The sequence below is a fragment of the Nocardia pseudovaccinii NBRC 100343 genome, assembly GCF_001613225.1.
GTDB lineage: Bacteria > Actinomycetota > Actinomycetes > Mycobacteriales > Mycobacteriaceae > Nocardia > Nocardia pseudovaccinii.
Window position 1 is genome coordinate 1 of sequence record NZ_BDBY01000143.1, and the last position, 57,671, is coordinate 57,671.

Consider the following 57,671-nt stretch of genomic DNA (forward strand, 5'->3'; position numbering starts at 1 on the left):
GCTCAGCTCCGCCGTGCGCGATTGCGCGCTGTGCTGATGGTTCACTCGCTGACGCTCGCTCACGAGGTCCGCCTCTCTCCCCGCCGTTCGCGCGCTGGTTGCCGACGCGTCGCATTGCAATCGGCGCTGATCTTACCGACGCGACAGGGATCCGACGGTGCCCAATCAACCGGTGGCGGCGTCGGATTCCCGGTCGGCGATTCGGGAGATGCGGCCGTCCGCACCGCCGTTCGTTTCAACCCGGAGCGGAACCGCGGAAAGTTCCACGGGCACGTCCTCGGGGACCGCGGCGGTGATCAGCACCTGTTCGGCACCGGCCGCAACCTCGGCGAGCGCCGTGCGTCGGCGGCGATCGAGTTCGGCGAAGACGTCATCGAGCAGCAGGACCGGTTCGGCGCCGGTGACGCGCAGCAGTTCGAAGGCCGCGAGCCGCAGCGCCAGTGCGAACGACCACGACTCACCATGGCTGGCAAAGCCTTTCGCAGGGGCAGTGCCGAGCATCAGATCCAGATCGTCGCGGTGCGGGCCGACCAGACAGACCCCGCGCTCCAATTCCTTCGGCCGCGCCGCCGCCAGTTCGCGCAGCATATTCGCCTCCAGCGCCTCGACGTCATCGGGCTGCGGTGCGCGCGCGGGGTCCAGGAATTCCGGCGGCAGGCTCGCGCTGCGGTAGCCGATTGCGGCGGGGCGTGATTCGGGCGCGATCGACGAGTACGCCTGTGCGAGATAGGGATACATATCGTGCACCAGGCGCAGTCGCTGTGCGAGCAGCACCGAGGCGTGGGTCGCCAAATGCCCGTCCCATACATCCAGGGTGCTGAGCTCCGCCTTCGAGCGGGCTTGGCGCCCAGCGGATTTCAACAGGGCCGAGCGCTGTCGCAGCACCCGGTCGTAGTCGGCGCGCACGGCGGCCAGCCGCGGCAACCTGGCTGTGCACAACTCGTCGAGGAAGCGCCTCCGTTCACCCGGATCGCCGCGGACCAAGGCGAGGTCCTCCGGTGCGAAGAGCACCGTCTGCAGAATGCCGAGGATTTCTCGCGGCCTGCGCACCGGAGATCGGTTGATCTGCGCACGATTCGCGGCGCCCTGGTTCAATTCGAGATCGATGCGCAGTTCGCGGCCCGCGTTCACGACGGTCGCGCCGATCCTGGCGCGTTCGGTACCGATACGGATCAGCGGTGCGTCGGCGGCGACCCGATGTGAGCCCAGGGTGGCGAGGTAACCGACCGCCTCGAGCAGGTTCGTTTTGCCGTTGCCATTCGCCCCCAGAAAAACCGTTCGGCCTGGGGATAATTCGAGCTCGGCGTGCTCCCAGGAGCGGAAGTCGCGCAGTGACAGCGTCCGGATGAACACCCGTCTACTCCGCTCCGGCCGTCGTCATCGCCGTTTTCTGCCGCTGCGGGCGACGAATCGGGCGCAAACCACAACATCTTGTGGTCCATCCACTGTCTGTGGACGAACTGTGGATAAATCGCATCGCCGCCGATGCTCAGCCCGGCAACCGAACCGGCATCAACAGGTAGATGTACGGGCTCTCCAGTGCGACGAACGCACCGGATTCCGTCACCTTGGGTTCCTCATCGCTCGCGGGCAGCAGCACTGCGGGACGGCTCGGCGTGGTGAAGCCGAAGGTGACCCGATCGGCGTGCAGCGCGGAGAGGCCGTCGATGAGGTAGCCCGGATTGAACGCGATTGTCAGTGACTCGCCGCGGAATTCGGCCTCCAGCCACTCCTCGGCGCGACCCGCGTCATCGCCGCCCGCCGAGAGCAGCAGCCCCTCGTCGGTGAATTCCAGCCGCACCTGTGCACCGCGCTCGGCGACCAGCGCGACGCGCTTGATGGCGTCGGTCAACGTGGCGACCGGGAGGGTGGCGATCGAGGTGTGCTCCTTGGGGAGCAATTGGCGGAACTTGGGGAATTCCGCATCGAGCAGCCGGGTGGTGGTCCGGCGGCCCGCGTTCACGATGCCGAGCAGACCGTCCGCGCCACTGCCGGTGCCGAGCGAAAGCTGTACGGGAGCATCGGAGGGGCCCAGCGTCTTCGCGGCCTCCGACAGTGTCCGGGCCGGAATCAGCACCGAAGTCTCGATATCGGTGCGGGCGGGCTGCCATTCGATGTGCCGGACCGCCAACCGGAATCGGTCGGTGGCCGCGAGCACGACCTGCGGTCCCTCGATCTCGACCCGGATGCCGGTGAGCATCGGCAGCGTGTCGTCGCGTCCGGCGGCGACCGCCACCTGGCCGACCGCCTCGGCGAAGACATCGACGCTCAGCTCGCCGGTCTGCTGCGGCACCTCGGGCAGCTGGGGATAATCCTCGACCGGCATGGTCGGCAGCGAGAACTTCGCACTGCCGCAGGTGATCAGCACACGGGTGCCGTCGATGGCGACATCGACCGGCTTATTGGACAACGCCTTGGTGATATCCGCGAGCAGTCGGCCGGAGACGAGCACCTCGCCAGGTCCGGCGACCTCGGCCGCGACGCGCATCTGCGCGGAGACCTCGTAGTCGAAGCCGGAGACGGTCAGCCCGTCCTCGCCCGCCACGAGCAGTACGCCGCCGAGCACCGGGACCGGAGGCCGCGACGGGAGGCTTCGTGCCACCCATGCAACGGACTCGGCGAAATCCTCTCGGGCGACCCGAAATTTCATACTCGCCAGCTCCATCGCCCGTTCTGTCCTCTCCCGGTTCCGTGATCTCTGTCGGCTTCGTCAGCGTTGATTCTCGAAAGGGGGTGCTGTACCTGCCGCCTTGCAGTCTGGCATAGGCGACCGACATTGAACCGTACTCGTCCGGGCCAGCTGAACCTAGTCCGACCCTCCGGTTGTTCTGTGTAGCGAACACGATCCGTGCTGCGAAATATCGAGCAAGGAGAACAGGTGCGGGTGAATCGCGCGGATGTGTCGCCCCCTCTTCTCCTTGCTTGTCTCGGCGAGTGGCTCGGGTGCCGATGCTCACTGATCGACTTTCCACACATCCTGTTTTGAAGAGAGATCTTCAAGAAGAAGAACTGAAGTAGTAGTAGGCACTGTGGAATCTGTGGACTGCGGACGAATCCGCAGGTCCGGGGGCGTGGTGCGGTGGGGATGACCGCTGGGTGACTCGAGGATGAACGGATGGGGGTTGTGGACGTTGCGGGTTTGTCCCCCATTCATCCTCGAGCGCTCCTCGAGTTGTTCCACCTGATTCACCAGGTTGTTCACACATGTGCACCGAATCGTGGACAGCTCGAGGAATCCTCGAGGACTCCACACGGACTCCTCGAGGATTCCCCAAGCCGCTGACCGGGCCCATCGCTGGTCAGGGGCTGTGTGTGGATACGGCTGTGGACTCTGTTGATTCCACCCCTGTTAGCAATGGATCCACGATCATCCGCACAGCCTGTGGACGAACCGGTGCACAACTCGGAGTTTCCTCGAGGACTCCACAAGAATTCCTCGAGGAGTCCACAGGGCATAAAAAAGCACCGCCCCAGGTCAGGGGCGGTGCCGGGGTGTTAGTGCCGGTCAGCGCGAACGCTGTTTAATTCGGGCTGTTAGTTCTTGAACTTGGTCGTACACGCGGCGCCGCTCGGTCATCTCCTTGCGCACTTTCTTCTCCGCGTACATGACCGTGGTGTGGTCGCGACCGAAGGCCTGGCCGATCTTGGGTAGCGATAGATCCGTTAGTTCCCGGCATAGATACATGGCGATCTGCCGGGCCTGGGCCAGCGGCCGGGCCTTACCCGGCCCGGTCAGCTCCTCGAGCGTGGTGTTGAAGTATTCGGCGGTGACGGCCATGATCGTGGCCGCGTTGATCTCCAGCGTCGCGGTATCCGGCATGAGGTCGCGCAGTACGACCTCGGCCAACGGCAGATCCAACGGCTGGCCGTTCAGCGAGGCGAAGGCCGTCACCCGGATCAGCGCACCCTCCAGCTCTCGGATATTGCGCTCGACCCGACTGGCAATCAGTTCCAGCACGTCGTGCGGCACGTCGAGCCGGTCCATCCGCGCCTTCTTGCGCAGAATCGCGATGCGCGTCTCCAACTCCGGCGGCTGCACATCGGTGATCAGGCCCCATTCGAACCGGGTCCGCAGCCGCTCCTCCAGCGTGGCCAGCTGCTTGGGCGGCCGGTCGGAGGACACCACGATCTGCTTATTGGCGTTGTGCAAGGTGTTGAAGGTATGGAAGAACTCCTCCTGGATACCTTCCTTGCCCTCGATGAACTGGATGTCGTCGACCAGCAGAATGTCGGTCTCGCGGTAGCGGCGCTTGAATGCCACCTTGCGGTCGTCGCGCAGACTGTTGATGAAGTCGTTGGTGAATTCCTCGGTCGATACGTACTTCACCCGCATGCCGGGGAACAGCCGCTGGGCATAGTGTCCGGCCGCGTGCAGCAGATGGGTCTTGCCGAGACCCGAGGCGCCCCAGACGAACAGCGGGTTGTAAGCCCGCGCGGGCGCCTCCGCGATCGCGACCGCCGCGGCGTGCGCGAACCGATTGGACGCGCCGATGACGAAGGTCTCGAAGGTGTATTTGGCATTCAGGCTCGCCGAGGAATTCGACGGCGCCGGATTCTCCTGCGACTTGGTGAAGTAGGTCGGCCACGAATTGCGGACATTGACGACGGGTTCGTCGTCGTGCGAGTTGTCCGAGATCGGCTCGCGGACGGATTCGTGCGCGGCCGCGATGGCCGGATCGGTGCCCGGCCGGGATTCTCGTGCCGATGCCGCCTCCCGCATCGGCGCGCGGCTCTGCGCCCGCACCGGTTCCGGTGTCGGTTCCGGATTGAACAGAGACTCCTGGCCGGGTGGCACCGAATCACGTCGCGGCGGGAGTCCGGATTCGCGACGAGGCGCGGGCGGCTCATGCCGTTCACCGTTGGTCTGGCTCGGGTATTCGCCACGGCTCGGGTATTCGTCGGTCGGGTACTCCCCCGCCACTTCGTATCCGGGCACCGGCAGGTACTCGGGTGGGCCCGCGGCGTATTCGGGCGCGGCCTCATAGTCGGGTGCCGCCGAGTACTCCGGCCCCGGCGCGTATTCGGGCGCCGCCGGGTAATCGTTGTGCTGTGCATAACGCGGCGGGGCGTAGTCATTACGTCCGGGATAGTCGGGGGCGGGATAGCCCGCCGGACCGCGACCGCTGTCGCGGCCACGCTCGGGCCGACTCGTCATGCGCGCGTGACGCGGGTTATTGCCGGGGCGTTCGGTCGGCTGCGTCGCCGGCGCCGCGATCCGGACGCCGAGGCCCTCGACCTGCGGACCGAGACGACGGCCGAGCGAGCGCAGAATGGGTTCCCGCAGATCGCGTTCGATGGCCTCCTGGGCCAACGACGATGGCACCGAGAGCAAGGCGAATCCCTGCGCCACGGTCAGCGGCTTGACCAGTTTCAGCCAGGCCTGCTGTGCCCGGGACACCGGCGGGATGGCACCATCGGCCGAGCCGGTGGTGAGTTCGGCGACCACCTCCGGCCACACGGTGGCCAACACGTTCTGCTCGTCGTCCATGCAGTTTCCTCCCCGGAAGTAGGCGATAGGAGCAGACGGTCGGAGCCTGCGGAGTATCGGCGTGACTGAGTCGATGTTGTGATTCCGCGTACGTCCGTAACCGGTTCGGACGCTGCCCGGGTCCCCCATCCGGGCGGCGGCGTGGCACCGTCGGCCCTACGAATATGCCACTCCAGGGGTCTTTCCACACAATTATCCACAGATGTGGAGAACCCTGGGGAAATGTGAAACGAGGTTGCGCTCCGCCGCTATACGACGTGGACCTGCGGTTCTGCAGCAATCTTCTGGCTACGTACCCTGGCCGGTGCGCGGGTCGACGGCTAGGGGTGTGGACGAACTCACGGTTATACCCAGGATGCGTGACTCCGGTGCGGCGTCCCCATGCAGGCCTCGGGACCGATGGGCCGAGTTTGACCCGCACTTTGCCGATCAGTACCCTCGTACAGTCACCCCTTGGTGCGGTGGCGGTCTTGTGCTGACCGTGTCAGGTCGTATCGACCTCGTGCGCCAGGACCGACGCGCATCGATGATGACCACCTCGCGATTCATCGCGCAAAGACGTATCACCGACAAGCTTTGGGCACCGGACGGCGCCCACCTACTCGAGGAGTGTTGACCGTGGCCAAGGGCAAGCGGACGTTCCAGCCGAACAACCGTCGTCGGGCGCGAGTCCACGGCTTCCGTCTCCGGATGCGCACCCGCGCTGGTCGCGCCATCGTTTCCGCGCGACGCGGCAAGGGCCGCAAGTCCCTCACTGCCTGATCCTCGCTCTCGGACGCTCGGGTGTTGCCTGAGCCGTATCGGTTGCATCATCGTGCCGACTTCTCCCGGACGGTGCGCCGCGGCCAGCGAATCGGGAGGCGAGATCTGGTCGTACACGCGCTCGTGCACGGGTATGACGGAACTATGGGCGCGAGTGGACGACGAAGCGATGCGGCTGAGGCCGGATCGTTGGTCCGCGTGGGCGGTCCGCGGTTCGGATTGATTGTCAGCAAGGCGGTGGGCAACGCGGTGATTCGTCACCGCGTAGCCCGCCGCCTGCGTCATATGTGCGGCCAGGTGATCGCCGAGCTGCCCGCTGATACCGACATCGTGATCCGCGCCTTGCCCGGCGCAGCCACCGCCGACGCGACGGAGTTGCTCCGCCAGCTGCGTGGCGCGCTGCGCAAGCTCGATATCGTCCGCCCATCGGCTACCGTGGCCGGTGCGGGATGAGTGCGCGTTCCACCGTTGCTCGGCTACCCGCGAACACGGTGATCTTCCTGATCGAGCTCTACCGGACGTATGTCTCCCCCATGCGCCTGCCGGTGTGCCGTTTCACCCCGACCTGTAGCGAGTACGCGGTGACCGCGTTACGCACCCGTGGCCTGTTTGTCGGCCTCGGATTGACGGTCGTGCGATTGGCGAAATGCGCACCCTGGCACCCTGGTGGGTGGGATCCCGTTCCGGAGCGAAAAACACGCGAACGGAACGAGTCAGCCGCCGACCAGCAGGAGTCGGCGCCACACGCTTGTAAAGGATCACCGCGCGCGGTGATCGGCGATACGAACGACGGGAGTGCATAGAGCCGTGCTCGACTTCATTTATTATCCGGTGTCCTGGATCCTCTGGTTCTGGCATCGGGTCTTCGGGTTCGCGTTCGGCGCGGACAACGGACTCACCTGGGCACTGGCCGTGGTGTTCCTGGTGTTCACGTTGCGCCTGGTGCTCTACAAGCCGTTCGTCAAGCAGGTGCGCACCACCAAGCAGATGCAGGAGCTGCAGCCCCAGATCAAGGAGCTGCAGAAGAAGTACAAGAACGATCGCCAGAAGATGGCGACCGAGATGCAGAAGCTGCAGAAGGATCACGGCTTCAACCCGTTGATGGGCTGCTTGCCGATCCTGGCGCAGGTGCCGGTCTTCCTCGGGCTGTTCCATGTGCTGCGCTCGTTCAACCGCACCGGCACCGGCATCGGTCAGCTCAGTATGTCGGCCTATGACAATGCGCATACGCCGAACTATGTCTTCAGCGCCACCGACGTCCAGTCCTTCCTCAGCGCCCGTATCTTCGGCGCCCCCATCTCGGCCTACATCACCAGCCCGCCGAGCCAGTTGCAGGCCTTCGCCGATTACGGTGGTGTGCCGACCAAGCTGAGCATCGCGCTGGTCTCGATTCCGCTGATGGTGATCGCCGGTCTGGCGACGCATTTCAACGCGCGCGCCTCAGTTGCCCGGCAGAGTCCGGAGGCCGCGGCCAACCCGCAGTCGGCCATGATGAACAAGCTCGCGCTGTGGGTGTTCCCGCTCGGCGTGCTGGTCGGTGGCCCCTTCCTGCCGATCGCCATCCTGCTCTACTGGGTGTCCAATAACATCTGGACCTACGGACAGCAGCACCTCGTCTTCGGCCGCATGGCGAAGGAAGAGGAAGTCAAGAAGCAGCAGAAGCTGGAGCAGCGCGCCCAGAACGCGCCGAAGCCTGGTGCCAAACCGGTCAATGTGAAGAAGAAGCAGTCGTCTTCCGACGCGACGTCCGTCGATGCGGATGCCGATACCGCCGTGGATGCGGTTGACGCGCCGCCGTCTACGAACGGCACCGCGAAGTCCCCGACCAAGGCGGGACAGCGGCGCTCGGGCGGGCAGAAGCGACCGGGCAACCGTGGGCGACCCAACCAGAAGCGACGGCGCTGACACACCGCGCGCCTGCGGGATCTCTGAGCAACCCTGTTCGCGTTCTCCGATCGGCGCCGGTCGCCGGTCGCGCGCGATGAGCAGATGAAGGAAATCAAATGACTGTTGAAACCGACGGAGGGGACGCCACTGTGGCGACGACGACGATGGTGAACGGCGAAGCCGAAGCGGGGGCCGAATCCACCGAGGCCGCGAACGATGCCGAGGAAGCTCTCATCGAAGAGGGCGAAATCGCGGGCGACTACCTCGAGCAGTTACTCGATGTGCTCGATTTCGACGGGGATATCGATCTCGATGTCGAGGGTGACCGTGCCATCGTGAGCATCGACGGTGGCCGGGATCTCTCGAAGCTGGTCGGCCGAAACGGCGAGGTGCTCGACGCACTGCAGGAGCTGACCCGGCTGGCCGTGCAGCAGGCCACTGGGGTGCGCAGTCGGCTCATGCTCGATGTGGCGGGCTGGCGCGCCAAGCGCCGCTCGGAGTTGAGTGCACTCGGCACCGCCGCCGCGCAGCGGGTGCTGGAATCCGGTAAGCCGGAGCCGCTGTCTCCGATGACTCCGTTCGAGCGGAAGATCGTGCACGACGCCGTCGCCGCTGTCGACGGTGTCAGCAGCGAGAGCGAGGGCGTGGAGCCCAATCGGCACGTTGTCGTGGTGCCTGCCTGAATCGCGCACTGTGATTGGATTAGGGCCTCCGGTCTTCGGACCGGAGGCCCTCTCTATGTCTTGGATGCGCTCCCCTCCCCGGCCCATTTGCCGCACTGATCGACTCGAGTTCGGAAGGATGTTTCACGTGGAACGAGATCTCGGTGGCATCACCGCGTTGCCGAATGAGCTGGAGCCCCCGGCTGCGGCCGCGGTGGTTTTCGGAGACCGGCTGGATCTCGCGCGTCGGTACTGCGCCGCCCTCGCCGCTGCCGGTGTCGAGCGCGGACTGATTGGTCCCCGTGAGGTGCCGAGGCTATGGGATCGACACATTCTCAACTGCGCGGTGGTTGGTGAGTTGATGGCGGAGGGCACCACCGTGGTCGATATCGGCAGCGGCGCCGGACTACCCGGAATCCCATTGGCGATCGCGCGCCCGGATCTCCGCATCACCTTGGTCGAACCGCTGTTGCGTCGCACCATCTTTCTGAGCGAATTCATCGAGGCGGCCGGACTCGATGTGACCGTGGTACGCGGTCGGGCCGAGCAGTCGGGCGTGATGAAGGAAGCGGGCGGTGCGGATGTGGTGACCTCTCGCGCGGTTGCCCCGCTGGCGAAGCTGGCGCAGTGGTCCCTGCCCCTGTTGCGTGATCACGGACGGATGCTCGCGCTGAAGGGAGTCAGCGCGGCCGAGGAACTCGAGCGCGACGGTGAGGCTTTAGCGAAGGCGGGCGCGGGAAATGCGACCGTTCTGGAATGCGGCGCTGGACTCGTCTCGACCCCCACTCTGGTGATCAGTGCCGAGCGGCTGCCGCGTGCCGAGCGGCCCTCGCGTCGGGCCGGAAGGTCGGCGCGGAAATCGAAGTAGCGGTTCTCGATTCGCGGCAATGTTTCATGTGAAACAAGGCGTCTAGGCGTCCGCGGCGCAGCGGACTTCGACCCGAAACTTCACGTGACGTTTCGAATCCGGTGTCACCGGATGGGGAAATCGATGATCCCCATTGCGCGAGGCTCATTGGACACGAGAGCGCCCGGCGTGAGATGCCCGCGGCGCGGAGGTGTATCCGATGTTTCATGTGAAACGGAACCTCGGTGTCGGTCCAGGAGTTCATGTTTCATGTGAAACGGCGAATTGGATACGTCAATCTTGTTCGCGGCGATGTGATTCGGTGCAGATTCGCGTGTCCTTTGCGCGATGCCGCGATTCAGCTTTCTAATCGCGCTGAGTGCTGGCAAGCTAGTGAGCGTCGGGCGTGAGCGTTGGTGCCACGGAGGGATGTGGGTTTGTCGCAGCGGCGAGAGCTCCGCTCGTCGATCGGGCGCCGCGGTCCCGATTGAGCATCAAGTTCGATCCGACACAGCTAGTCATGACACGGCGCCGAATTCGGTCGGGTGCACGTGATCTGAGGTTCTCGCGTTAGGAGCTGTCTATGTCGAGCGGTCCGGCGAATGTTTCACGGGAAACAACGTCGCGCGTGCCGGGGATGCTGGACTCCAGCACCTTGGATGCGGAGGCATTCGGAAGCACACCGTTCGGGCACATCTCCCCCAGTGAGACCCCGATAGCGGCCGAAGCCCAACGTGCAAGCCAGATATTGCATCCAGGAAAGGTGACAGTGCCGAAACCGCACGAGCAACGGATCATCACCATCGCCAATCAGAAGGGGGGCGTCGGTAAGACGACAACCGCCGTGAATCTCGCGGCCGCCCTGGCGCATACCGGGATGACGGTTCTCGTGATCGACCTCGATCCCCAGGGCAATGCCAGCACCGCTCTGGGCATCGAACATCACTCGGGTGTTCCGTCGAGCTATGAACTCCTCATCGGCGAGGTGTCGGTGATGGATGCGATTCAGCAGAGCCCGCACAGTGAGCGTCTGCTGTGCATCCCGGCGACCATTGATCTGGCCGGCGCCGAGATCGAATTGGTTTCCATGGTGGCCAGGGAGGGGCGGCTCAAGGCCGCCATTCAGGAGGCCAATATCGCCGGGTACGACATCGATTACGTCATGATCGACTGCCCGCCGTCGCTCGGTCTCCTCACCGTCAACGCAATGGTTGCTGCTAAGGAAGTGCTGATCCCGATCCAGTGCGAGTACTACGCGCTGGAGGGTGTGGGTCAATTGCTCCGGAATATCGGTCTGGTGCAAGCGCACCTGAATCCTGAACTACACGTGTCGACGGTGCTTCTCACGATGTACGACGGTCGGACCAAGCTGGCCGACCAGGTCGCCGAGGAGGTGCGCGGGCACTTCGGCGATGTGGTGCTGAAGTCGGTCATTCCCCGCAGTGTGAAGGTCTCCGAGGCGCCGGGCTACGGCATGACGGTGCTCGATTATGATCCAGGCTCCCGGGGTGCGATGAGTTATCTGGACGCCGGTCGCGAGATGGCCTCCCGGTCGGTGATCCGGCCGGGTGCCGCCGAGCGCGCGCAATGACGAACGAGGAAAGGGTCGGTAGCCGATGACTCAGGCGAAAAAGGGCGGGCTAGGCCGCGGACTTGCCGCGTTGATTCCGACGGGCCCGGCGGCCACACCGGGACTCGGTGCCGCACCCGGACTCGGTAGCGCCGCAGCCAATGTCGTCATCGGCGTCGATCCGATCGGACCGCAACCGGCTTCCGCCTTCCTGCACCGGGTCCCCGACCCCAGCGATGAGCAGTTGTCGGATGGCGGCGCGTCCTATCGCGAGATTCCGCCGGAGCAGATCGAACCGAATCCCAAGCAGCCGCGCCACGTCTTCGAGGAAGAGGCGCTCGCCGAGCTCGTGCACTCCATCAAGGAATTCGGCCTGATGCAGCCCATCGTGGTGCGTCGGCTGGAGCCCGGGGTCGACAAGTATCAGATCGTCATGGGTGAGCGTCGTTGGCGCGCTTGCCAAGAGGCTGGGCTCGCGGCGATTCCGGCCATTGTCCGCGAGACGGCGGACGATGCGATGCTGCGAGATGCTCTCTTGGAGAACATTCATCGGGTGCAGCTGAACCCGCTCGAAGAGGCAGCGGCCTATCAGCAGCTGCTCGAGGAATTCGATGTCACCCATGAGGAATTGGCGACCCGAATCGGTCGATCCCGACCGGTGGTGACGAATATGATTCGCCTGTTGAAACTGCCGATCCCGGTGCAGCGCCGGGTCGCGGCCGGCGTACTGTCCGCCGGACACGCCCGGGCGCTGCTCGGTCTCGAGGCAGGCGCCGACGCTCAAGAGGTACTCGCCGCCCGCATCGTTGCCGAGGGATTGTCGGTCCGGGCCACCGAGGAAGCCGTCACCCTGGCGAACCGGGATCCGGATACGGCCGCTCCCCCTGCCTCCCGGCGCAAGCCGATTCATATGCCGGGTCTGCAGGATGTGGCCGAGCGGCTGTCGGAATCCTTCGACACTCGCGTCACCGTGAGCCTCGGCAAGCGGAAGGGCAAGATCGTTGTCGAATTCGGTTCGGTCGAAGACCTCGAACGCATCGTAGGCATGATGGAGCAGCAGCAGCTCGGCAAGTGACAGAAGTGGCAAAAATAGCCGTGTGTTTCCGGTAGGCACGTGTTCGGCGTCGAAACGTCACTGTGACGGCGCAGAAAACCGGCCTACGGAGGGGCTCCTTACCAACAGCACAGCGACGTGGAATGAGGCGGGTTCGCTTTGATCGCATATTCTTGCTGGCGAGTGAATGCAGCGTGAGTGTGGATGAATCGGATAGCTGGAGGCTGAGCAGAGCGGTGTCGACCAGCGTCACAGCACTAACCTTGGGTGGACTCGACAGGCTACCCGCCCATGCGCGGCGTTGCGTGTTCTGGGAGATCGATCCGGCCGTGGCCGCGACCTCCCGCGAGTTCAGCGATCCGGTCTTCGAGAAGGAGGCCTGGCTGTCCACGGTCATGCTGGAGTGGGGTTCGTGCGGTCAGGTCGCGAACGTCGACGGCAACACAGCGGGGTGTGCGCTGTACTCGCCGCCGAGCGCCGTACCACGTGCCGGACTGTTCCCCACATCGCCGGTCAGCCCGGATGCGGTCCTGCTGACCACGCTGCGGGCCGAATTCCCGTATCAGGATGCCGACATAGCCCACCGCCTCATGACGGCCGTGGTGGCCGATCTGGTGCGTCGTGGCGTACGTGCATTGGAGGCCTTCGGCATTCGCACCGATCCTCCGGCGACCGCGATGTCGGATCGTTCGCTCGGCTCGATGCGGTTGATGGAGCGGATCGGTTCACCGGTCCGGGATGCGGCCTCGGCCGGTAAGGCGACCGGATGTTCGCCGGAGACCTGCATGATCGAGGCGGACTTCCTGGAGGACGTCGGTTTCGAAGTGGTCGCGCCGCACTACCGCTTTCCCCGGCTGCGCTTGGAACTCGACTCCGATCACGGCTGGAAGGAAGATGTGGAGCGCGCGCTCGATCAGCTGCTCGCCGCCGCCTCCCTGACAGTCCCCTTCCGCGTCGGAGCACCCTGAGATTACGCATACAACAACAGTGCGCCCCTGCCGACGGTCGGCAGGGGCGCACTCGTATGGGAAGTATTTGTCTTTCGTAATCTAGTGAGCCAGAAGGTAATTCACTACATCCGGTCGGCTGCGGCCAATTCCTCTGCCAGCAATTCGGCGAAAGTGTATGTGCCCGTCGGCTGATCGTCCTGACCGAGCAGATACAGCCGCTTCACCGAGATGAGGATGGCCTCGGCGATCACATCGCGCATCCGCGGGTTGGTGAGTACCGACGCATCGTATTCGTTTGTGAGATAACCGATATCGACCTGCACCGTCGGCATCTTGGTGAGCCGCAATAGATCCCAGGTGCGCGCGTGAGTTCGGCAGTCCTGCAACGAGGTTCGCGCTACCACTTCACGCTGGATGAAGCCCGCGAGCACCTGGCCGATCATCGATACCGAACCGTGCGAATTTCCGAAGTGGAAGCCTGCGACACCGTTGGCGGACGGGCTCGGATTGGTCGCACAGCGCAGCGAGATCATCAGATCGGCATCGAAGGCATTGGAGGTGTCCGCGCGCTCGGCGTCGGTCGGATTGGCGCCCCACGGCCGCGACAGGAAGGTTTCCATGCCGGTGGCGGCCATTCGACCCTCCAGCCTGCTGGCCAGATCCCAGAGGATCTCCGACTCGTAGACGTCGCCGTATTCGGTCGGCACCGCGAAGCCCTTGTCCGGGCCGCCGAGACCCGGATCGATGACGATCCGCTTCCCGGTCAATTGCGGTCCGGCCCGGTGCACCACCTCTTCCTCGGCGATCCGATGCGGATTGCCGCCGGTGACACGCGCGCCGAGCAGCTCCAGCGAGCGCAGCGTATCCGGACCGCAGATGCCGTCCGCCGCCAAGCCGATTTCCCGCTGGAATGCGGTGAGCGCCTCATGCGTGTGCGGGCCGAAGTAGCCGTCGACGCGGTGCACGTAGAAACCGAGATCCTGTAGTCGGCGCTGCAGAGTTGCCACATCGTCGCCGTAGAGCGGCGCCGAGAGCTGGTAGATCAATGTGCGGGCACCGAGGCGATAGGAGGCTTCCTTGAGCGCGCGGTAGGTAGCCGGTCCGACGACCCCGTCGACCAGCAGTCCGCGGTGCTGTTGGAAGGCGCGAACCGCCGAGTCGAGCTGGCGATCGAAGGAAGCGTCGGTGTCCATCCAGTACTCTCGCGCATCAGCGTGATCTGTTGCGGCGGAGTGCGTATGCAGAAACCCGAGACTTGCCAGGGTGCTCCGAACCTCGGCGACGGCTGGACCGGTATCGCCGTGACGAAGTCGGTGCATGCGTGAGAGCCCTTTCCTTCCGTCAACCCGGGTACCCACTCATGCGATGGCTCACACCCTCGCACGACCGGAGGTCGGTCGATTGTCTCAGACCCGGACCGGAATACGACAATTCCCGGCGTCCAGGCATCCTACGGCGCGTCGTCGATTGACGGCGTTCTTTGACGAATACGTCAGATGATGCCGTCGAGTTCACGCAGCAGGGCGGCTTTGCCCTTCGCTCCGACGATCTGCTTGACCGGCTTGCCACCGGAGAACAGCATCATAGTTGGCAGCGAGAGGATCTGATAATCGCGGGCGACGCCCGGATTGGCATCCACATCCACCTTGGCCACGGTCAGCTTATCCGCGTGTGTGCCCGCGATCTCCTCCAACACCGGGGCGACCATCTTGCACGGGCCGCACCAGTCGGCCCAGAAGTCGACGAGTACCGGCTTCTCACTGAGCAGCACATCGTCGGCGAAGGACGCGTCGGTCACGGTGACCGTGTTTTCGGACATGGGGTATCTCCTTGTAGTGCAAAAGTGATGAGATCAGTTGGCGGGCACGGCAACTGAGTTGCCGGCGTGGTCCAGGGTGTTCGAGGTGATGTCACCCTGTTCGGCCAGCCAGCGCTCGGCGTCGATCGCGGCGCGGCAGCCAGTGCCCGCGGCCGTAATGGCCTGGCGGTAGGTGTGGTCGACCAGATCGCCCGCGGCGAAGACGCCGGGCACCTTGGTAGCGGTCGACGGATGCAGCACCTGCACGTAACCCTCGTCGTCCAGCTCCACCTGATCCTTGACCAGCTCGCTGCGCGGATCGTGTCCGATCGCCACGAACAGGCCGGTCGCGGCCAGTTCGGAGGTCTCGCCGGTGCGGGTATCGCGTAGTGTCAGGCTGGTCACGCTGGTATCGCCGTTGACCGCGGCGACCTCGGCGTTGAGCACGAACTTGATCTTCTCGTTGGCCTTGGCGCGCTCCAGCATGATGCGCGAGGCCCGGAACTCCTCGCGGCGGTGCACGATGGTCACGGTGCTGGCGAACTTGGTGAGGAAGGTCGCCTCCTCCATCGCGGAGTCGCCACCGCCGACCACGACGATGTCCTGGCCCTTGAAGAAGAAGCCGTCGCAGGTGGCGCAGGCGCTGACACCGCGGCCGAGCAGCTTCTGCTCACCAGGGACGTTCAGATAGCGCGCGGCCGAGCCCATGGCGAGGATTACGGCGTAGGCCTGGTAGGTCTCATCACCGACGGTGACCGTCTTGATCGGGCCGCTGTGCTTACCCACCCCGCCGGCTGCCATCCCCGTGAGATCAATGGCGTCCACATCCTCGGTCCGGATATCGGCGCCGAACCGCTTGGCCTGTTCGCGCATCTCCTCCATCAGATCCGGGCCCATGATGCCAGCGCGGAAACCGGGGAAGTTTTCGACCTCGGTGGTGGTCATCAGTGCGCCGCCGAACTGAGTGCCCTCGAACAGCAGGGGCTGGAGTTCGGCGCGGGCTGCGTAGACGGCGGCGGTATAGCCAGCGGGGCCGGAGCCGACGATGATCAAGTCGCGAACTGCGTTGCTCATGCCTCCGCCTCGCTGGCGCTCGGCTCCACCATGACCAACAAGTTGGCTGTGTTGATTGTTCGCTCGCTGCGCTCGCTCACGGGTGACCCTTCCGAGGGAGATTCGTTAGACGTGTCGGTCAACAACAGGGTAAACGGTGTTGTTCCCGACGTGATGTGGGACAACCGCACGACGTGACGTCGCCCACTCGTCAACCGATGTCGGTGAGTGCCAACTGTTGCGGATCGTCGGCGCCGCAACCGATTCCGACGACGAGCGCGGTGATCTTGTGCAGACGCGGGCCGGTGAGCAGGATCAGCACGGCGTCCCTGCCCTGGAAGGTGGTGTCGGTCGAACCGAGGACGGTGCGGTCCAGGCCGTTGGCGTGGACGCAGCGGTTCAGGGCCGCCGGGGTGCCCAGTGCGCCCGTGACGTCATTGCGACCGAGGGCGCTCAATGCGACGGTGGCATCGAGTTCGTCACCGAGTTGGACATTGCTGCTGGTGGTCGGTTGGGCGCTCGGGGCCACCTCGTGCCCACGCAGTGCGTCCACCGCGACCGCAACGCAGGCCACGACCGCGATCACGGCGGCCGCGGCCGCGGCCCAGCGGAGTCTGCGTGTACCGCGTCGCGCCAGCGGGATGGCAGCCTCGTGCCCGGAATGCTTTGCGTCATCCGCGGATTCGGGCCACTCGGCAACCGCCGATTCCGGCCGTGTGGTGGCCGTGGGCAGCCGATGAACGGTTGCGACCTGCTCGGTGGGCTCGTGCGCCTCATCGAGGCCCTCGACGAACTCCTCCAGCCGGGCCGCTATATCGGCGGGCATGGCGTGGATGATGTGCTCGTCCCGGCCGAGTGCGCGCAATTCGGCGCTGACATCGTCGAGCGAGTCGAGGAACCGCAGGGCGTCCGGATCCTTGCGAACCATCGGCCACAGCTGCTCGCTCAGCTCCGGCGCCACATTGTCGGCATGTAGATCGGCGAGCAGTTCGAGTGAGAACGGAGGCTGCGGATCGGATCGGGTCGCCATCGCACCTCCGGATTCTCGAGTAGATACCCGCCCGCACGTCGCGGGCGGCGCTGCCAGTACATCGTCTGGTTGTCCGTCACTATTAATGACGCATCTCGACTACTTCCGGTTCCCCGGATCACGCAGAAATTCCAAACGTTCTTGGAGCCGCTGTCGGCCGCGCGCGCATCGGCTCTTGATGGTGCCCTCCGGCACGCCGAGCAGCGCCGCTGTTTCCGCGACACTACGCCCTTCCAATTCCACCGCGACAAGCGCCGCCCGCTGCTCCTCCGGCAGCGTGAACAGCGCGCGGTCGATCACGAGTGACATTTCCAGTTCGGCGATATCGTCGCGGGCGCCCTTGGGTTCCGGCATGGCCTCCGGCGCCAGCGGCACCGCGCGACGGGTCTTATTGCGCCGGATCCGGTCCAGGCAGGCGTTCACCACGATGGCGTGCAGCCAGCTGCGCACCTCGGCCTCGGCACGGAAGGTGGCGGCGGTGCGGTGGGCCGAGAGCAGAGCGTCCTGCAACGAATCCGCCGCGTCCTCGCGGGTATAGGAGGTGCGCACGGCCGTCTGCCAGAGGTGGTCGTTATGGCGGCGCAGCAGCTCGGCGAAGGCATGCCGCTGACCGCGCACATGGGCTTGCAGCAGTTCGACGTCGGTGAGCTCGTCGGGGACGAACGAATGCTCGCGGAACGCAACAGGCCGCGACTTCCCCTCGTGGAAATCCTCGTTCAGTTCGGACGGCAAAACCAACCCCTTGGACAGCTCTCACGGCGATGACGGACACGAGCGACCACCATCGAAATTTCGCAGCATCCAGGATCGAACAACCAGAACCCGGGGAGCTCCCCCTGAGTGAGAGCGCGGCTAGATCATATCGTCAGTAAAGAATTGGCAGCAACCAGACCACTTGGAGCACAGCGGATCCGAAACTGCGGGAAGGTGACAACTGATTTCGCAAGTACACGGGTAACTCGCCGGGGACGCCCAAAACCGAGCCAGGCAGGCGACGCTGAACGCAGCTGTCGCGGCACTTACTTGTATGGCCTGAAGATTCGGGGAGGCGGATGAGCACGGGGCGGACACGTGCGGCGAGCGGCAGAGCTGAGCGGCGCTTACGGCGCGGCGTCGAAACGCAGGTCGGCGATCGAGGTCTGGAACTGGCCACCGGAATTGCCGAGTCCGGTGATCCATACGAGCACATAGCGGGCCGCCTGATCGCTGCGGACCGGGATTTCGGTGATGCCGTTCTCTAGTCGCGCCGAGCCGATCAGCTGGGTCTGGTCCAGCGTCGGCGAGGCTGTCGGGGAGGTGCGGATCTCGACCGAGGTGCCCGTACTCGGCGATTCGATCGAGACGCTCGTCAGCTTGGCCGGACTCGGCAGGGTGGCCAGCAGCCCGACGCCCTTCTTGAGCGCCGGGAACTGCTGGAAGTACTGATCGGTGCGCCAGACGGTGCTCGGATCGTGATCGAGCACCGCACCGGTTCCGCTGACATTGTCCGGTGTGCCCTCCGGGGAGAACACCGACACACTCGTCACCGGAACCGGCACCCCACCCGCGGCCGTCCCGGTCGTACCACCGGAAGTGGGCGCGGGCGCGGGTGAACTGTTCGTGGTGAGGCCGATATTGCGCTGCTCGTTGAGCGGTGCGTCCGAGGCGCTCGGCGCGAAAACGCTGACCATCCACCAGATGATGATGCCGACCACGAGCGCGGCCAGAATGCCGAGCCCGACCATGATCCACATCATCCGCTGCGAGCGTTCCCGTTCCGCCGCAAGCAATTCCGGATCGGCGAGCGATTCCTCGGCACCGCTCGACGGACGCTGACCGAGGCGCAGCACCGGGATGAAATCGGTCTTCTGATCGACCACCGAGGCCTGTTCGAGCACATGCTGCACGGTCGCAGCGGTGCGCACGCCCTTGTTCGATTCCAGTGAACGGACCGCCACCGCCGAGATCTCGAACGGCACCTCGGGCCGGATCTGCCGCGGTTCGACGGGTGTGCCGTCGGAACCGAAATCGGCCAGCCGCAAACCGCCCACCGTCGCTGCCGTGCCGGTCATGCCACCGGCACGGATCGGCCAGCGTGCGGTGATCAACGCGTAGAGCATGGCGCCGAGGCCGCGCACATCGGATTGCGCGTCGGAATCGGACAGCGTGCCCGGGAACGCGAGCACCGCATCACCGGTGGCACTGATCCGCACCCGGTCCGGATGGTCGATGGACAGCGAACCGCCGCCGCGATGGGCCAGTTCGGCCGCCGAGGCCAAGGCCCGGATGGCACGCGCGGCACCGATCGGCGACGGCACCGTCTCGGCCATTTCGCGCAGCGAGCGGCCCGGCGTCCATTCGGCCACCACGATGCCGCCGGAGCTGCCACGCACCACATCGAGTACGCGAGCCAGGCCCGGCGAGTTGATCCGGCCCAGGCGCAGCGTGCGCGACAGGATGGCCTGCGGACCGTCGTGACCGGAGTTGTCGGTCGCCTTCTGATCGGCGTCGACGAAGGTGAGCGCGACCTCGCGGTCGAGCTTGATATCGAGCGCCTGCCAGAACTTGAGTCCGCGGGATCCACCGTGACTCGCGAGCAGCCGGTAGCGGCCGCCCGCTACGGAAGCGCCCGGAATCAGCTTGGGGCCGCGCGGCGTTCTTCGACCCGCGTCGTCCATCGGCGGTAGCTGCGGCGGGATCGGGATCATCCCGGTGTCGTACATCGGATCGCGCTGCGGGGCCTCCCGCGGTTGCTCACCGGATCCGGGCGCCGAATCGTGCTCCGGCGGACCGTTATCGGCACCCTGATTCGCGTATGCGGGATCGGAGGCCTCCCCGGCGGGCGGAACATCTGTGGAGAGCCCGCCTGCCTTGGTCGCAGCAGATTCGGCGGCTGGGACGCCGCCCGGCGCCGCGTCGTCGCTCACCCTCGTTCCTCCTTCGCCCTGATATGTCGAAGTTCCGGCGAACTCGCCACTTGTGCTTCTCTGCCGAACAGGGTACGGGAACTCACCCATACCGGTGCTGTCAACGGTATGAGCTCGAATCACGGGTAGCACCATGGTTTGGGCATCCATGTACGGGTCGAAACCAGGGTATGCCACATACGGCTCGGGCCGCCGGAATACCTGTGTCGCGTACTCGTCCTCGACCGGCCCCTCGAGATCGAGATCGGGGGCGGGCGGGGTGAAGCCGAGGCGCCGGGAGACGGCGACGGTGATCGCGACGATCTCCGGGATACCGGCCAGGCGCATCAGCCCGAAGGCGACCGCGAACATCACAATGGCCGATACGATCACCCGGATCAGCGAGCCGGGTCCGCCGGAGAGGCGGTCGAGTCCGAGCACCTTGTCGACGATGAGCATCACCGCGCCACCCGCGATCGAGGACAGCAGGACGCGGGTAACCGTGCGTCCGACATTGACCATGCGCAGATCGCCGAGGCTCTGGTGCAGCAGGTAGCCGCCGATGACGGCACCGGCCAGGAAGCCGAGTCCGGTCGCGACACCGAGGATTTTCACGACCTGACCGCTGTCGCTCGCCAGCGCGGGCGCCAGTGCCGAGAACAGGATCTTGATCGTCGTGATGGCGAGGATGATCCAGGTCGGCGTCCACGCCTGCTCTCTTGCGTAGAAAACGCGGAGGTGGATGAGTACCAGGGAGTACGGGATCAGCGTGAAGGCCGACCAGCTCACCGCTTCGCCGAGGCGCGCGGCGTCGCCGGTGAACCGTGCATAGCCGAACAGCGCCTCGCCGACCTGCGGGCCGGCCAGCGTCAGGAAGGTGACCACCGGAACGAGGGCGATCATCGTCAAGCGGGTTGCGACGGACAGATCGTCCACGACGGCGGGAGTGTCATCGGCGGCCGCGTTGCGGCTCAGCCGCGGCATGATCGCGGTGAGCAGTGTGACGCCGAGTACGCCGTAGGGCAGCTGGAGCAGCAGCCAGGCATTGGTATAGATCGCCGGGCCTGCCTCATCGGCCGTCGAGGCGATGTGGTTCGAGACGATCAGACCGATCTGGCTGATCACCACGTACAGGATGATGGCCGAACCCATCTTGCCGAACTGCTTGAGTCGCGCGTCGATACCCCACAGCGGCCGCAGATCGATCTGATTGCGCTTGATCGCGGGCAGCAGGCTCAGCGCCTGGGTGGCCACACCGAGGGTGATGCCGCCGCCGAGGACCAGCAATTTCGGATCGCTCATCCGGACCGGATCCAGCGTGATCTCGCCCGGCGTCAGGGCGTAGAGACCGAGCACGACCAACACGACCAGGTTGTTCAGCACCGGTGCCCAGGCCCCGGGTTTGAAGTTCTGACGGGTATTGAGGATCGCGGTGAGCAGCGCCGACATACCGTAGAACAGGATGGCGGGCACCAATAGATAGGTCAGCGCCGTAGTCAGTTCGGTATTGACCTTGCCGTCCGAGGAGACGAAGACCCGGGTCGCCAGCAACGGCGTCGCCGCCGCGGCGAAGAGGGTGGCCGCAGCGAGCACCGCGAAGGCGGCGGTGACCAGCCTGCGGACGAAAGCGACGCCCCCGTCGTCGTCTTCCTGTTCGGCACGCACCAGCGTCGGCACCACCATCGCGGTCAAGACCGCGCCGAGGACGAGCTCGGTGATCATATTCGGGATCAGGTTGGCCGAGGTGTAGGCACTCGCGACGGCCGGGCCGAGCGCGGTCAGCAACAGCAGCTGTTTGCCGAAGCCGGTGACGCGGCTGATCAGGGTGGCGATCGCGATCGATCCGGAGTCGCGCAGCAGACGCGAACTCGCGTTCTGTTTGGTTTCGGTCGCGACCGCGCCCGATGCGGGTGCGGCGGGCCATTCCTGGGTCCGTGGCCTGGCCGCTTCCCGGGGAACGGGACGTTGCGGCTGTTCCACCGATTGCCGCCGTTCGACAGGTTGCTGGCGATCGACCGGTCGCTGTTGTTCGATCTGCGGTTGCCGCGTCGCCGGGGGGTGTGGCGGTGGAGTCTGATAGCTCGGCCGCGGCGCCTGGTAGTTCGGCGGCGGCGCCAAACGTTGGGGCGGGACCCGAGGCGGTGCGCCCGGCGGTCCCGGTACCGGTTGACCGGGTGGCATCTGTTGACCGGGTGGCATCGGACGTGGCCGGGCCGGACCGGGCTGCGGCGGCGCCGGGTATTGCCGCTGACCCGGATGTGCCTGCTGACCCGGATGTGGCCGGGGTTCGGGGTATTGCTGCGGTTCCGGATATTGCGGAGGACGGGGTACCGGCCGCTGCTGCGGCCGGGGTTGCCTGGGCAATGCGCCGGAGGGCGGTGCCATCGGCCCGGTCGGCGGTTGCGATACGCGGGGTGTCGGCCGCGGCGGCGGCACCGGTCGCTGCGGCGGACCCGGCCGACTCACCTGCGGTACGCGCGGCGAATCGCCGAAACGTTCATCGGGAGTCATCTCCGCGTCCTCCGGTTCTGCCGGTGGCTGCGCCAGTTGCCGTTCCCAGGGTGCCGAAGGCGCCCGGCGGGCCTGGGGTCCGTCGGGCCGGTCAACAGGTGGTTGCCGATGAGCGGATAGATCATCGTCGCTCATCGTGCCTCCTGCGCCATGCCATCCCCCGCCGCCGGGCCGATGACGCCCAGGGTGTTACGCGATTGTCCTCCACGATGCCATGAGTGGTGCGAGGTCGGGTACCGATCAGAGGCGACCGACTGCCTACAGGTCGGTCGAATCAACACAGCGATGACAGCCGAGCACGAGCGAGGTGTCCTCGTCGTCATCCCGCCTCCTGCTGCTCCTGCTGCTGTAAGACGCGCCTGCGCGCCCGTCGGTACCTGTTCACCCGGCGTCGGGTGCCCGGATCGAAACCCTCGTCGGCCGGATCCGGCTGCCCGCGGAACCGACGCAGCAACCGGCGCCCGGCCAATAGGAACAGCAGTATTCCGGCACACGCCGTAATTATTGCCAAGGTCTGACCGTAAGCGTTCGAACGCACCGAGACCGAGGTGGGATTGCCGAGTGGGACACCGTCGGACGTGGTAAGGGAGATCGGAATGACCAGGTTACGGCTATCGGTGACCTCGGTCGGGATCTGGAACGACCGGCTTCCGGTAGGCGGCAGCGTCTCTTCGCCCGGATCGGTGATCTTCGTCTCCGTCGGCGCCTCGATCCGGAACCGGACCCGGATGGCGACCGGCAGATCGTTGCGTGCGACCAATAGCAACGGGCTCTGTTCGGAAGCCAAGGTGTACACCCCGCCGGGCGGCAGCACGGTGACCGAACCGTAGAGCCGGTCCAGCGTGCGTGTCGTCTGGTCGAGTCGGCGCTGGGCGTACGTGTCCGGCTGTGCGGAATCGCCGGAGCGCCGGTCCGAGAGGGTCAGGACGCGCAGCAGACCGTCGCGGAGCGGGGTCAGATATTGGTTCGGCGTCGGCTCGGTCTCGGGCACCTCGACGAGCGAACGCATGAGATCGGTGATCCGGCGGCCCTGGTCGCGGACCGGGAGCACGAAGCGGTCCGGAACCGCATCATGGGCGGCCTGCGGCAGATAATCGGGTTCGTGGGGCTGCGCGTCGGGCGATTCGGCGACCAGCTCGGCGAGCGTGCGCGGCGTCGCGAGGTTGTTGTGCAGCAGCAGGTCGACCTGCTTCAGGATCGCGGTGGCTTCTTCCCGGTTCGCGCTCCACTGCTGTGGCGGTACCAGCAGCAGTGAGCGCGGGCGGCTCGGGTCCGGGTTCAGCGCGGACCAAGTGATGGCGCCGAGCGCATCCTGCAGGCGGGCCATCCGGGAGTCGTTGGTGACGTCGTAGCGGACGCGTGCGGGGGTGAACGACGGGGTGGGCGGGTTGGAGCCGACGGCGGCGAGGGCGGTCGCGGACCAGATATCGAAGGTCGCCGCGTGCAGTGCCGGATCGGCGGGTGGGGTCTGGGTGCCGGAGGGTGCCGCGCTCGTCGTCGGGGCGGATGTGCTCGTGGCGGATGTGCTCGGTGTGGCGCTGATCTGCGGTTCCGGTGTCGGTATCGGCGTGACGGGAACCGGGGCGATCTCGGCCAGCCGGACCACATCCGGCGTGCTCGTCTCCGGCAGCGGCTGACTCGAGGTGGTCTGGTTGGCGGTGCTCTGACTACCGGCGCCGCCGCGGCCGGTGGTGATCGGCTGCGAATCCGTCGAGGTACCGGCGGTGCCGAGCGGGACGGCCGCGTTATCGGCCAGTACCGCGGTCCCGAAACCGTGGCCGCGCAACAACATTCCCGCGCTCTCATCGATACTGCCGGAATCCGGCACGCTGACACCGCGCACCGATTTGGTGGCCAGAATCGAATCGACGATATCGGCGGGGTCGTTCAACGCTCGCGTGGACAGTTCGGCATCGTTGACCGCGGCCAGTGCGGTGATATCGACCTGTGCGAACGGCAGTGCGACCGTGCAGGTCGATGCGGCGACCGCGCGCAACCGGTCCAGCCAAGTCTGGGCCTGATCGGCACCGGTGCCCGCCCTGGTCGCACCGTCCGGATCGGATGGGCTCGCCAGGACGCGATAACCCTTGGTCATCACCTGTGCGGTGATCAGCAGATCGGGATCGATCGCGATGCAGACCGCCGAGTTCAGCGTGCGATCGCGACTGGCCGGGTTGGTGCCGAGTACCGATTCCAACGCGCCGAGCAATTGGTCCAGACGCCCGCCCTTGCCCAGCGATGCGGCCAGCTCGTCGTCGGTGAGCTCGGCTTTTCCATTGAGCGGGCCGGTGACACCGGCGACCAGCCGAGGGCGGTCGGCCAGCGGCCACAGCAGCGTCGTCGCCACCGGGGTATCGGGCGCGGCGGGCACCGGCGAGCTGATATCGACCGCGGGCGGTACACCCAGCACCGGGAGCAGGAACCGTGCGTCGTCGAGGCGGGCCTGGGTGCCGTAGGCCGGTTCCCCGTTGACATTCAGCAGCAGCGGATAAACGCCGGGCTTGGTGATATCGAGCGCGGCCGCACCGCCACTGGAGCGCAACGGGATGCTGATCGTGAACTGTTTGCGCTGGCCGGGACTCAAACGGTCGGCAACATCTTCGAACGGACCGGTCACGTCGTAGTTGACCTGGTCCAAGCGCAGAGTCGAGCGCAGCGCGCTCGGTGCCGACACCGCGGCGGCGCGTTGGATGCGGACACTGATGTCCTCGACCACCCGATCGCCGATATTGGTGACGGTGCCCGCGACCGTCAGCGTCGGATCGCTGGTGGTGGTCACCGCGGACGGATTCACCGAATCCAGAGTCAGCTTCAGGAATTTCGGCGACGACGAACTGTTCGGCGTCGTCGGCTGGGCGGCGGCGGGCTGGGCGAGCAATACCGGGACCGCCGTCGCTGTGCCGAGAATGGTCAGGACCGCCGCGATGATCCGGAACAGGGCCGCCCGTCGCCCGACCACCACCCCCCACGGAATCGCTGCGCGATGCCGGAAAGTCTGGGTCATCTCTTGCCGGTCTCCATCCGGTCGATCATCCGGTTCGCCACTTCGGCGAGGCGCCGCTCATCGGCGTAGGCGAGCCGAGAATCCAATTCGCTCAACGGAACCCACGCCACCTGCGTGACCTCGACGTCGGCATCGGAGAGCTCACCACCGATGGAGCGCAGCAGATAATGATGCACGGTCTTGTGTACCCGGCGACCCTCGGTGACGAACCAGTAATCGATGCTGCCGAGTTCGGCGACCACTATCCCATTGATTCCGGTCTCCTCGGCGACCTCCCGGATCGCGGTCTGCTCGGGCGTCTCCCCCTCTTCGATATGTCCCTTGGGCAGCGACCACAGCAGTCTGCCACGCCGATCGGTCCGCCCGATCAGCGCCGCACTGCGTTTGTCGCTCGGCCCGTCCAACCCGTCGACGACGAGTCCACCCGCCGAGGTTTCCCGTACCGTGCGCATGCGCGGTTTCGCCGCGTTGGCGGCCGAACCGCGGCGCCGGGGCTGGCGGCGTCGACTGTTCGCGCGATCGGCCGGAGACACCACGCAATCCTACTGTGTTGGATTTGCAGCGCCTGCGGCGCTGCGTGTTCGCGGCCCCCTTCTGTCTCGCGTCCGAGCGGCCGAGACTCGCGACTTCGTCGCATGTGCTTCGGCCACTCGGCTGAGTCAATGGCCGCGCCTTCGCGCGGACGCGAGACGGGCCGCGAACGTCGCTCGTAAGACTCGCTCCGTGGTGGTCGCCTGAGCGGGAACCTTCGGCATCGGATGTGTGCTCGCCCAGCGATGGAGATTAACGCCTGCGCATCGACGACTCGGCTGAGTCGATAACCACACCTTCGCGCCGACGCGAGCGAACGTTGCTCGTCGGACAGCTCCATTGTGGTCGAGTGGTGCCGCCTGCTCGGCTGGACACATATGCCTTCTATATAGAGGAGATTCGCAGACCGCCCATATAGGCAGCCTGCGCAGGATGTCCGGCTGCGCGGGTTGCGCTGGAATATCGGTTGTGTGGGCTCGGTAAGCTGCTACTTCGTGGTTTCGCCCAAGTCCGAGGATGCAGCGTTGGATCGACGTACCCGATTGCTGGCCGCGGCCGCGGTCACGCTGGGACGGTTGTCCGATGTGTTGACGCCGCTGGGTGAGTTGTTCGCCGCGCGGGGATATGAGTTGTACCTGGTCGGGGGCAGTGTGCGCGATGCGGTGCTCGGGCGGTTGGGGACGGATCTGGATTTCACCACCGATGCCAGGCCCGAGCAGGTGCAGGAGTTGTTGCGTGGGTGGGCCGATCATCTGTGGGATACCGGCGGGTTGGCGTTCGGCACGGTGAGTGCGTCGAAGGCCGATCAGCAATTGGAGATCACCACCTTCCGCAGCGATACCTATGACCGGGTGTCGCGCAATCCCGAGGTCACCTTCGGTGATTCGCTCGAGGGAGATCTGGTGCGACGCGATTTCACGGTCAATGCGATGGCGGTGAAGATCGGGGCCGACGGGTCGCTGGAGTTCGTCGATCCGCTCGGCGGGATGGACGCGCTGCTCGCCGGAGTGCTGGATACGCCTGCGGCGCCGGAGGATTCGTTCAACGACGATCCGTTGCGCATGCTGCGGGCGGCGCGTTTCGTCGCGCAGCTCGGCTTCGAACTGGAGCCGAGGGTGCGGGTCGCGATCGTCGCGATGGCGGGTGAGTTGGAGCGGATCACCGCGGAGCGGGTGCGCACCGAGCTGGATAAGCTCATCGCCTCCGCGCATCCGATCGATGGCATCAACGTCATGTGCGAGACGGGCCTGGCCCAGCTGGTGCTGCCCGAGGTGCCCGCGATGAAACTGGAGATCGACGAGCACCACCAGCACAAGGATGTCTACTGGCATTCGCTGACCGTGTTGCGGCAGGCCATCGACCTGGAAGAGGGCGATCCGGATCTGGTGCTGCGCTGGGCCGCGCTGCTGCACGACATCGGCAAGCCCGATACCAAGCGCAACGAACCGGGCGGCGGCGTCAGCTTCCATCACCATGAGGTGGTCGGCGCGAAGATGGTGCGCAAGCGGATGCGCGCGCTCAAGTATCCCAAGCAGTTCACCGAGGACGTCGCGCGACTGGTGTTCCTGCACTTGCGTTTTCACGGCTACGGCAAGGGACAGTGGACCGATTCAGCGGTGCGCCGCTACGTCACCGACGCCGATGACCTGCTTCCTCGGCTGCACAAACTGGTCCGCGCCGACTGCACCACCCGCAATAAGCGTCGTGCCGCCGCGCTGCGCGCCACCTATGACGAGCTGGAGACGCGGATCGCCAGACTGCAGGAGCGGGAGGATCTGGATCGGGTGCGTCCGGACCTGGACGGCAACGCGATCATGGAACTGCTCGGCATTCCCGCGGGTCCGGAGGTCGGTAAGGCGTGGCGGTTCCTGAAGGAGTTGCGCCTGGATCGCGGACCGCTCAGTAGGGACGAGGCCGAGGCCGCGTTGCTGGAATGGTGGAAAGCCCAGGTCTGAGCGGGAATTCGCCGGTCGATCAGAAGATGATCAGCGTGGTGCCCGCCACGATGGCCGAGCGGATCTGTGCCAGGTCGAACGATCCGGTGATCCCCGGCAGCTCCACCCGGAACCGGACCAGATCGCCCTCGCGGGTGGCGTGCACGATGCGCGCGTCGTTCGGTAGCCGATCCAGCAGGATCGCTGGCGCGGTGACCAGCTTGCGCGGGATCCGGATGCCCAGCCAGTTCGCCCGGTGGATATCGACGGTCAGCAGGTTGTCGCGCACCTGCGCTTCCAGCAGCGCGCTGATCCGGCGTTTTCGATGCTTCGCCCGGATCAACCCGCCCGCGTCGACGTCGAGTTTCCAATCGCGCTGCTGGTTATCGAGCCAGCCGACGAGCGCCTCGGTGGTGACAGTTCCGTTCAGGTCCAGCTGCTGCACCCGCGCCTTCGTCGGCACACCGGGCACCAGCCGGACGCCGTGCGCGATCACGGTGACCTGTTCGATCGGGTAGTCGTCCCAGCGCAGCCGGGACAGCACGGTCTTGGTCTGGAAATGCGCGCCGCGCCTGCGCACCTTCAGCACCTGTAACGTCGCGTGCAGATCGTGGCCGAGCAGGGTGGCGCTGACCTCCTGGCCGCCGAACCGGCTGAGAATGCCCTCGCTGAGCACGGTCATCAGCACGTCCGGCATGAGCGCGGTCACGGTGCCCGCGCCGAAGTCGGCCAATGGATCCACCCAGGCGGTGGTGTAGGCGAGCCATTGCTCCAGCAATGATTGATCGAACAGGCGTTTACCCATGTCGACGGCCCGCATCGGTGACCATGACGTCGGATCGAAGTACGTGGCCATGATTGCTCCGAGCGTACTTGGCGTCGGCCCACCCGACCACGTTCGCGGCTGTGACGAAGTGGGCAATTGTGCGCATTCAGATAGGCGTTCTATACCTGCTGGTCGGCGCCGCACCCGCATCGGCCAGGTTGATCCACGGCAGCACCCGTCCGTGCTCGTTCACCACGGGCAACTGCCGCTTGCCCAGCATCTCGGCTATGGCCTCCGTGCCGCCCGCGCTGTAGAACAGCCCGTAGCGCAATGAGATGCCTTCGAGCCCATCGGCATTCAGCATCAGCTCTTCCTTGACCCGCATGCCTTCGAGGTGCGGTTCCACCGCCGTGTCGCCGGTCGGCGCGAAGGCGTCGTCCTCGGTGAGCACGTGGTCGCCGAAATCGCCGTAGCCGTAACCGAAGACCATGGATTCGGCGATGACCCGCCGGGCGCCGACGGCGCGTGCGGGCTCCAGCAGGCCATGAGACAGCTGACCTCCCTCCGACGTGAACACTCGAGTGTGAGCTACCTCACTCTGGAAAGCATGCCAGGGCACCGCGTCGAATGTGATCAGTTCCCGTACCCGCCGCCGCCGGGCGTCTCGATGACCAGCACGTCCCCGGGTTCGAGATGCGCCGAATCCGCCCCGCTCAGGTCCTGCACCGTGCCATCGGCACGCTCGATCCGATTTCGGCCGAGGGCACCGGGCGCGCCGCCCGCCATGCCGTACGGCGGCACCCGGCGGTGACTCGACAGCGTCGAGACCGTCACCGCTTCGGTGAATCGCAGCCGACGCACCGCACCGTCACCACCGCGCCATCGACCGGCGCCTCCGCTCCCCGCGCGTACCGCGAACTCCTCGAGCAGTACCGGCAGCCGCCACTCCAGCACCTCCGGATCGGTGAGCCGGGAGTTGGTCATATGGGTCTGGACCACCGGAGCGCCGTCGAAACCGTCGCCTGCGCCCGATCCGGATCCGATCGTCTCGTAGTACTGGCTGCGATCATTGCCGAAGGTGATGTTGTTCATCGTGCCCGACCCCTCGGCCTGCACACCGAGCGCCGCGTACAGCGCGCCGGTAATCGCCTGGGAGGTTTCGACATTGCCCGCGACGACCGCGGCGGGCGGTTCGGGTGCGAGCATCGAACCGGGCGGCACGATGATCCGCAGTGGTCGCAGGCAGCCGTCATTGAGCGGGATATCGTCGGCGACCAGCGTCCGGAACACATACAGGACGGCCGCGTTCGCAACGGCATAGGGTGCGTTGAAGTTACCGTCGAGCTGCCCCGAGGTACCACTGAAATCGATCGTGGCGCTGCGGTTTTCCCGATCCACCGTGACGCGAACGCGAATGGTCGCGCCCAGATCGGTCGCGTAGGAGTATTCGCCGTCGTCGAGCGCATCGATGACGCGCCGCACCGATTCCTCCGCGTTGTCCTGCACATGCCGCATATACGCTTCGACGACATCGAGCCCGAAGTGCTCGATCATCTTCCGGACTTCTTCGACGCCCTTGGCATTGGCGGCGATCTGGGCGCGCAGATCGGCGAGATTGGTGGCCGGATTGCGGGACGGGTACGGCGCTTCGGTGAGCAAGCGCAGCGTCTCGTCCTCGCGGAACCGGCCGTCCTCGACGAGCAGCCAGTTGTCGAAGATGACACCTTCCTCCTCGATGCGACGGCTGTTCGCGGGCATCGAACCGGGCGCGATACCACCGATTTCGGCGTGGTGGCCGCGCGAGGCGACATAGAAGAGGATCTCGGTGCCCGCGGTGTCGAATACCGGCGTGATCACCGTGACATCGGGTAAATGGGTGCCGCCGTGGTACGGATCGTTGACGGCGTAGGCGTCGCCGGGGCGCATGCCCCCGGCCTGCCTGCGCCGGATGACCTCCTTGACGCTGGTGCCCATCGATCCGAGATGGACCGGAATATGCGGCGCATTGGCGACGAGATTGCCGTCGGGGTCGAAGAGTGCGCACGAGAAGTCCAGGCGCTCTTTGATATTGACCGACTGTGCGGTCGACTCCAGCCGCGCGCCCATCTGCTCGGCGATGGACATGAACAGATTGTTGAAGACCTCCAGCAGCACCGGGTCCGCTTCGGTGCCCGCCTCTGGTCCGGTCACCGCCGCGACCCGTTCCATGAGCAGATGCCCGAGGTCGTTCACCACGGCCTGCCAGCCGTCGTCGACGACCGTGGTGGAGTTGGCCTCGGTAATGATCGCGGGCCCGAGCACCGCCTTCTTCGGCACCAATTCCGCACGCTGATAAAGGAATACCTCGCGCCGAGCGCCACCGGTGTGCAGTTGTACCGACTCCGGCTCGCTGGCGGTTACGCGCGGCCCGGCCAGGTCTGCGAGATCGGGTGGTTCGGTGAGCCCGGTCGCCTCGACCGAAAGCGCCTCGATCACGATAGGGCGGTCCAGCACGAAGGAGTAGGTGTTGCGGTGACGTTCGACGAAATCCGTTGCCATCCCCGCCGGTTCGGTGAGTTCGACGGTGAGCGTGGTGTCGGTGCCGTCGTAGCGCAGCTGGGCGCGCCGCACGATACGCACCCGGTGCACGGGCACATCCTCACCGAGCAGTTCGGCGCGCGCGATGGCCTCCAGATCATCGGCGATCTCACCGACACGGTCCATCGACTCCTCGTGCAGCGGCAACTCCACCGAACGCTCGCGCATGGCGGTGGTATCGGCGAGACCGATACCGAGGGCCGAGAGCACACCGGCCATCGGCGGCACCACAACGGTGCGAATGCCGAGGGAATCGGCCACCTTGCAGGCGAGTTGGCCGCCCGCGCCGCCGAAGGTGGTCAGCGCGTAGCGGGTCACATCGTGGCCCTTCTGTACCGAGATCCGCTTGACGGCGGCGGCGATATTGGCGACCGCGATCTCGAGATAGCCCTCGGCGACCTGCTCCGGTGTGCGATCGTCACCGGTGCGCTCCGCGATTTCGGCGGCCAGTTCCGCGAATCGGCTGCGCACCAGCGCATCATCGAGCGGTTCGTTGCCATCCGGCCCGAAAACCCTTGGAAAATACTCGGATTGGATGCGGCCGAGCATCACATTGGCATCGGTGACCGTCAACGGTCCGCCGCCGCGATAACAGGCCGGTCCGGGTGCCGCACCCGCAGAATCGGGTCCGACGCGGTAGCGGCTGCCGTCGAAATGCAGGATCGAACCGCCACCCGCCGCCACGGTATGGATATCGAGCATTGGCGCGCGCAACCGGACACCGGCGATCTGCGTGATGAACACCCGCTCGTATTCGCCCGCGAAATGCGATACGTCCGTGGAGGTTCCACCCATATCGAAGCCGATGACACGGTCGAAACCGGCGAGTTCGGACATCCGCACCATGCCGACGATGCCGCCCGCCGGACCGGACAGAATGGCGTCCTTACCGCGGAACTGCCCGGCCTCGGTGAGTCCGCCATTGGACTGCATGAACATCAGCCGCACACCGGTGAGCTGGTCGGCGACCTGCTGGACGTAGCGGCGCAGCACCGGTGAGAGATAGGCATCCACCACCGTGGTGTCTCCGCGCGGCACCAGCTTCATCAGCGGGCTCACCTCGCTGGACAGCGAGATCTGCGGAAATCCGATCTCGCGGGCGACCCGGCCGATCACCTTTTCGTGTTCGGGATACAGATGCGAATGCATGCAGACGACGGCGACGGCGCGGATGCCGCTGTCGTACAGCGGCTTCAGTTCAGCTGCCAGTGCGTCGAGATCCGGCGCAGTCAGCACCGTCCCATCCGCCGTGACGCGCTCGTCCACCTCGATCACCTGCTCGTGTAACAACTCCGGCAGCACGATCTCGCGCGCGAAGATCTGCGGCCGATTCTGATAGGCGATGCGCAATGCGTCGCGGAAGCCGCGGGTGATGACCAGCACGGTCCGTTCGCCCTTGCGCTCGAGCAGTGCGTTGGTCGCGACCGTTGTGCCCATCCGGACGGCATCTATATCGGCGGTGCCGCCCGCGTCGCCGAGGATTTCGCGAATGCCCGCCACCGCGGAGTCGGCATAGCGCGCCGGATTCTCTGAGAGCAGCTTGTGCGTGACGAGTCCGCCGTCGGGGCGACGGGCCACCACATCGGTGAATGTGCCGCCCCGATCGATCCAGAACTGCCAGCCCGGTGTCTCGCTCGTCACCGGAGCCGTCCGTGCGAAGTACGTATGCGCTGGTCGATCACATGCGCACCATACCGAATCACCGTCGGCGCGGATCCGAGTGCGATCAGTGCGGCGGATCGAGTTTCGCGTGCATGAGGTACACGTTGTAGGTATCCCACGCCGAGATGGTGAAGTACAGATCCTCGGCGGTCGACCACGGATGGATGAAGCCGCCGTAGGCCTTCGGATAGTCGTCGGTGGAGACCAGCTGGACACCATCGGTCCAGGCGCCCTGCGGGCTCGCCGCGGTGCGCATCACGATCGCAGCGCGCGCCGAATCCAGATAGACCATCTGCCACTGTTCGGTGTCCTTGTCGAAGCGCACCGACAGCTCGCTTGCCATACCGAGAACCAAAGGCGTGGCCTGGTTTTCGGCCGCAGGGGCCCATGCGCCGCCCACCCAGTACTGGTAGGCCGATTTGTTCAGCACCTCGGTCTTCGGCACCCTGGCCAGGCCGATCATGCCGACCCGCCCGTTGGGCGTGCCGAACATATAGACGTAATCGCCCTGCGGCACCATGGCCGCCACCTGGAACCGGCCGAGCCCGAAGAAGTTGTCCCACCGGGCATGCTGATCCTTGACCCAGGTGCGGCCGTTGTCGTCGGAGTACGCGAGTCCGCCGTAATTGGTCGACCACAAGCCGGGAATGCGGCTCCAGTGGTTCACCGACATATAGCTCATGAACTGGCGCTGCCCGAGCGCGAACCCGGAGGTCGGGATGGTGGTCGTCTCCCAGTTCTTGATCTTGCGGCTGGGCAGCAGTTCGGTGGCGTGACAGCGGCTGTCCTGGACCATGGTGTCGATGCCGAGTCCGTCGGCGAGATCGTGGTCGGTGCTGTAGCCGAGCACATTGCTGCGCCAGTCGGGCCCGCCCACCCCGCCACTGGTCCAGCCATCGCCGAAGGTGTCGCCGAAGGCCACGGCGACCTCGCCCGGTTTGGTCTCCCACATGATGCCGAGGTCGGTGCCGTCGACCTGCCAGCGCATATCGGTGCGGTTCGCCGAACCGTGCCCGGTCACCTGACCGACCAGATCCACCGCTTCCACCAGCGGCGGGGCGATGGCGGCGGTCAGCGGTCCGGGTTCGGCCGGGTGCACGATCGGCGGCGGCGCGGGTTGCGGTTCGATTCCGTCCGGGCCGGGCACCGGGATCGGAATGGGTTCGATCTCCGGACGGAACTCGATGCGCGGCAGGCGGATCGAGCCGGAACCCGAACTCGAACCGGAGCTCGAGCCGGGGCCGGAACCGGAGCTGGACCCGGTGTCGGGCGCGTTTTCCGGTGCTGGATCGGTGGCGGGATCCGACGGCTTCGGCGTATCCCGAACATCCGGGCACGGGTTGCGGCACGGGTCGGCGGGCAGCGGTTCCGGATCGATGCGGGTGTTGTCCGGCGGCGGATCGGGGACCGGAACCGGCGTGATCTCGGGAACCGGCACCGGGATATCGATCTGCGGCGGCAAAGGGGGCAGCGGCGGAGGCGGCGGTGCGTTCGGATCCGGCGCCCGGTTCAACGGGTCGAATCCGATCTCGCCACAACTGTTCACCGGCGGCGGGGCCCACGGATGCTGCGCGGCCTGCGCGACGGGTGTCGGTACGGTCAGCGCTCCGGCGAGCAGCGCGCCGAGGATTGCGGGCGCACAGCTCGGCCGAAATCCCATCCGTTGTTGACTCCCTGTCGATTCGGGTCGATGGGAGATCAACTTACCCGACCGAATCGCGCGAAGGGTGGAACCGGATGGGGCGCAGTCGCGTCCAACCAGATATGAACGAGATCGAGTACGTGTTCGGAACCGGTGACGGCACGGTGCACGTCTGGACCAGCCAGACGGATCTGGATCTATCCGGGTCGGGCATCGGCGATGCGGTGGGACTCGACTTCGACGGCGACGGCCTGGTCGACGACGTGCTCTGGGATTCGCACGGCACCGGCGTTGCCGATGTGGCCGGGCTGGATCTCGACGACGACGGCGTACTCGACCATTTCTTCACCGATCCGACCGGCAACGGCACCTGGAATCACCAGATCACCGGCAGCCCGGCCGATGCGGACAGCGAACACCTGGCCTGGATCGAGCGCACCGAGCCCGAGCCGGATCATCTCGCCGCCGACCAATTCGGCGCGGCCTTGTCGAATCACGATGAGCCGACGCGGGATTCGCGCTGGTTCGATCCGCAAGCTCCGATCGAACCTGTCGCCGCGCTTCGGGATCACCGGACCTGGTCGGGCGATGAGTCCACTTATCCGACAATGCCGTTCAGCGAGTAACCGGCACCCGCCGACTGTTGACGGCAATGGCCACTATTCCTGCGCAATAGATTCCGGCGCCGACCAGCACCACGCCGATGGAGCGCCCATCCGCCGGTATCACCGACGCGGTGAGCGCGATCGCGAGCACGAACGCGATATTGAATACGGTGTCCTGCAATGCGAATACCTGACCGCGCCTGGTGTCATCGATATCGATCTGCATGGTCGCGTCGCCGGTCAGTTTGATGGTCTGCCCCGCGAGCCCGAACAGGAATGCCGCGACCAGCAGCAATTGATGCGCTCGATGCGCCGCGGTCCCCGCCGTCGCGATCGCGGTCGGGGTGACCAGCGTCAACTGCACCACGGTCGCGGTCAACAGCCCGAGGACCACCGTGCGCGAGCGGCCGAGCCGCGGAATCAATACCGGCGCGACGACCGCCGCCACCAACATCCCGGCCGCAGTACAGCCGATGGCGAGCCCGAACCGGGTCAGTCCGGTATTCGCGCCGCCGCCGTCGGCGGGCGCCTGCCGCAGCACCAGCACCATGATCAGCGTATTGGTGCCGAACACGATCCGATGCGTGCCGATGCCGATCATCGCGGTGGTGACCTGAACCGCTCCCCAGACCGCGGCCGCACCGTGACGCAGACCGGTCGCGATCGCTCGCACCGCACTGTCGCGCGTCGCGGTCCCCGGCTCCGGACCGAGCACCCCGGCCCCGAATCCGGCCGCGAATATCGCACCGCAGACCGACCACACGGCACTGATCGCCACCGCGACCGCCGAAGCGAAATCACCCGCGCCGATCAATCCGATGATCGCGACCGCCGCCGCGGCGCCGACACCGGCACATCCGGACGCGACCGTGGCCAGCACCGAATTCGCGGGCACCAGCCAGTGTTGATCGAGTACTCGGGGCAACGCAGCCGACACGCCCGAGAGCACGAACCTGCTGACCCCGACCACGGCAAGCGCGAGCAACAGCAACGGTGTCTCACCGCTGCCCGCCAACAGCCCGACACTCACCGCTGCGATCAGCACCGCCCGCCCCACATTGGCGACCAGCAGCACCGCTCGCCGATCCCAGCGGTCCAGCAGCGCACCGGCGTACGGCCCGATCAGCGAGTACGGCAGCAGCAATACCGCGAACGCGGCCGCGATGGCGAGCGGATCGGTCTCCCGTTCCGGGTTGAAAAGAATGGCGCCGGACAGCGCCGCCTGGAACATGCCGTCACCGAACTGACCGGTAAAGCGGATCAGCGCCAAACGCAACACGCCGGGACTCTCGCGCAGCGCCGTCTGTAGCGAAACCGGCCGCGCGTCCGCGGGAGTGTTGCCGTCGGGGCGACCAGTAGACACGCCCAGAGGCTACCTGCCCCGCGGCCCTCGCTCGATCAGCGAATCCCGTCCACGATCAGCGCACTGACCGCCTCGCGCATATCCGCCGCCATCGGCAGATCCGCCAATGTCGCGGCATCGATCCAGGCGAAGGCGTCGTGTTCGCCCGGGGCCAGCGCGACCTCGCCGGGCTCCACCTCGACGATGAAGCTGTACTTGCGCACTCGGGGCTTGGTCCTGGTGGCGTAGTCGAAGTCGCCGAGGAACTCGGTGATGGCGCGCACCCGCAGCCCGGTCTCCTCGAACAGTTCCCGTACCACGCATTCGGCCAGGGTCTCCCCGGATTCGACTCCGCCACCGGGCAGTTCGTACATGCCGCCGTGGTAATCGTCGGGCACGCGGCGCACTACCAGGAGTTTGCGATCGCGGAATACCGCGACACCGACGACGAAATCGCTGATCCCGTCGCGCTCTGCCGCATCGCGCAGTTGCTGCTCGATGCGCGCGAGCAGCTCGGTTCGCATCCGTTCGTCACCTCCGATTCCGTTGTGGCACATGATGTTACGAATCCGCCGTGCGCGCGTACAGACCCCCTTCGGTTGCCGACCGGCGACTCGGCTAACCGGTCGGTACTGCTCGCCTGCCGTTCACCCGCAGCCGCGAGTGACTCCCTTGCACGTCACTCACGAAGATCAGCTCGCGTAAAATGCCGAGTGCAGGACAATTTACTAGGAATTCGGAGTACCACGTCGTAAGTGCTCCTACCCTGAAAGGTGATCGGTGCACGGTCCCGAGAGGAGGACCATGATGTCCACACTCACGACACCACACATCGATGTCCATCGCGGCGGCGATCGCATGAAAACGCGCGTGTCCTGGCTGGATTCGAAGCACTCGTTCTCCTTCGGGGAGCACTACGATCCCGACAACACCCATCACGGGCTGCTGCTCGTCAATAACGAAGATATTGTTTCCCCTGGTCAGGGCTTCGAAACCCATCCGCACCGGGATATGGAGATCGTGACCTGGGTGCTCGGCGGCTCGCTGGTGCACCAGGATTCGCTCGGGCACAGCGGCGTCATCTATCCAGGTCTGGCACAGCGGATGAGCGCGGGCACCGGAATTCTGCATTCGGAGAAGAACGACTCCTGGCGTCTGGACCACGGCACCGAACACGACCAGCCGGTCCATTTCGTGCAGATGTGGGTGGTGCCGGACGAGCCGGGCTCGGAGCCCGGATATCAGCAGCTCGAGATCGACGACGAATTGGCCCGCGGCGGCCTGGTGACCGTGGCCTCCGGCCTGCCGCGCTATCGCGATCGGACCGCGATCGCCATCGGTAGCAGCCATTCGGCGATGCATGTGGCGCGGTTGGCGGACAGCGGGGAAACCGAGCAGGCGATCGACCTACCCGACGCGCCGTACCTGCATCTGTTCGTCGCAAGGGGCGAAGTGGAGATGGAGGGCGTCGGTCCGTTGTACGTGGGTGACGCCGTGCGCCTGACCAGATCGGGTGGGCAGCTGGTGACCGCCCATGGGCCGGCGGAGATCCTGGTCTGGGAGATGCACGCGCGGCTCGGCTCGGAATAACCCCCCCGGCATCAACATCCCAGGGAGTGCGATCAGAAGGCGACTGCAGCGCAGGCGCACCGGCTGAGAGGAAGTCCCATGGCGCAATATCCGCCACCGGGTCAGTACCCGCCGCCGCCGGGTCAGTACCCGCCGCCGCCGGGTCAGGGGCAGCCGAACTATTGGCAGGAATCTCCCAAGCGCAAGGGCTTGGCGATCACCACACTGGTGCTCGGCATCCTCGGCTTCCTGAGCTGCTGGACGCTGATCGGCGGTTATCTGTTCGGCTTCTTCGCGCTGATCTTCGGCATCATCGCGCTGGTCAAGATTCGTTCCGGCAGCGCGGGCGGCACGGGCATGGCGGTCACCGGCTTGATCCTGGGTGTGCTCGCGCTGGTCGCCGCGGTCGTGCTCAGCATCGTCGGCTGGAGCTTCTTCGTCGACTCCGGTGGCAAGGACTATCTCGACTGTCTGCAGAAGGCGGGCAACGATCAGACCAAACAAAACGAGTGCCGGGACAAGTGGGAGCACAGCATCGAGCAGAGCTTCAGCGTGACGCTCACTCCGCGCCCGACCCCTTGACAAAACCCTTGATGCCATTGACGACCGACCGGCCGCCGCTGTTCGCGCACGTCCGGGTGGCGGCGATGACATCGCCCAGTTCGGGGCGGTAGTCGCCCTCGGGCGGTGCGATCCAGATCCGGTAGCCGCTGAGCTCGTCGGTCGGTGAGGGCAGCACGATCCGGCTGCCGGGCAGCGCCACCGAAGCGCAGACCCGGAACAACTCCGGGAACAGCGTCATATCCAGGTACGAGTTATCGGTCGGACCGGTCAGGAAGGACCAACGGCTGGAGCGCGGATGCGCGATGATCGGTCCAGTCCGCCCGTAGTTGGCCAGGAGGTAGGCCCGCACCCGCTTGCCGAGTACCGCGGGCATGACGATGGCGCCGACCGCGCCGACTTCCAACAGAATTCGCCCGAGTCCCGGATCGACGACCCCATAGAGACCGTTGTCCTTGCGATAGCGGCGACATCGCGCCAGGGCGTCCTGGGCCGCCGCGAAATCCTGGGCTGCCAGGTAGCTACCCGATTCCATTCGCGACGTACTCATGACGAACCTCGCCTCGACTTTGAGTGGATCGACGTAAAACCGAAGGTTGCCGCTGAAATCGACACTAGACCCGCACAAGTTCCTTGACAATAGTCACACGCCGAGTAAATTTCCGGCGTACCATCTCGAGCCATGGCGCCCGTTTCCCCGACCGTTGCTCGCTGGGAGCTGGTGCTGCGCCTGCGCGAATTGCGCGAACAGCGCGGCTTCGATTCGGCCACCTTCGCCAAGCGGGTCGGGTTCACCCCGGCGAACTGGTCGCACGTCGAGAAGGGGCGACGCGTGCTCACCACGAACACCATCGGCCCGGTGCTCGAACTGCTCGAGGTGGATGCCGAGGAACGCGGGGAGTTGCTGACGCTGCTGGAGGCGAGTAAGCAGCGCGGCTGGTGGGCCAAATCGTCGGCCCTGATCGGGCCGGAACTGCAGCGGCTGTACGGCATGGAGTTCGGCGCGCAGAGCATTCGCAGTTATGACAGTTTGGTTTTCCCGGGTCTGCTGCAGTCCGAGGACTACGCGCGGGCGCTCATCAGTGCCGATGTGATGATCCGGCCGGTTCAGGTCGAGCAATTGGTAGCCATTCGGATGCGGCGGCAGGAGCGGTTGCGCGGCAAGGGCCGGGTGGAACTGACCGCGGTCATCGGTGAGGGCACCCTGCTGCAGCAGACCGGTGGGCCGGAGGTGCTGCGCGGACAGTTGGAGTATCTGGCGAAGACGATCGAGCAACTCGACAATATCGAGGTGCGCGTCATCCCGTTCGCGGCGAAGGCGGGCGCGGTGCTCGGCGGGTCCAGTTTCCATCTGATCGACTTCGCCGGTGAACAGCTGCCGACCTTCGCGTGGGCCGAGAGCGCGGTCTTCGGTGGCGCGGTCGACGATCCGGAACAGGTGCGCGATTTGAGCTTCGCTTACGTTCGCGCACTGGAACAATCGTTGAATCGTGCAGCATCATTGGCCCTGATCAGCAGGTATGCACGAGTGTAAAATCCTGCCCATGGCCACCACCGCTACCCTCCGGTCGGTTTTCACCGACTGGTTCACGTCGAGTCGATCGAACAACGGCAATCAATGCGTCGAAGTCCGGTTCGATGGTGACGCGGTGCTCATCCGTGACAGCAAATACCGCCGCAACCCGGCCAACCGCCCCGCTGAAGAGCCCATCATCACCGTCACCGCGAGCCTCTGGACCTCGTTCATCAACCTTCTCAACAGCGGCCGATCGCATAACGAGCTGATCGCACAAACTTGCGCCGATGGCAGCGCTACCCTGCGCCACGGCGATATAACCCTCTCCTACACTCCCGAAGAGTGGGATGCGTTCATCGCCGGCGCACGCGACGGCGAATTCGATCGCATCATCCTGCCCGCCTGACCGCCTACCCCGGCCGTGACGCGGCCGGGGCCAACCTCGGCGACGGCGGCCTCCGTCCCATCTCTGCATACTGGACATCGTGACTTCCGATCTGAGCAGTCCCTCCGGTATCGATCTCTCCCACCTCGACCACGCCGTGCGCGTTCAGGACGATCTGTTCGCCCATGTCAACGGCGGGTGGCTGGATACCTATGAGATACCGGCGGATCGTGCGGTCGACGGCGCCTTCCGGACGCTGTACGACCAGGCGGAGCTGGATGTGCAGACGATCATCCGGCAGGCCGCCGACTCGGCGCCGCCGCACGGCAGTGATGCGCGCAAGATCGGCGATCTGTACTCGAGCTTCATGGACACCGATACGGTGGCCTCGCTCGGGCTGGCGCCCGTCGCAGGGGAACTCACCGAGATCCACGAGGTCGCCGATCGCAGTGCCTTCGCCGCGCTACTGGGTCGCCTGCAGCGCACCGGCGTCGGGGGCGCGCTGGGTTTCTATGTCGACACCGACGACAAGAACTCCAACCGGTATCTGGTGCACGCCACCCAGTCCGGGATCGGGCTGCCCGACGAGTCCTATTACCGGCAGGACGAATTCGCCGAGATCCGGGACCGATATGTCGAGCACATCGGCCGGATGTTCGCGCTGGCCGCCGCCGAACCGCAGATCGCCGCGCTGCTGCCCGCCGACCTGACGACGGTCGGACAGCGGATCTTCGAATTGGAGCGCAAGCTCGCGGCCGGGCACTGGGATGTGGTGCGCCGCCGCGACGCCGAGTTGAGCTACAACCTCACCACCTACGACGCGCTGGTCGCCGAGCACCCGGAATTCGATTGGCACGCCTGGACTGCCGCGCTCGCCGAGGGTATTGCGAAGTCGGGTCCCGAACTGTTCGCCGAAGTGGTTGTGCGCCAGCCGGATTACGTGCGCACCTTCGCGCAGACCTGGGCGGCCGAACCGCTCGCGGACTGGCAGGCGTGGGCGATCTGGCGGCTGTTGCGTTCGCGGGCGGCCTATCTCACCGATGCGATCGTCGAGGAGAACTTCGACTTCTACGGTCGCACCCTGACCGGCGCGCAGGAGAACCGGGAACGCTGGAAGCGCGGTGTTTCGCTGGTGCAGGATCTGCTCGGTGAGGCGGTCGGCAAACTGTATGTCGGCGAACACTTTCCACCGGAGGCCAAGGCACGGATGGTCGAGCTGGTCGCCAATCTGCAGGAGGCCTACCGCCGTAATATCGCCGAGCTGGACTGGATGGGGCCGGATACCAGGGCGGCCGCGCTGGCCAAGCTGGAGAAGTTCACGCCCAAGATCGGCTATCCGGACAAGTGGCGCGACTACTCCGCCATCGTCATCGTCCCGTCCGATCTGGTCGGCAACTACCGGCGCGGCTATGCCGCCGAACACGATCGCGATCTGAACAAGCTCGGCGGTCCCGTCGATCGTGGCGAATGGTTCATGACCCCGCAGACGGTGAACGCCTACTACAACCCGGGCATGAACGAAATCGTCTTCCCCGCGGCCATTCTGCAACCGCCGTTCTTCGATATGCACGCCGACGACGCCGCCAACTACGGCGGCATCGGCGCGGTGATCGGTCACGAAATCGGCCACGGTTTCGACGATCAGGGCGCCAAGTACGACGGCGACGGCAATATGATCGACTGGTGGACCGATGCCGATCGCACCGAATTCGGTAAGCGCACAAAGGCTTTGATCGACCAGTACAACGTGCTATCACCCAAGGCGCTGGCCGGCGACCACACCGTCAACGGCGAATTCACCATCGGCGAGAACATCGGTGACCTGGGCGGGCTGTCCATTGCCCTGGCCGCCTACCGTATTTCGCTCGAAGGCGAGGAGCCGCCGGTCATCGACGGTCTGAGCGGTCTGCAGCGCGTCTTCTACGGTTGGGCACAGGTGTGGCGGACCAAGGCCCGGAATGAGGAGGCGATCCGCCGCCTCGCCACCGACCCGCACTCGCCGCCGGAATTCCGTTGCAATGCGGTGGTTCGCAATATCGACAGCTTCCACGAGGCTTTCGATGTGCAGCCCGGCGACGAGCTGTATCTGGAGCCCGCGCAGCGCGTCAAGATCTGGTGAGCACGCGGCTGGGCCGAGGACGCCGCGCGCTCAGCGCAGGCGTTCCTCGGTTTCGCCGTCGAAGAAGAAGATCTCGTCGAGTTTCGGGCGCAGGCGCAGGCGATCACCGAGTGCCACTTGGAAGCGGCGGTCCACCCGCGCCACCACCTTGCCGGAGCGGCTGTTCCATTCATCGGTGACGCCGTGGCTGTAGATGAAGGATTCGGCGCCGAGTTCCTCGAGCAGTTCGGCGGCCACGGCGAGGCTGTTATCGGTTTCGGTGGTGGTTTCCCAGGATTCCGGACGGATGCCGACAATGACCCGCTCGCCGGTTGTGCTGCGGGGCAAGGGAATTCGCAGGTCGCCCAGGACGGCGGCGCCGTCGCGAACCGGGGCGTCGAGCAGGTTCATGCCGGGTGAGCCGATGAACCCCGCGACGAAGGTATTGACCGGATCGTCGTAGAGCTCACGGGGATTGGCGATCTGCTGGAGCCTCCCTTCGCGCAGCACCGCGACCCGATCGCCCATGGTCATGGCCTCGACCTGGTCGTGGGTGACATAGACGGTGGTGGTGCCGAGACGCTTCTGCAGCGCGGCGATCTGGGAGCGGGTGCTCACCCGCAGTTTCGCATCCAGGTTGGACAGGGGTTCGTCCATGCAGAAGACCTGGGGTCGGCGCACGATGGCGCGCCCCATCGCGACGCGCTGGCGTTGCCCGCCGGAAAGTTTCGCCGGTTTGCGGTCGAGCAGATGCTCGAGTTCGAGCATCTTGGCCGCTTCCTGCACTCGAACCGCGGTGTCCGCCTTGTTCATTCCGGCATTGCGCAGGGCGAAGCCCATATTCTGCGCGACCGTCATATTCGGATAGAGCGCGTAGCTCTGGAATACCATCGCCACATCGCGGGCACGCGGCGGGAGTCCGGTGACGTCCTTACCGCCGATCAGGATGCGACCCGTCGCTACGGATTCCAATCCGGCCAGCATCCGCAGACTGGTCGATTTGCCGCAACCCGATGGGCCGACGAGGACGATGAATTCCCCGTCGGCGATATCGAGCTCCAGGTTGTCGACGGCGGACGCCTGCGCACCGGGATACAGATGCGTCACCCCGTCGAAGTGCACTGTTGCCACGGCGTCGATCTCCTCTTGGTCGGTACTACTTGGGCAGCTTCGGCGTGATCTGCCGGTCGATAATGGTCTGCAGCTGACTGGCCACATTCGCGAAAGCCGTTGCCGGATCGGCATTCTGCAGACCGATCTGCTCCAGCCCGGTGCCGATGATCTGGTCACCGCCAGGCACGAAAACTCGCGCGTAATCCTGCGATTTGGTCACCGCGAGCTGCTCGATGGCGACCTTCGCATTCGGATTCTTCGCCAGGAAGTCGACCTCGCTCGGATCGGTCACCGCGGACTTGCGCACCGGCATATAACCGGTGCCCTGCGAGAAGTAAGCGGTATTGGCGGCATTGGTGATGAACTCGATGAACTTCAGCGCGTTCACCTTCCGCTGATCCGAGATCCGCGACGGTATCGCCAGCCCGGCGCCGCCGGTGGTGACGCCGGGGCCGTTGGGATGCGGCAGGAATGCGGTGCCGAATTGCAGTTTGCCCTCGGCGTTCTTCTGGATGCCCCGCAGATCGCCGGTGGAGGCGATGGTGGAGGCGATGACGCCGGTGCCGAAGTCGACGGCGATCTGCGGTTTGATGCCCGCGTACTTCTTGGTGTGGATCATATCGCGCAGGAATTGGCCCGCCGCAATGGTTTTGGGGTCGGTGAACTTCAGCGTCCACTGGTCGGAGTAGGCGCCGCCGAAGGTCCAGTTCGGGCCCTGGAACGTCCAGGCCAGGTAGTTCTTGGCGTCACCCCAGCCGTGCGCGAGCTTGCCGTCGCCGACCACCGACTGGATCTTCGGACCCCACTCGTCGAATTCCGGCCAGCTCTGCGGGCCGCGGTCGGGCAGACCGGCCTTCGCCCAGACGTCTTTGTTGTAGTAGAACAGCGGTGTCGAGCGCGCATACGGCAGCGCGTAATGCTTACCGTTGAAGACATAGTCGGCGGCCAGCGAATCGACGTAGTCGTCGAGCTTGACCCCGGCGTCGGCGAAATGCGAATCGAGCGGTTCGATGGTGCCGTTGAGCGCGTAGTTGAACCACCAGACATCCGACAGCACAACGACATCGGGCAGCTCACCGCCGGACAGCGCCGCATTGAACTTCTGCGACACCTCCTCGTAGTTCTTACCCGCGTCGACCAGATTGACCTTCAGATCCGGATACTTTGCCTGAAACCGGTTGATCAGCTCGGCCTCGAGTTCCTTCGAGGTGCCAGGGTGATTCGACCAGAAGGTGATGGTGTTGGCGTCACCGGACTGCTTGCCGCCACCGCCGCTGCCCGCGCATGCGGTCAGTGCGGTACCCGCCGCAAGCGCACCGGCCAGGCCGATGAATCCGCGCCGCGACAGTGCCGGGAATTGTGAAGTGGACACTGATTCTCCTGTTCGGTTAACCCTTGACCGCACCTGAGGTGAGGCCCTTGATCATGTGGCGCTGTAGCAGCAGGAAGACGATGAGGATCGGCAGCATGGTCAGCAGCGTCCCCGCCATCACCGGTCCCCAGTTGGTGACGCTCGGATTCTCGGTGTTCTGCAAGAGGGTCAGGCCGACCGGCAGTGTGGCGACCCTGGTGTCATCGGCCATCAGGAACGGCCAGAGGTATTCGTTCCACTCGTTGACCAGCGTGACCACCGCGAAGGCCACCATTGTCGGTCCGGACATCGGCAGCACCACCCGGGTGAGCAGGCGCCACCAGTTGGCGCCGTCCATCCGGGCCGCCTCGATGACCTCCGAGGGCAGTGAGAGGAAGTGATTGCGCATCAGGAAGGTGCCGAAGGCCACCCCGCAGAGCGGAATGATGATGCCCTGGAAGGTATTTCGCCAACCCAACTGGGCGATCAGCGCATAGTTGGAGATCACCGTGATCTGGTTGGGCACCATCAGCGCCGCGATGATCACCAGGAACACCAGGGTCTTGCCCGGAAACCGCAGGAACACCAGGCCGTACGCGCTGAACACGCCGAGCACGAATTTCACCAGCGCGATGATCCCGGTGATGATCAGCGAATTGCGCAGGAAGGTCCAGAACGGCAACGTCGTGGTGGCGTCCTCGTAGTTCGCCGGATGCCAACTGTGCGGCCAGTACACCGCGGGCTGGGTGTAGATGTCCGGACGCGCCTTGAACGAGGTGATGAAGATCCAGAACAGTGGAACGCCGACGATGATCAGCACACATACCATCGCGGCGTATCCGAGCACCGTCACCGCCCGCTGTCTGCGGCGATATGAAAGAGTCTCTACGCTCACTGCTCGCCCCGATCCATGATGCGCACCTGGACCAGCGTGACGACCAGCAGCACGAGGAACATGATGGTGGCGACCGTCGCGCCGTAGCCGGCCCGGAAGTTGCGGAAGGACTCTTCGTAGACCTGGTAGACCATGGTCGTGGTGCCGGTGCCGAGAGGCCCGCCGCGCGTCATCACATTGATGATGTCGAAGACCTGCAGCGAGTTCAGCAGCACCGTGATGGACAGGAAGAAGGTGGTCGGGCGCAGTTGTGGCAGCAGCACCTTGGTGAACGTGGTCCAGCGGCTCGCGCCGTCCATCTCGGCCGCCTCCATGAGATCGGCGCGGGTGCCCTGGAGCGCGGCCAGGTAGATGACGAAGGTGTAGCCGAGGTTCTTCCAGATATAGGTGACCGTCACCATGAACAGCGCCCAGTGCGGATCCTGGTAGAAGTCCGGCACCTTGTCGACGCCGATGCGGTGCAGCAGATCCTGGATCAGACCGAAGCTGGGATCGAAGATGAACTGGAAGGCCACACCGATGGCCGCGCCGGAGATGACGAATGGCGCGAAGATGGCCGAGCGAACCACGTTGCGCCCGAACAGCTTACGGTCCAGTAGCAGGGCCAGCGCCAGGCCGAGCACCATGCTGCCGACCACCGCGGCCAGGGTGAACACCACCGTATTGGTGACGATCTGCCAGGAGTCGTCGCGGCCCCACCACTCTCGGTAGTTCGCGAACCCGATGTAGGTCACGAAGTTGTCGGAGATATTGAAGTCGGTGAACGAGAGCCGGATATTGTCGGCCAGCGGGCGGTAGACGAACAGCGTCAGCAGCACCAGATTCGGCCCGAGCAACACCAGGAACAGCGCATAGTCCTGCCACGGCCGATTGCGCAGGCCACGCCCACGCGGTTGCGGCAGTACTCGCTCCGGCCTGGTTCGCACGGCCGAAGCTTTACGGCGCGTAGCAAACGATCGGTTAACACCGAACGCCGATACGCTGAACTTCTTGCTGGGCGTACCCGATGAGTTACCCATGTTCTCCCGCAATCAGTTCGAAGCGTTGCGCCACTCGGGAGATTAACTGGCAACTGGTCCGTCGTCCGGGAATTCCGGAACACCATCAGTTGAACAAAACGAACTCGGCCCAGGCGATCGCGCCTGGGCCGAGCTGAGCTTGGACGTCGGGTTGGTTACTTCACTCGTTCCAGTCGCCGTAGCCGTCGCGGGAGTTCAGGGTCCCGCCCTTGGTGTTCTGGACGATGACCGGGTCGCCCTTCTTGGCGTTCTCGAAGAACCACTTGGCGTTCTCGGTGCTGACATTCAGGCAGCCGTGGCTGGCATCCGAAACACCTTGCTGCGCAACCGACCACGGGGCCGCGTGCACGAAGATGCCGCTGTTGGAGATCCGGGTGGCGTACTCGACCTCGACCTTGTAGCCCTCGGGATCGGTGGTCGGCACACCGTAGGTGGACGAATCCATGGTCATCTTGCGCAGCTGCTCGCCGACGAAGTAGGTGCCGTTCGGGGTCTCGTGCTTGGTCTTACCCATCGAGGTCGGCATCGTCATGATCTCCTCGCCGTTGCGAGTGATCGTGATGGTGTGGGTGTCGTCGTCGGCGGTGGTGATGAAGGCGTCACCGATGCGGTATGCGGTGCGGGTGCCGCCCGCCTCGACGGTCACATCGGTATTGGCCGGCCAGAACTCGTTCGGCCGCCAGCGCACCTGCTTGTCGCCGAACCAGTAGAAGTGGCCCGGCGCCGGATTCGAGGAGGTGATCCTGATGGCCTGCTCGGCGGTGGCGTGATCGGTCACCGGATCCTTGAAGTTGATGATGACCGGCTGCGCGACGCCGACGGTCTCGCCGTCACCCGGGCTGATGCTCGGCGGCGCGAAGTTCGCCGTGGCTCCCGGATCGGTGGCGGTCGAGGTAGAGGAGCCGGTGCTGACACCCGGCAATGCCGGATCGGCCTGAGCCGGTGCGACGGCGGTGATGCCCACCGCGGCGATCGCCGCCGACAATAGGATGCCCTGCCGGAGTCGGCGGGCTAGCGCTCCCCGACGAGGAGCAGTCGACGTCCCGGTGTGCAAAGCGGCATGCATAAGTTTCTCGTCCAATCCATCTCTCGCCTACGCCGTGGCGCAGCGAGATCTCTCATCGGTGTGGAGCTCGCAGGGCGGTTTCACGAAAACGCTTCGTGGATTCCGTGCGAACGTCCACGGAAAAACGGCGCGGGGCACACGAAGCACCCCACGGGTATATGACGCACCCGACCCTGGCGTCCTTCCTACCGTCCATGGCCATCCGTGGCCAGTGGCGTTTCGGATTGATTCGTGCTGATCGCAGGGTGTGGCGAGCGACACATATGCCGTTGGGGGTCATGATCATTCGTGAAATAGGCCGGTCAGATCGGGTGAGCCTCGATGGCTCACGGCGGCCGTCAAGTCGTCCGAGCCGCAAATGAGCCAAACTCCTTCGTGAGATAAATCACGAAACGACATCGAATGGGATCGACCGATGCGGACCCGTCGCGATGTTGTGCGGCACCGACAGCGGCACCCGCCCGCGCGCATACCGCGGTGGCAATCGCAGCCGCCGTCGACCGAGAATGGTCGCGAGCACGATCCGCAGTTCGTAGTCGGCCAGCGATGCCCCGACACACCGTCGATGCCCGCCGCCGAAGGGGGCGAACTCGTACGGCCGGTACTTGCGATCGATGAACCGCTCCGGCCGGAAGAGCTGAGGATCCGTCCACACCGCGGGATCGGAATGCAGCAGCGGCAGCGCGATGCCCATGGTGTCGCCCGCCGCGAGCTCGACACCGCGCAATGCGAACGGCGCGGTCAGCCTGCGCAGCACGATCGGCACCGCGGGATGCAGCCGCAGTGTCTCCTGGCACACCGCGTCCAGGAAAGGCAGCCCGGCCAGCTCGAGTGGGGAGGCGTCGGGGCCGACCGCGTCCAGTTCGGCGCGCAGGCGCTGCAACGCCTCGGGTTCTCGATGCAGATGGAACAGCGCCCACACCAGACCGGTCGCGGTGGTCTCGTGTCCGGCGACGAGCAGGGTGCGCAGTTGCTCGCACAGATCGTCATCGGTGATCGAGGTGCCGTCGTCATAGCTGGTCGCGAGCAGGAGACCGAGAATGTCGGCGCCGACCGAGCCGACGGCTCGGCGCCGCGCGATATCGGTCAGGATCAGCTCGTCGAGCCGCTCGCGCGCGGCGACGAACCGATCCCACGGCGCCCGGCCGAACAGCCCGTGGCGCAGTGCGGGCACCAGCATCAGCGGTCCGGAGTAGGCGGTGAGGAATTCCGCGACCGCGGCGGTGTATTCGGCGCGGCGCTCGCGGCTGTCCACCCCGAATACCGCCTCCAGAATCACCCGCAAAGTGATCGCCCTGGCTGCCGCCCGCGAGTCGATGCGCGTGCCCGGTGTCCAGGCCGGGCGGGATTCGCCTGTGCTGCCGGATATTTCGGCGATGGTTGACTCGCGGATGAGTTCGCCGTAGGCGCGGATCCGCGCACCGTGGAACGCGGGTGCGAGCAATGCCCGATCGCGCCGGTGTCGCTCGCCCGCGGCCAGGATGAGCGACGCGGAGCCGACCAGCGGTTCGATCGGATTCGGTCGCGGCGGTTCGAGCAGATCGATCGGCGCGCGGAAGAATTCGCGGGCACCGTCGGCCGTGCCGGTGAACAGCGCCGCGCCGAAACCGGGAAACCGCACGTAGAACGGATCGCCCTCGCGTTCGCGTCGCCAACGGAAGTACCGCTCGAAATCGATGCCCGCCGCCAATGCGTGCGCAACCACCATCCTCGGTGCTCGCGGCGTCGAAGACGCGGCGTCCAGCGCCGTTTCCTCGGATGCGCCCGCGTGCTCCATATCTATAGCTACGAACTCACGCCGGTCCCGGTTCGACCGCCCCCTTCGGGCGCCCCCTGCGCACCGTGTTCTCGGCGAGGGCGGCCAAGCGCGCGAGCCGGGCGTCCCCGAGCGCGGTCACCGCATTGCCGAGCCGGTTGGTGACGAAGGCGATAGACATGCCCAGTTCCGGATCGGCATAGGCGCCCGAACCGCCGAGTCCATAGTGGCCGAAGGCTTTCCGCGGCTGCTGCTTGGACATCACGACCGGACGGTGATAGCCGAGGGTGAATTTCAGCGGCACCCCGAGCACATAGTCGCGGCTGTCGGCCCGCTGCGTTTCATTGATGATCGCGATCGTCTCCGGTCGCAGGAACTGCACCGCGTCGATGGCGTGACCACCGCGTTCGGGGTCCAACGCCTCGACCCGCCCCTTATTCGCGAGGGCCCCGTACATTCTGGCCAGTGCGCGCGCCGAGAAGACACCGTTCCAGCCCGGCATCACCGCATCGTGCACGCGCGGATCGCGGACGAGTTCGTCGAAGCTCTCCGGCATCCCCGCCTCGGCGAGTCCGCGCACCGGCCGCACCCAGGACAGCACCGATGACGCGGTGTTCCAACGGATTCCGGGTGGATTCAGATGCGGAAAGATCTTGGCGATCCGATAGCGCTCGGATTCCGGTACCCGGAACCAGAATTCGTCATAGCCGAGTGGTTCCGCGATCTCGCGCCGCACCACATCGGTGAACGGATCACCGGTGACGCGCTGCACGATCTCGGCCACCAGCCAGCCGAAGGTGATCGCGTGATAGCCCGATGTGCGGATGCGCCGCGGGTCGGCGGGGCTCTCGGCCAGCGCCGTCACCACGGCGTCGTAGTCGAGGATGCCCTCCCGGCCGGGAACCAGGCCGCGCACCCGGTGCAGTCCGGCGCGGTGCGAGAGCACATCGCGCACCGTTATGTCGTCCTTGCCGTGTGCGCCGAACTCCGGCCAGTAGGTGGTGACCGGGGCTTCGTATTCGATCTGCCCGCGCTCGGCCAGCCGGTGCACCACGGTCGCGGCGACGCCCTTGCCGGTGGAGAAGGTGAGCGCGACATTCTCGCCGTTCCAACGTCGATCCTTGGCCGCCCAGCCCGCCCAGATATCGACGACGGGTCGACCGTCGAGATAGATCGCGAGCGCACCGCCGCCACGCGTCGGCTGGGCGAACATGCCGAAGAAATGATCCGCGAGGCGGACGAATCTCGGATCGACGAGCATCTCCAGTGGCGCGGCTGGCCATCGGTCCGGTGCGGGGAAGGCTGAAACCATGGGTCACACCTCCTGCTGGCTGGCTGGGGCCGAATTCTCAGCCTAACTCGGATCGTGGCGTTTGCCAGCGACCGAAAGGCGTGGTCAGACAGGTCGCACCGGTTGCCGAATTCCACGCGAAGGCCGCTGTGCCCAGGCACACCACCGCGCTGTCGGCGGTCGTGACCTGTGCGCGCGAGCCGTCGAAGGCGATCGATACCGCGAACAGCGGGGTGGGCGGGCTCGGTTGGTCGGTCTCGGAATCCGTTGCCGGAGCGACGATCGAGGTCAGCGCGACGGCATCGGCGCCGAAGCCGAGCGCGATCGGAATTCCACCGACTCCGTCGCTGGCGCCCACACCGCCCGCCGCGCCGATGCCGATCGCGGCGGCACCCAGGCCGGCTCGGGCATAGCCGACTCCGTCGTATCCGGCCGCCCGTGCCCGGCCGAGGGATTCGGCCGTGGCCCGGCATGCGGTGCTCCCGTCGATCACGGTGATATCCGTCCCACCGTCGGAAGCGCAGTGCACATCGGTTGCCGAGGCCACTGCGGGGTGGATCAGCGCGGCGCCGAACGTTGCGGCGGTGCAAGCGATCGCGCTGATCAGCTTCACGGACGAACTCCTCTCACACCGGAAACCCCACCATACTCAGATCGGTTGCTGCGAAACCGATTCCGCTGGTCCACCGCGGTGCCACAGTGATCGAACCAACAATTGGGCCGACACCGCGCTTCTCCGATGCGGTTGCTGTCGACTCGACGCACCTGCGCTCGGTGGTGTATGCATGGCGTGGTATTTCACGCTTTGCTAGATCACTTCGGATTCCGACGGGGGTATGAGTTCGGAGCGTTACAGCCGGGAGGACTGTAAGTGTCTCGTCAACCGATCTCGGGTCGCCTCGCGACCGCGGCCATCGCCGCGGTCTCCGTCGTCGCCGCGCTCTCGCTAGCGGGCTGCGGCAATAAAATCAGCGGCAATGCCCAGCCCGCCATAAACGGGACCATCGATGCGGTCTCGTCCACCAACACGCCGAAAACCTCAGGTGCCAGGCCTACCTCGGGAAGGCCGACGACCAGTGCTCGCCCGTCCTCCGGTAAGCCGACGGCGACCACCTCGGCGACCAAGGGCGGCAGCACCGATTTCCAGGCCAATGTCGGTGACTGCGTGACGCTCGGCGGCACCACCGACAACGCAACCATCGCCAAGGCCTCCTGTGGCAGCCGGGCCTCGAACTACAAGGTCATCGGCAAGGCGGCGACCAGTTCGCAGTGCGTCGCCGACCGCGACTCCGCCTACTTCGAAACCCTGAACGGCGTGCAGCAGGGCGCGATCTGCCTGGATATCGACTGGGTCGTCGGTGGCTGCATGGATATCAGCGGCGAGGATCCCAAGCGCATCGACTGCACCGAACGCGTCAGCCAGGGCGTGAAGGTGACCAATATCCAGCAGGGCGCCGACGATGCCAGCGTCTGCGGCAGCAGCAGCGGCTTCGAGTACCCGACGCGGCGCTTCGTGGTCTGCGTCCAAAATCTCTGACGCCCACGAAAATCGGCCGGTAGCGGCTACGTTTGGTCCGTGAGTGCTGAGTTACCCCGGCTGGGTTCGGCTACCGGCCGCTGGATCCTGCTGGCCACCATCCTCGGTTCGTCGGTGGCCTCACTGGATGCCACCGTCGTCAATATCGCGCTGCCGCGCATCGGCGAATCTCTCGACACCGATGTCGCGGGCCTGCAGTGGACACTCAACGGCTACACGCTGACCCTGGCCTCGTTCATCCTGCTCGGCGGCTCGCTCGGCGATCATCTCGGCCGCCGCAAGGTATTCGTCTGGGGTGTCATCGGTTTCGCGCTGGCCTCGGTGCTCTGTGGTGCCGCGGTGAATATCGAGATGCTCGTCGTCGCCCGTATCCTGCAGGGTGTTGCGGGTGCGATGCTCACCCCGGGCAGCCTCGCGCTGATTTCCTCATCCATCGATCAACGCGATCAGGGTGCGGCGATCGGGCTGTGGTCCGGCTTCGGTGGCGTCGCGGGCGCACTCGGTCCGTTCCTCGGCGGCTGGCTGATCGAGTTGGCAGGCTGGCAGTCCATCTTCTTCATCAATGTGCCGCTCGCGGTGGTCGTCGTGCTCGTCACGCTGCGGCATGTGCCGGAGAGTCACGACCCGAATGCCTCGGCGCGACTGGATGTTCCGGGTGCGGTGGTGGTCGCGGTGGCCCTCGGCGCGTTGACCTTCGGTCTGATAGATGCGATGCCGCTGCTGGTGGTCGTCGGTCTGCTGCTGCTCACGGTCTTCGTGGTGATCGAAATGCGCAGCGACCATCCGCTGGTGCCGCCTTCGCTGTTCGCTGGGACATTTTCGCCGGGAGCGGGGCCCTCCGTGGTTACGCAGGCTGCCTCCCCCGGGCCCGTCGCTTCCGGCGGTCGGGTCTTCACCGCCGCGAATCTGGTCACCCTCGCGGTCTACGCCGCGCTCGGCGGTGTCTTCTTCCTTCTGGTCATGCAGCTGCAACTGGTGGCGAAATACACGCCGCTGATGTCGGGGGTGGCCACCGTTCCGGTCACATTGATCATGCTGGTGCTTTCCGCGCCCGCGGGTCGTTGGGCGCAGGTGCACGGTGCGCGTATTCCCATGACGGTCGGTCCGCTGCTCGCCGCGCTCGGCCTGGTATTGCTGCTGCGCATCGGACCCGATACCACCTATCTGACCGATGTACTCCCTGGCGTGCTGGTCTTCGGTTTCGGCCTGTCGGTATTGGTCGCGCCACTCACCGGTGCGGTACTCGGCGCGGTGCCCGCCAGTGAGGCGGGTATCGCCTCCGGGGTGAACAATGCCGTGGCCCGTACCGCCCAGCTGCTCGCGGTCGCCGCGCTGCCCGGGCTCGCAGGCATCTCCGGATCGCTCGGCGACCCAGTGGAATTCGACCGTGGCTTCGGCGTCGCGATGTGGATCTGCGTCGGCCTGCTGGTGGCCGGTGCGCTGATCGCGGCGGTACTACTGCGCGCCCCGCGCCGCGCCGCGACACTGGACAATGTCGACTGCATGCCGCAGTGCGGGGTGGCGGGTCCGGCGCTGGCGCCGCTGCACAAAACAGAATGAGCGGGTCGTTCGACCCGCTCATTCGGTATTCGACTGATCCTGGCTAGATCGGGTTGAAGCCCGCCCCGACGCTGCCACGGGCATTGATATCGCCCATGATCGAGCTCATATTGGTGCCGACCTCGGGTCCGAAGCAGGCGATGGCGAGATACGCGTTCACCATCCCGACCAGTGTGGTGCCGACGACGACCGGTGCCCCGGAATCGCCCTCCACCACACACATCTGCGACCAGGTCTCCATGTTGGTGCCGAACAGGTCACCGTAGGCGATGCCGCAGGTATTGCCGGTGGTGCGGCCCTCCTTGCAGACGATCATCGGGAACTGGGCCGGGCCGCCGATGCCGGTGATGGTGACATTGCCGATCCGGTTCACCGGGGTGATCTTGGCCGGATCGAATTGGATGATGGCGTAGTCGAGATCGTGGTTGGAGTAGACGAACCGGCCGATCACGCCTGCGCCGCGGTCGAGTTCGGCGTACACCTGAGCGCCCGGGTCGCCGCAGTGTCCCGCGGTCAGGCCGACCAACCGGCCCCCGCCGTCGTAACCGACCGTCGTGACAGTGCATTCGAACTGATTATCGATAATGATTCCCGACCCACCGCCGATGACGGGTGGCCCCGCGGCCTCCGCGGTCCCGGCCCCCGTCGCGACCAGTGCCGCACCAAGAGCTACGGCGAAGGCAGCGTTGGCCACCTTGGCGAGTTTGCTGAACATGTCCCTCCAGACGTCGGAAGTCCGCACGATATCAATCTGTCGCACCCATCGTGTCAGTATTCGGCTCCGGGCGCGTCCTCTATCGGTAGCGATCACTTGCGGGTCGCCCGAAACGGTCTGCTGTCCGATGACGAACGCGTCGGCGAAGATCGCACTTTTCGACATTTCGGATGCAGCGTCTCATTTCCTCGCGATAGCGAAAGTCTATTACTGCAATCATCACAAAGTGACCGATTGTGTTTCGGTTGTATGTTGATCGGTACCGTAGAAGCCATTCGAATCGCGCGCATATTTTGCATGAATATTATCCGCGTAAATGGTCGAACAGGCTATATGCGGGGCTGATCGGAGCCGGTAGAACAGTACGGGCTCTAGAAGTATCACCGTTAACTTTGGGACCCGTCCCAAAGGTCGAGCCACTGCTCATTGCGTTTTCCCTACAGTGACTCCAATCTATGACTGCGATCACACGGTGGTGGGTGTGTTCTGGGCTACTCCGTAGTAAGGTGCCTCAAGCAAACAAGTCGTCGGGGTTTGGTTACCGGCGTCGAGAGGGGTTAGCCAGTGCAGTCGACCAAGAGTCCACCAGCGCAGTCACGGATGAGTGACGCGGTCGATTGGACGAAGGCCTACTGGGAAGACCATCCGAAACGCTCCTTGGAGACCTTCGGCAGGCAGATCACGATGGGGTTCGCGGCGGTCGCGGAGTTGTTCATCGCGATATTCCGACGCCGCTTTCCTTATCGTGAGTTCATCCGCCAGTGTGCGTTCATGTCCAGCGTCGCGGCGGCACCGACACTGCTGGTCGCCATCCCGATCGGCGTGATCGTTTCCATCCAGGTCGGCGCGGTCGCCAGCCAGGTCGGTGCGACCTCGTTCATCGGCGCGGCGAACGGTCTCGGCATCATTCAGCAGGGTGCGCCGCTGGTCACCTCGCTGATGATCGCGGGTGCGGTCGGTTCGGCGATCACCGCCGATCTCGGTTCCCGCACCATCCGCGAAGAGATCGACGCGATGCGCGTGATGGGGGTGGATCCGCTGCGTCGTCTGGTCGCGCCCCGGCTCGGGGCGGCGATGCTGGTCAGCGTATTGCTGTGCGGCTTTGTCGTATTCGTCGGATTTTTGACTGGCTACATTTTCAATATTTTCGCGCAGAACGGCACTCCCGGTTCCTATATCGGCACCTTCTCCTCGTTCGCCGTCACCATCGATCTGCTTGTCGCACTGGTGAAATCGTTGATCTTCGGGTTGCTCGCTGCGATCATCGCCTGTGATACCGGGCTCAATACCCGGGGCGGTCCGGGCGGAGTCGCCAACTCGGTGAACTCCGCGGTGGTCAGTTCCGCCATCATGTTGTTCGGCGTGAACTTGATCATCACCCAGATCTACAACGTTCTCCTCCCCCCACAGGTGGTCTGAGCCGGTGTCAACAACCTATGTACCGCCGCTGCTGCGGCCACTTCGGCAAATAAAGAAGTCCGCGCAGGTCCCGGTGGATATGGTTGCCCGTCTGGGGCACCAGGTGTTCTTCTTCCTGCGGTCGGTGGGCTCGATCCCGTTGGCGCTGCGGCACTATCCGAAGGAAGTCTGGCGGCTGCTTTCGGATGTCACCTGGGGCAACGGCAGCCTGGTCGTCGGTGGCGGCACCATCGGCGTCATCCTCATCCTCAGCGCGTTCGGCGGGATGACGGTCGGCATCCAGGGCTACACCTCGCTGAATCTGCTCGGCCTGAGCCCGATCACCGGCGCCATCTCCGCATTCGCGACCACCAGGGAGTTGGGGCCGCTGCTCGCGGCACTCGCCTTCGCCGCCCAGGCAGGCTGTCGATTCACCGCGCAGCTCGGCGCGATGCGGATCTCCGAGGAGATCGACGCGCTCGAGTCGATCGCGATCCGGCCGCTGCCGTATCTGGTGAGCACCAGGATGTTCGCGGCGATGATCGCCATCGTTCCGCTCTACTGCCTGGGCCTGGCCATGGCCTACATTTCCTGCTCGCTCACGGTGCAACTGATCGGCAACACCTCCAGCGGTACCTACGCGCACTACTTCTATCAGTTCCTGATACCGACAGACGTGCTCTACTCACTGGCCAAGGCGATGGTGTTCGTCGCGATCACCACGTTCATCCAGTGCTACTACGGCTTTTTCGCCTCGGGCGGTCCGGAGGGCGTGGGTGTCGCGGCCGGTCGGGCCATCAAGATGTGCATCATCATCGTGGTTTTCGCGGACCTGTTCATGACATTGGCGATCTGGGGCGTCAATCCCGGCATCCGGATCTCGGGGTAGGACGAGATGATCATCGATCCCAGTGGGCGTGGCCCCACGATGCGGCAACTGTTGGTCGCAGGCGTATGCGGACTCGTCGTCTTCGCGCTGATCCTCGGCTTCCTGATGGCGAGATACCAAGGCTATTTCGTGCCGAAGGTGCATGTGGTCGCCGATGTGGGCGACACCGGTGACGGACTGCCCAGCGAGGCCGACGTGAAGTTCCGCGGCGTGCTGGTCGGCGTGGTCGAGCATGTCGATGTCGTCGACAAGGGTGCGCGGCAGAAGGTGAAGATCGACCTCAAACCAGAGTTCGCCGGCGACATCCCGGCGAACGTGACCGCCCGGGTGGTGCCGAGCAACCTGTTCGCCGTCACCTCGGTGGAATTGGTCTTCAACGGTCCTGCGGACAC

At 65.4% G+C, this 57,671-nt stretch carries 49 protein-coding genes (1 of these 49 running past the window's edge); 22 read left to right on the plus strand and 27 right to left on the minus strand.

Annotation, left to right across the window (positions count from 1 at the left end; translation table 11 throughout):
* Window positions 1–165 precede the first annotated feature (165 nt).
* From recF to dnaA, 3 genes are all read right to left on the minus strand, one after another.
* Entirely contained in the window at window positions 166–1,353 is a 1,188-nt protein-coding gene (recF, locus tag NP3_RS16905) for a DNA replication/repair protein RecF (RefSeq protein ID WP_063042415.1), read from the minus strand.
* Window positions 1,354–1,489: 136 nt separating this feature from the next.
* The gene (gene dnaN / locus NP3_RS16910; RefSeq protein WP_063042417.1) at window positions 1,490–2,665 is read right to left on the minus strand and encodes a DNA polymerase III subunit beta; all 1,176 of its coding nucleotides are present in this window, start codon (window positions 2,663–2,665) and stop codon (window positions 1,490–1,492) included.
* Between the two features lie 840 nt (window positions 2,666–3,505).
* The gene (gene dnaA / locus NP3_RS16915) at window positions 3,506–5,488 is read right to left on the minus strand and encodes a chromosomal replication initiator protein DnaA (protein WP_063042419.1); all 1,983 of its coding nucleotides are present in this window, start codon (window positions 5,486–5,488) and stop codon (window positions 3,506–3,508) included.
* Between the two features lie 618 nt (window positions 5,489–6,106).
* Between dnaA and rpmH the strand changes: the two genes are divergently transcribed.
* The 9 genes from rpmH (at window position 6,107) to NP3_RS16955 (ending at window position 13,238) form a co-directional block, all read left to right on the plus strand.
* Window positions 6,107–6,250 carry a 50S ribosomal protein L34 gene (gene rpmH / locus NP3_RS46770; RefSeq protein ID WP_083898281.1) on the plus strand — a complete coding sequence of 48 codons (144 nt, stop codon included), beginning with the start codon at window positions 6,107–6,109 and terminating at the stop codon, window positions 6,248–6,250.
* A gap of 21 nt (window positions 6,251–6,271) precedes the next feature.
* A complete protein-coding gene (gene rnpA / locus NP3_RS16920; protein WP_063042421.1) occupies window positions 6,272–6,703 on the plus strand; it encodes a ribonuclease P protein component in 432 nt (143 codons plus the stop codon).
* The gene (gene yidD / locus NP3_RS16925; RefSeq protein WP_063042423.1) at window positions 6,700–7,053 is read left to right on the plus strand and encodes a membrane protein insertion efficiency factor YidD; all 354 of its coding nucleotides are present in this window, start codon (window positions 6,700–6,702) and stop codon (window positions 7,051–7,053) included. The genes rnpA and yidD overlap by 4 nt, the downstream gene beginning before the upstream one ends.
* A 4-nt stretch (window positions 7,054–7,057) precedes the next feature.
* Window positions 7,058–8,155, plus strand: a complete 1,098-nt coding sequence (gene yidC / locus NP3_RS16930) for a membrane protein insertase YidC (RefSeq protein ID WP_063042425.1) — start codon at window positions 7,058–7,060, stop codon at window positions 8,153–8,155.
* A gap of 146 nt (window positions 8,156–8,301) precedes the next feature.
* The gene (locus NP3_RS16935) at window positions 8,302–8,820 is read left to right on the plus strand and encodes a Jag family protein (protein WP_063042427.1); all 519 of its coding nucleotides are present in this window, start codon (window positions 8,302–8,304) and stop codon (window positions 8,818–8,820) included.
* Window positions 8,821–8,938: 118 nt separating this feature from the next.
* A complete protein-coding gene (gene rsmG, locus NP3_RS16940) occupies window positions 8,939–9,667 on the plus strand; it encodes a 16S rRNA (guanine(527)-N(7))-methyltransferase RsmG (RefSeq protein WP_063042429.1) in 729 nt (242 codons plus the stop codon).
* A gap of 616 nt (window positions 9,668–10,283) precedes the next feature.
* Complete coding sequence (locus NP3_RS16945) at window positions 10,284–11,237, plus strand: ParA family protein (protein ID WP_245720979.1); 954 nt, start codon at window positions 10,284–10,286, stop codon at window positions 11,235–11,237.
* Window positions 11,238–11,262: 25 nt separating this feature from the next.
* On the plus strand, window positions 11,263–12,291 hold the full coding sequence (locus NP3_RS16950) for a ParB/RepB/Spo0J family partition protein (protein WP_063042433.1): 1,029 nt from the start codon (window positions 11,263–11,265) through the stop codon (window positions 12,289–12,291).
* A gap of 215 nt (window positions 12,292–12,506) precedes the next feature.
* Window positions 12,507–13,238 carry a hypothetical protein gene (locus tag NP3_RS16955; protein WP_063042435.1) on the plus strand — a complete coding sequence of 244 codons (732 nt, stop codon included), beginning with the start codon at window positions 12,507–12,509 and terminating at the stop codon, window positions 13,236–13,238.
* 104 nt (window positions 13,239–13,342) lie between these two features.
* Here NP3_RS16955 and NP3_RS16960 read toward each other — a convergent pair whose 3' ends face one another.
* From NP3_RS16960 to trxB, 3 genes are all read right to left on the minus strand, one after another.
* Window positions 13,343–14,539: an N-acetylmuramoyl-L-alanine amidase gene (locus tag NP3_RS16960; RefSeq protein WP_063042437.1), complete on the minus strand. Its 1,197-nt coding sequence runs from the start codon at window positions 14,537–14,539 to the stop codon at window positions 13,343–13,345.
* 173 nt (window positions 14,540–14,712) lie between these two features.
* On the minus strand, window positions 14,713–15,039 hold the full coding sequence (gene trxA / locus NP3_RS16965; protein ID WP_062981517.1) for a thioredoxin: 327 nt from the start codon (window positions 15,037–15,039) through the stop codon (window positions 14,713–14,715).
* 33 nt (window positions 15,040–15,072) lie between these two features.
* Window positions 15,073–16,092 (minus strand): thioredoxin-disulfide reductase, encoded by a 1,020-nt coding sequence (gene trxB / locus NP3_RS16970; RefSeq protein ID WP_063042439.1) that lies wholly within the window; start codon window positions 16,090–16,092, stop codon window positions 15,073–15,075.
* Between the two features lie 30 nt (window positions 16,093–16,122).
* On the opposite strand from trxB, the gene NP3_RS47990 reads away from it, so the two are divergent.
* Complete coding sequence (locus NP3_RS47990; protein ID WP_157124362.1) at window positions 16,123–16,269, plus strand: hypothetical protein; 147 nt, start codon at window positions 16,123–16,125, stop codon at window positions 16,267–16,269.
* Between the two features lie 13 nt (window positions 16,270–16,282).
* Here NP3_RS47990 and NP3_RS16975 read toward each other — a convergent pair whose 3' ends face one another.
* The 5 genes from NP3_RS16975 to NP3_RS16995 form a co-directional block, all read right to left on the minus strand.
* A complete protein-coding gene (locus NP3_RS16975; protein ID WP_063042440.1) occupies window positions 16,283–17,101 on the minus strand; it encodes an RsmA family anti-sigma factor in 819 nt (272 codons plus the stop codon).
* Between the two features lie 99 nt (window positions 17,102–17,200).
* Window positions 17,201–17,734, minus strand: a complete 534-nt coding sequence (gene sigM, locus NP3_RS16980; RefSeq protein ID WP_063042509.1) for an RNA polymerase sigma factor SigM — start codon at window positions 17,732–17,734, stop codon at window positions 17,201–17,203.
* A gap of 467 nt (window positions 17,735–18,201) precedes the next feature.
* On the minus strand, window positions 18,202–21,966 hold the full coding sequence (locus NP3_RS16985) for a murein biosynthesis integral membrane protein MurJ (RefSeq protein WP_063042511.1): 3,765 nt from the start codon (window positions 21,964–21,966) through the stop codon (window positions 18,202–18,204).
* Between the two features lie 850 nt (window positions 21,967–22,816).
* On the minus strand, window positions 22,817–25,501 hold the full coding sequence (locus tag NP3_RS16990; RefSeq protein ID WP_245720976.1) for a DUF6049 family protein: 2,685 nt from the start codon (window positions 25,499–25,501) through the stop codon (window positions 22,817–22,819).
* A complete protein-coding gene (locus tag NP3_RS16995; protein WP_062981726.1) occupies window positions 25,498–26,034 on the minus strand; it encodes an NUDIX hydrolase in 537 nt (178 codons plus the stop codon). The genes NP3_RS16990 and NP3_RS16995 overlap by 4 nt, the downstream gene beginning before the upstream one ends.
* Window positions 26,035–26,556: 522 nt before the next feature.
* On the opposite strand from NP3_RS16995, the gene NP3_RS17000 reads away from it, so the two are divergent.
* The gene (locus NP3_RS17000; protein ID WP_174566226.1) at window positions 26,557–27,987 is read left to right on the plus strand and encodes a CCA tRNA nucleotidyltransferase; all 1,431 of its coding nucleotides are present in this window, start codon (window positions 26,557–26,559) and stop codon (window positions 27,985–27,987) included.
* Window positions 27,988–28,006: 19 nt separating this feature from the next.
* Here the strand turns inward: NP3_RS17000 and NP3_RS17005 are convergent, their stop codons facing one another.
* The 4 genes from NP3_RS17005 to NP3_RS17020 form a co-directional block, all read right to left on the minus strand.
* The gene (locus NP3_RS17005; protein WP_063042444.1) at window positions 28,007–28,822 is read right to left on the minus strand and encodes a hypothetical protein; all 816 of its coding nucleotides are present in this window, start codon (window positions 28,820–28,822) and stop codon (window positions 28,007–28,009) included.
* A gap of 76 nt (window positions 28,823–28,898) precedes the next feature.
* Window positions 28,899–29,309: an NAD-dependent epimerase/dehydratase family protein gene (locus NP3_RS17010; protein WP_063042446.1), complete on the minus strand. Its 411-nt coding sequence runs from the start codon at window positions 29,307–29,309 to the stop codon at window positions 28,899–28,901.
* 56 nt (window positions 29,310–29,365) lie between these two features.
* Complete coding sequence (locus tag NP3_RS17015) at window positions 29,366–32,950, minus strand: hydantoinase B/oxoprolinase family protein (protein WP_063042448.1); 3,585 nt, start codon at window positions 32,948–32,950, stop codon at window positions 29,366–29,368.
* A gap of 85 nt (window positions 32,951–33,035) precedes the next feature.
* Entirely contained in the window at window positions 33,036–34,631 is a 1,596-nt protein-coding gene (locus NP3_RS17020) for a glycoside hydrolase family 183 protein (protein ID WP_063042450.1), read from the minus strand.
* 104 nt (window positions 34,632–34,735) lie between these two features.
* Here NP3_RS17020 and NP3_RS17025 point away from each other — a divergent pair, with 104 nt between their 5' ends.
* Window positions 34,736–35,239, plus strand: coding sequence for a hypothetical protein (locus NP3_RS17025; RefSeq protein WP_063042452.1), 504 nt, complete (start codon window positions 34,736–34,738; stop codon window positions 35,237–35,239).
* Here NP3_RS17025 and NP3_RS17030 read toward each other — a convergent pair.
* Window positions 35,229–36,581 carry an MFS transporter gene (locus tag NP3_RS17030; RefSeq protein WP_157124365.1) on the minus strand — a complete coding sequence of 451 codons (1,353 nt, stop codon included), beginning with the start codon at window positions 36,579–36,581 and terminating at the stop codon, window positions 35,229–35,231. The two genes, NP3_RS17025 and NP3_RS17030, sit on opposite strands and share 11 nt — an antisense overlap.
* A 35-nt stretch (window positions 36,582–36,616) precedes the next feature.
* A complete protein-coding gene (locus tag NP3_RS17035) occupies window positions 36,617–37,084 on the minus strand; it encodes an NUDIX domain-containing protein (protein WP_063042517.1) in 468 nt (155 codons plus the stop codon).
* Between the two features lie 283 nt (window positions 37,085–37,367).
* Here NP3_RS17035 and NP3_RS17040 point away from each other — a divergent pair, with 283 nt between their 5' ends.
* Window positions 37,368–38,150, plus strand: coding sequence for a pirin family protein (locus tag NP3_RS17040; protein ID WP_063042519.1), 783 nt, complete (start codon window positions 37,368–37,370; stop codon window positions 38,148–38,150).
* A gap of 78 nt (window positions 38,151–38,228) precedes the next feature.
* A complete protein-coding gene (locus NP3_RS17045) occupies window positions 38,229–38,711 on the plus strand; it encodes a DUF4190 domain-containing protein (protein WP_063042454.1) in 483 nt (160 codons plus the stop codon).
* On the opposite strand, the gene NP3_RS17050 is transcribed toward NP3_RS17045, so the two are convergent.
* Window positions 38,689–39,240, minus strand: a complete 552-nt coding sequence (locus tag NP3_RS17050; protein ID WP_063042456.1) for a hypothetical protein — start codon at window positions 39,238–39,240, stop codon at window positions 38,689–38,691. The genes NP3_RS17045 and NP3_RS17050 overlap by 23 nt on opposite strands.
* A 132-nt stretch (window positions 39,241–39,372) precedes the next feature.
* Between NP3_RS17050 and NP3_RS17055 the strand changes: the two genes are divergently transcribed.
* The 3 genes from NP3_RS17055 (at window position 39,373) to NP3_RS17065 (ending at window position 42,710) form a co-directional block, all read left to right on the plus strand.
* Complete coding sequence (locus NP3_RS17055) at window positions 39,373–40,224, plus strand: Scr1 family TA system antitoxin-like transcriptional regulator (RefSeq protein ID WP_063042458.1); 852 nt, start codon at window positions 39,373–39,375, stop codon at window positions 40,222–40,224.
* Between the two features lie 10 nt (window positions 40,225–40,234).
* Entirely contained in the window at window positions 40,235–40,612 is a 378-nt protein-coding gene (locus tag NP3_RS17060; RefSeq protein ID WP_040697841.1) for a DUF397 domain-containing protein, read from the plus strand.
* 79 nt (window positions 40,613–40,691) lie between these two features.
* Window positions 40,692–42,710, plus strand: coding sequence for a M13 family metallopeptidase (locus tag NP3_RS17065; protein ID WP_174566227.1), 2,019 nt, complete (start codon window positions 40,692–40,694; stop codon window positions 42,708–42,710).
* 30 nt (window positions 42,711–42,740) lie between these two features.
* Here the strand turns inward: NP3_RS17065 and NP3_RS17070 are convergent, their stop codons facing one another.
* From NP3_RS17070 to NP3_RS17105, 8 genes are all read right to left on the minus strand, one after another.
* Window positions 42,741–43,820 (minus strand): ABC transporter ATP-binding protein, encoded by a 1,080-nt coding sequence (locus tag NP3_RS17070; protein WP_063042462.1) that lies wholly within the window; start codon window positions 43,818–43,820, stop codon window positions 42,741–42,743.
* Between the two features lie 25 nt (window positions 43,821–43,845).
* Complete coding sequence (locus NP3_RS17075; protein WP_084508647.1) at window positions 43,846–45,174, minus strand: ABC transporter substrate-binding protein; 1,329 nt, start codon at window positions 45,172–45,174, stop codon at window positions 43,846–43,848.
* Window positions 45,175–45,190: 16 nt separating this feature from the next.
* Window positions 45,191–45,982, minus strand: a complete 792-nt coding sequence (locus tag NP3_RS17080; protein WP_245720980.1) for a carbohydrate ABC transporter permease — start codon at window positions 45,980–45,982, stop codon at window positions 45,191–45,193.
* Window positions 45,983–46,044: 62 nt separating this feature from the next.
* Window positions 46,045–46,974 carry a carbohydrate ABC transporter permease gene (locus NP3_RS17085; protein ID WP_063042466.1) on the minus strand — a complete coding sequence of 310 codons (930 nt, stop codon included), beginning with the start codon at window positions 46,972–46,974 and terminating at the stop codon, window positions 46,045–46,047.
* A gap of 253 nt (window positions 46,975–47,227) precedes the next feature.
* On the minus strand, window positions 47,228–48,133 hold the full coding sequence (locus tag NP3_RS17090) for a L,D-transpeptidase (RefSeq protein ID WP_063042468.1): 906 nt from the start codon (window positions 48,131–48,133) through the stop codon (window positions 47,228–47,230).
* A 385-nt stretch (window positions 48,134–48,518) separates the two neighbouring features.
* Window positions 48,519–49,910, minus strand: coding sequence for a cytochrome P450 (locus tag NP3_RS17095; RefSeq protein ID WP_084508648.1), 1,392 nt, complete (start codon window positions 49,908–49,910; stop codon window positions 48,519–48,521).
* A 16-nt stretch (window positions 49,911–49,926) separates the two neighbouring features.
* Window positions 49,927–51,201, minus strand: a complete 1,275-nt coding sequence (locus NP3_RS17100) for a serine hydrolase domain-containing protein (protein ID WP_063042470.1) — start codon at window positions 51,199–51,201, stop codon at window positions 49,927–49,929.
* A 37-nt stretch (window positions 51,202–51,238) separates the two neighbouring features.
* Window positions 51,239–51,793, minus strand: coding sequence for a DUF6764 family protein (locus NP3_RS17105; protein WP_063042472.1), 555 nt, complete (start codon window positions 51,791–51,793; stop codon window positions 51,239–51,241).
* Window positions 51,794–52,066: 273 nt separating this feature from the next.
* On the opposite strand from NP3_RS17105, the gene lppU reads away from it, so the two are divergent.
* Window positions 52,067–52,717: an LppU family putative lipoprotein gene (lppU, locus tag NP3_RS17110; RefSeq protein WP_063042525.1), complete on the plus strand. Its 651-nt coding sequence runs from the start codon at window positions 52,067–52,069 to the stop codon at window positions 52,715–52,717.
* A 39-nt stretch (window positions 52,718–52,756) separates the two neighbouring features.
* The gene (locus NP3_RS17115) at window positions 52,757–54,277 is read left to right on the plus strand and encodes an MFS transporter (RefSeq protein ID WP_063042474.1); all 1,521 of its coding nucleotides are present in this window, start codon (window positions 52,757–52,759) and stop codon (window positions 54,275–54,277) included.
* Between the two features lie 43 nt (window positions 54,278–54,320).
* On the opposite strand, the gene NP3_RS17120 is transcribed toward NP3_RS17115, so the two are convergent.
* On the minus strand, window positions 54,321–54,992 hold the full coding sequence (locus tag NP3_RS17120; RefSeq protein ID WP_063042527.1) for a S1 family peptidase: 672 nt from the start codon (window positions 54,990–54,992) through the stop codon (window positions 54,321–54,323).
* A 600-nt stretch (window positions 54,993–55,592) separates the two neighbouring features.
* Between NP3_RS17120 and NP3_RS17125 the strand changes: the two genes are divergently transcribed.
* The 3 genes in view from NP3_RS17125 to NP3_RS17135 are tightly spaced (at most 6 nt apart) and all read left to right on the plus strand, a layout consistent with a single transcriptional unit that may run on beyond the window.
* Window positions 55,593–56,411 carry an MlaE family ABC transporter permease gene (locus NP3_RS17125; RefSeq protein WP_174566228.1) on the plus strand — a complete coding sequence of 273 codons (819 nt, stop codon included), beginning with the start codon at window positions 55,593–55,595 and terminating at the stop codon, window positions 56,409–56,411.
* Window positions 56,412–56,415: 4 nt separating this feature from the next.
* A complete protein-coding gene (locus tag NP3_RS17130) occupies window positions 56,416–57,279 on the plus strand; it encodes an ABC transporter permease (protein ID WP_063042477.1) in 864 nt (287 codons plus the stop codon).
* Between the two features lie 6 nt (window positions 57,280–57,285).
* Window positions 57,286–57,671 carry the 5' end (the start) of an MCE family protein gene (locus tag NP3_RS17135; RefSeq protein ID WP_063042478.1) on the plus strand. 1,108 nt of this gene lie beyond the right edge of the window, so 386 of the gene's 1,494 nt are visible here — the first part of the coding sequence; the start codon lies at window positions 57,286–57,288; its stop codon lies off the right edge, out of view.

What these genes read in the sequence shown, in the direction of transcription:
- NP3_RS17060 (WP_040697841.1), top strand. Translation starts at nt 40,235, where the DNA reads ATGGCCACCACCGCTACCCTCCGGTCGGTTTTCACCGACTGGTTCACG.
- NP3_RS17005 (WP_063042444.1), bottom strand. Translation starts at nt 28,822, where the DNA reads ATGGCCACGTACTTCGATCCGACGTCATGGTCACCGATGCGGGCCGTC.
- NP3_RS16975 (WP_063042440.1), bottom strand. Translation starts at nt 17,101, where the DNA reads ATGGCGACCCGATCCGATCCGCAGCCTCCGTTCTCACTCGAACTGCTC.
- NP3_RS17040 (WP_063042519.1), top strand. Translation starts at nt 37,368, where the DNA reads ATGTCCACACTCACGACACCACACATCGATGTCCATCGCGGCGGCGAT.
- dnaN (WP_063042417.1), bottom strand. Translation starts at nt 2,665, where the DNA reads ATGGAGCTGGCGAGTATGAAATTTCGGGTCGCCCGAGAGGATTTCGCC.
- NP3_RS47990 (WP_157124362.1), top strand. Translation starts at nt 16,123, where the DNA reads ATGACCAACAAGTTGGCTGTGTTGATTGTTCGCTCGCTGCGCTCGCTC.
- NP3_RS16960 (WP_063042437.1), bottom strand. Translation starts at nt 14,539, where the DNA reads ATGCACCGACTTCGTCACGGCGATACCGGTCCAGCCGTCGCCGAGGTT.
- NP3_RS17035 (WP_063042517.1), bottom strand. Translation starts at nt 37,084, where the DNA reads ATGCGAACCGAGCTGCTCGCGCGCATCGAGCAGCAACTGCGCGATGCG.
- NP3_RS17055 (WP_063042458.1), top strand. Translation starts at nt 39,373, where the DNA reads ATGGCGCCCGTTTCCCCGACCGTTGCTCGCTGGGAGCTGGTGCTGCGC.
- NP3_RS17020 (WP_063042450.1), bottom strand. Translation starts at nt 34,631, where the DNA reads ATGGGATTTCGGCCGAGCTGTGCGCCCGCAATCCTCGGCGCGCTGCTC.
- NP3_RS16950 (WP_063042433.1), top strand. Translation starts at nt 11,263, where the DNA reads ATGACTCAGGCGAAAAAGGGCGGGCTAGGCCGCGGACTTGCCGCGTTG.
- NP3_RS17090 (WP_063042468.1), bottom strand. Translation starts at nt 48,133, where the DNA reads ATGCATGCCGCTTTGCACACCGGGACGTCGACTGCTCCTCGTCGGGGA.
- trxA (WP_062981517.1), bottom strand. Translation starts at nt 15,039, where the DNA reads ATGTCCGAAAACACGGTCACCGTGACCGACGCGTCCTTCGCCGACGAT.
- NP3_RS17050 (WP_063042456.1), bottom strand. Translation starts at nt 39,240, where the DNA reads ATGAGTACGTCGCGAATGGAATCGGGTAGCTACCTGGCAGCCCAGGAT.
- NP3_RS17125 (WP_174566228.1), top strand. Translation starts at nt 55,593, where the DNA reads ATGAGTGACGCGGTCGATTGGACGAAGGCCTACTGGGAAGACCATCCG.
- NP3_RS16990 (WP_245720976.1), bottom strand. Translation starts at nt 25,501, where the DNA reads ATGACCCAGACTTTCCGGCATCGCGCAGCGATTCCGTGGGGGGTGGTG.
- dnaA (WP_063042419.1), bottom strand. Translation starts at nt 5,488, where the DNA reads ATGGACGACGAGCAGAACGTGTTGGCCACCGTGTGGCCGGAGGTGGTC.
- NP3_RS16945 (WP_245720979.1), top strand. Translation starts at nt 10,284, where the DNA reads ATGCTGGACTCCAGCACCTTGGATGCGGAGGCATTCGGAAGCACACCG.
- rsmG (WP_063042429.1), top strand. Translation starts at nt 8,939, where the DNA reads ATGTTTCACGTGGAACGAGATCTCGGTGGCATCACCGCGTTGCCGAAT.
- NP3_RS17025 (WP_063042452.1), top strand. Translation starts at nt 34,736, where the DNA reads ATGAACGAGATCGAGTACGTGTTCGGAACCGGTGACGGCACGGTGCAC.
- NP3_RS17095 (WP_084508648.1), bottom strand. Translation starts at nt 49,910, where the DNA reads ATGGAGCACGCGGGCGCATCCGAGGAAACGGCGCTGGACGCCGCGTCT.
- NP3_RS17080 (WP_245720980.1), bottom strand. Translation starts at nt 45,982, where the DNA reads ATGGTATGTGTGCTGATCATCGTCGGCGTTCCACTGTTCTGGATCTTC.
- NP3_RS17100 (WP_063042470.1), bottom strand. Translation starts at nt 51,201, where the DNA reads ATGGTTTCAGCCTTCCCCGCACCGGACCGATGGCCAGCCGCGCCACTG.
- yidD (WP_063042423.1), top strand. Translation starts at nt 6,700, where the DNA reads ATGAGTGCGCGTTCCACCGTTGCTCGGCTACCCGCGAACACGGTGATC.
- NP3_RS17045 (WP_063042454.1), top strand. Translation starts at nt 38,229, where the DNA reads ATGGCGCAATATCCGCCACCGGGTCAGTACCCGCCGCCGCCGGGTCAG.
- NP3_RS17120 (WP_063042527.1), bottom strand. Translation starts at nt 54,992, where the DNA reads ATGTTCAGCAAACTCGCCAAGGTGGCCAACGCTGCCTTCGCCGTAGCT.
- trxB (WP_063042439.1), bottom strand. Translation starts at nt 16,092, where the DNA reads ATGAGCAACGCAGTTCGCGACTTGATCATCGTCGGCTCCGGCCCCGCT.
- NP3_RS16935 (WP_063042427.1), top strand. Translation starts at nt 8,302, where the DNA reads ATGGTGAACGGCGAAGCCGAAGCGGGGGCCGAATCCACCGAGGCCGCG.